The sequence below is a fragment of the Nocardiopsis halophila DSM 44494 genome (assembly GCF_000341245.1).
In the GTDB taxonomy this organism is placed as follows: domain Bacteria; phylum Actinomycetota; class Actinomycetes; order Streptosporangiales; family Streptosporangiaceae; genus Nocardiopsis_A; species Nocardiopsis_A halophila.
The window spans coordinates 1-52721 of record NZ_ANAD01000074.1 but is presented as its reverse complement, the minus strand read 5'-3'; the positions used below and the strand labels follow the sequence as shown (position 1 = coordinate 52721).

The following is a 52721-nucleotide window of genomic DNA, read 5'->3' as shown; positions in this document are numbered from 1 at the left end:
CGCTCACAAGGACGCGGCCGACAGTTCCACCACGCCGGCGGACACGGGGGCCGACCGCATGACAGTGTCCATCCCACCGACCCGACGGAAACCTCGGCAATGGGGGCGGAGCCGTGCTCCGCCCCCTGCGCGGCTATTCGACGTGCGTGCGCGGTCCGCCCGTGTGCCGCCTGGCCGAGGGCTCTTCGGCGAGGCGGATCACCGCCGTTCCCTCTTCTGCCGGGTCCGTTTCCGCCGGGCCTTCCACCGGGCCGCCCCCGGGACCGGGGGCAGCCGCCGTCGCAGGGCCCGGACCACGCGCACCGGGGCGTGCTCGATCGCGGTGCCGCCGCGGCTGTCCGGGCNGGCCCGCCCCCCCGCCCCTCCACCAGCGGCGGCGCAGGAGCGGCCCGGGGCACCCGGGCAGGGTGCGGACCGCCTCCTCTCCGCCGGTCTCCACCTCCACCCGCCAGCGGCCGAAGGGCAGGCGGTCGCGGCCCGCGAGGGGGACCGCCGCGGTGAACCGCAGCCCCGCCGCCGTGCGGGCGGCGGTCACGGGGAGCTCCACCGGGTCGCCCCCGCCCTTCGGGAGCAGGCGGACCGCCACCTCCTCCGGTGCGGCCTCCGGAGCGCGCACGGTCCCCGTCACCTCGAACCGGGAGCGGCCCGGCAGCCAGCACAGCGACACCTCTCCCACCGGCGGGTCCGCGGCCGCGTCCGCGGGGTCGACCCGGACCGCCAGGTGGCCGCCGTCGGTGTAGTACGGGCGCGCCCGGACCGTGCCGCCCGTGCCGCCCGCGGCGACGGCCGCGGTCGACGGGTAGGGGCAGGCCCGCTTCCAGTCGGCCGTGCCGAGCAGGCAGCGGCCCACCAGGTGCTCACCCCACCCGGTGCGCAGCCGGACGTCCCAGATCGCCCCTTCCGCCGTCCTGCCTTCCACGGGAGCCGGACCCGCCTTGGCGAGGGCGTCGACGGGCACCCGGGCGCGGAAACGGCCCGCGGCGTCCACCGGGCACGGCAGGCGGACCCCGGCACCGCGGGAGCCGCGCACGCCCAGCACCAGCTCGGCCTCCAGGTCGGGCGCGGTCGCCCCCAGCACGGTCCCCGACACCGTGATCCGGTCGGCAGCCACCGCCACCTCACCCGCCTCGGCGAACCGGTCCGCGTGCCGCGCGGCGATCCGGAGCCGCCCGTCCGGGCCGCGCTCGGGCAGCGCCACCGCCAGCCGCTTCACCGCGCGCGGGTCGTGGGGTGCCGAACGCAGGTCGACCAGGGTCGCGGGGACGGGGGTGAGCGGTTCGGCGTCCTCGCCGGGCGTGCCCGGGGCGTCCGACCGGAGCACGTCCCACCGTGTGGTGCCCTCGGGGAAGTCCCGGGGGTCCAGGTGGACCGTCCGCGCGCCCTCCGGGCACAGCCGCCGCTCCGCGCGCTTGGCGGCCCCGGCCCCGACCGGGCGCAGCACCACGAGGCCCGGGGGAGTGGCGAAGCCCAGCTCCACCACCCCGTCCCCGCCCACGGCGGCGGTGCAGTCGTCCGGGGCGGCCCGCCGGACCGGGACCGGCCGCCGGTGCCGCCCGCCCCCGGACCGGGTGGCCGCGCCGTCCGCGCCCTCCGTGCCGTCCCCGCTCTTCGTGCCGGTCAGGTCCTGGAACAGCGCCTCGTGCACGCGCGCAACCGCCTCGGGGGAGTAGCGCTCGGAATTGCGCAGCGCCGCCGCGCCCATCCGCGCCCGCAGCCCGTCGTCGCCCATCAGGCGGTCCAGCCCCCGGGCGAGCGCGTCGGGGTCCTCATTGGCCACGAGCAGCCCGTCCTCGCCCTGCCGCACGATCTCCGCCGGGCCGTGCGGGCAGTCCGACGACAGCACCGGAACCCCCGCCCGCATCGCCTCCACCAGGATCATCCCGAACGGCTCGTCCCGGGAGGGCACCGCGCACAGCGAGGCCATCGGCCACACCTCGTCCATCCGCGGGTGCGCCCCCATCATGAACGCGCGGTCCTCCAGCCCGAGCGCGTGGACCTGCCGGCGCCGCGCCTCCAGCCCACGCCCCCGGCCGAAGACCCGCACCGTCCAGTCGGGGTGGTCGGGCGCCACCCGGGCGAAGGCCTCCAGCAGCAGGTCGAAGCCCTTCATGCCGGTGACCCGCCCCGCGGCGACGACGCTCGGCGGCCCGGCGCCCTCCGAGCGCAGCGCCGGGGCGGGCACGCAGTTGGGCACCGCCTGCACCCGCACCCCCGGCAGGCGCATGCGGGACCGGTAGGTCCGGGCGTCGGTCTCGGTCACCGGGCAGACCGCGTCCAGGCGCCGGTAGTCGCGGGCCATGACGCGCAGCAGCGCGCGGTCGTACATCCCGTACGTCAGGTGCTCCTGCCCCACCACGGCCGCGCCTTCGGGTCTCAGGCGGGCCAACAGGACGTTGATGCCCGCGCGCGTGCCCACCACGACGTCGGGCGCGCTCCGTCCGAGGTGGTCGGCGACCAGTGCGTCGGTGCGCGCGCTGTGCTTGCCGTAGAGCTTCTCCTCCTCGGGGTAGAGCACCGACGGCCGGTCGGCCCCGGGCCCCGGCGGCTCGCGAAGGTCGACCAGCCACGACACCTGGACTCCGGGGCCCACGGGCAGCACCGGGTCGTCCCGGTGCCGGAACAGTGACACGATCGCGACGCGGTGCCCCAGGGCGGCCATGGCCTCGGCCTGGTTGACCACCGTGCGGATGGTCCCTCCGATCCCGTAGAGCGTGTGCAGCAGGTAGGCGATCTTCACGTGTCTCCCCCTTTCGGATCGAGGCGGCGAAGCCCCTCTCCTCTACGACTGACCGCTAGAGCTCCCAAGGCGGCGCGAGGGGGAAGTAGTTCTCCAGAAACGCGCCCATGAGCCTGATCTGCTCGGCGCGGGGGACACGGTCGGGGGGCGCGTCGGTGAGGCAGAACGCCTCTTGCTTGCGCTGGAGCAGGGATTCCAGCTTCCGGTGCTGGCCCGGGTCGCCCAGGTCCACATAGGTGTAGGCGACCGATCCCGGCCAGGCGCGCCCCGTCAGGTGCGCGTAGTAGTGGTGCAGGGGCACGGGCGAGAGGTCGGCGGGGCCCCGGAAGCGCGCGGCGGCGGTGGCCGCGAACTCCTCGGGGAAGCGCTCCTCCAGCTCTTGGAGCACCGACCGCCGCAGCGCGTAGGGCGCGTGGCGCATCGCGAAGACCGGGGCCCGGCCGAACGCCCGCTCCAGCAGGGCCCGGTTGTTCTTCTGCGCGGCGAAGAACGCGGGCTCCTCCGCGGACGGGGCGCCGAACGGCACCGCCGTGGCGGAGGGGAAGAACCGCGGTGCCCCGTTCCCGGCGAAGAACGCCTCCGGACCCACCGGCCGCCCGAGGAACATGTCGTCGTTGAGGTACAGGAAGTGCTCGGCGAGGCCGGGGATGCGGTGCAGCCGGGACTCGATGGCGTGCGAGTTGAACGTGGGCAGGTCGGCCGGGGCGAACACCTCCCGGTGGTCGACCACCCGCACGTCCGGGTGCGCGGCGTCCAGCCAGGGCGGCACCTGGTCGTCGGTGACCACGTGGACCCGGCGCACCCACGGCGCGAACATCGCGATCGAGCGCAGCGTGTAGCGCAGCTCCTCCGCGCCGGAGAAGCGGTTCTCCAGGGCCCCGTCGGCCCCGCCGCCCCCGCCGTGCCCGGCCAGCGCCGCCGAGAACCGGCGCCGCCAGGCCGGGTCGGTGCCGTCCACCCAGGTGACCACGGCGTCGACGGGCACGTCCACGTCGTCCACCAGCGGCCGGGCGAAGGGCTCCAGCGTCGGGTACTCCCGCCCGGCGAAGCGGGTGCGCACGCGCGCGCCCAGCGCGGCCGCCTCCACCCGGTCCCCGGCGGCGCACCCGTGCGGGGCCACCAGCTCCCGGCCGCCGGACGCCGGGTCCGGGTCCCAGAACTCCAGGTCGGCGCCGTAGGCCTCGCCGTAGCGCAGCGTCCGCCCGGAGGTGAGGACCGGGCGGAACACCCGCACCCCGGACGCGGCGGCCAGGGACGGGCACATCGGCAGCGGCACCGGTTGCGGCAGCGGGCCGCGCGGCCGGATCGGCCGGGCGTACGCGGGGGGCTCGGCCCCCGGGGCGCCGAGCGCGCCCGCCAGCGCGGACAGGGCGTCGGCGCGCAGGTCGCCGGGGACCATCACCCGCGGGTTGCGGCCCCGGTGGCGCACGAGCGCGTTCGGCACGCCGGCGCGCTCCAGCGCGTCGACGACCAGGTCGAGGTTGGCGCGCACCGCCTGGCGGGGGAACAGGTCGTCGCGCACCTCGGCCAGTCCGCCGCCCGAACGCACCAGGTGCGGGCGGTCGCGCCGCCACTCGGCCTCGCAGGCGCCGGCGCCCTCGGCCTGGGGAAGCGTCCCCTCCCAGGGCACCGCCCGCAGCGCGGGCCCCCGCACCGCCCGCGCCGCCTCGTACCGGGCGGCGCGCTCCGCGCGGGCCGCGGCCCGCTCCTCGGGGGGGACCTCCAGGAGCTCGCCGTAGAGCCGCTCCCAGCGCGCCGCGATCCGCTCGGGGGCGAACCGCTCCGCCCCCTGCACGGCCGACCGCCCCATCCCGGCGCGCAGCGCGTCGTCCTCCATCAGCTTGCCCAGGCAGGTCGCCAGGCCGCCGACGTCCTCGGGGGCGGCCAGCAGCCCGTCCACACCGTGCCGCACGACCTCGGCCGGGCCGGTGGGGCAGTCGTAGGCGACGGCCGGGACGCCCGCGGCCAGCGCCTCGGTCAGCACCAGCCCGAACGCCTCGGTCCGCGAGGGGAGCAGGCAGATCGCGGCCCGGGCCCACTCGGCGGCCATGTCGGCGGTGGGCCCGGCGAACTCCACCCGTCCGTGCAGGTCGTGCCCGGCGGCCAGGGCGCGCAGCCGGGGCAGCTCCGGGCCCTCGCCGCAGATCCGCAGCCGCCAGCCGGGGTGGTCGTCGGCGACCTGCGCGAAAGCCCGGACCGCGTCGTCGACCCCCTTCTCGGGGACCAGGCGGCGCGCCACCAGCACGGTTCCGGAGTCCAGGGACGAGCGCGGCACCGGGCCGGCGGGGGCCGCGTTGGGGATCGCCTCCAGGCNCCCCCCCCCCCCCAGCCACGCCCGGGACGGCTCGGTGAGCGCCACCAGGGCGTCCACCCGGGGCGCGAACGGCAGCAGCGGCTCGCCGGTCGGGCCGCGCAGCTCGGGGATCCGGTGCTCCTGGGCGACGAGCACGGCGCCGGGCGGGGCCAGCGGGGCGGCCAGGGCCGTCAGCGCCGGGCTGGTGGTCACCAGCACGTCGGTGTCCAGGTGCGGCAGCGCGCGGGCCGCCTCGATGTCGCACAGCCGGTCGTAGGCCGGCTCCCAGCGCGGGTCGACCAGCTCGCTGTCCCGGCCGGCCAGCTCCCGGCAGGCCGCCTCGTCCAGGCCCGTGGGCCGGGCCGGCCGCCGGACCGGGCCGCGGGCGTCCACCAGGTGGCGCACCCGCACCCGCGGGTCGACGCCGAAGAACGGGGCGTCGGCGGTGCGCAGCACGCTGAGCACCTCGGTGCGGTGCCGCCCGGCGAGGGCGGCCGCCTGGGAGAAGGCGGCCATCTCGGTGCCGCCCATGGCGTCGGCCCAGGTCACCAGGTATGTGATCTTCATGCGTCTCCTCCCGGGGGTGCGGGGGCGGGCAGCGGTCGGACCCCGGCCACCAGCGCGGTCCCGCCGCCGGGGAGCGGGCCGTCGTGGAAGACGCGCACGCGCAGGGGGGGCACCCCGCGCCCGGTGCGCACCGTCGCGTCGGGCACCGGAAGGGCGGCGCGGGGGCGCTCCAGGTCGGTGCGGGGCAGGCCGACCGTGAGGTCGGCGCCCGAGGCGGGGCGGAAGCGCACCACCCAGCGGACCTCGTCGGTGCCGCCGCAGGAGCGCGCCATCCGCTCCAGCGGCAGGTCCAGGGCGAACGCGGTCCCGCGCGGGTCGGGGCGGCGGTCGGGGTGCACCGGCAGCTCGGTCCGGTGCCGCCGCGCGCGCAACAGGCACGCGGGTTCGCCCTCCAGGCCTTGGAGGAGGCCTTCCACCCGCACGCCGTGCGGGCGCACGTGCACCTGCTCCACCCGTGCGGCGGGGGCGGGCGGGCCGACCCTGACCGTGGCCCGGCCCCCGGGGCCCGCCTCAAGAGCGAGCCCGGGGGCCTCGGTCGGGCGGACGTCGTCGGGCGCCTGGAGGCAGAACGCACGGCTCCCCAGGCGTCCGGACACGATGAACCGCACCGTCCACACGCCCGCCTCCAGGCGCACGGCGGCCAGGTCCGACGGGACGGGGACGCCCTGCGCGTCCGGGGCCACCAGTGCGGCCGTCGCGCGCACGCCCCAGCGCCCCTCGGAGGCCGGGTAGACGTCGGCGGGCAGACGCACGGCGGTCCCCCGCGAGCGCAGCTCCAGGGCGGCCCCGCGGGGCGGATCGAACCCGGGCGGCACGGCGGCCGCGTTGAGGGCGGATCCCGCGAGCAGGAGCAGCTCCGGGCGGAGCACACCTGATCCGGGGATCACACCGACTCCGGTTCGAGGACCGCGGACGCCTCCGGGCCGGTGGAGGCAGCCTCTCCCGGGGGCGGCGCCGCGGGCAGGGGCCGTTCCATGGAGGAGGGGAACGGGAAGCGCTCCTCCAGCACCCGGTGCAGCGCGCGCGTGGCGGCCCGCTCGTCCTCCTCGTCCACGGGCACGGTGTCGTTCAGGCACACGGTGTCGTACGAGCGCCCGGCCAGCAGCCGCTCCAGGCGGGCGGCGGCCCCGCCGGTGTCGGCCAGGTCGACGTAGGCCGAGCGGATCCTGCCCTGCACAGCGCGCCCGGTCAGCAGGGCGTAGGTGTGGTGCAAAGAGGAGGCCACCGACACGTCCGTGGTCGTGCGGAAGCGCGAGGCGGCGGTGCGGGCGACGGCGTCCGGGAAGCGTTTCTCCAGCTCCCGCATCACCTCCTTCACGTGGGCGAAGGGGGCGTGCTTGTACTTCTGGGCGGCGGCGCGGCCGAACTCCTCCCACAGCAGCCGCCGGTTGTTCTTGGCCGCCGAGTCCACCGCCCGCTCCTGCGGGGACGCCTCGCCCAGCCCGAACTGGAAGGGCGAGGGGAACACCTTGGCGATGCCGTTGGGGTGGAAGAACAGGGCGGGGGTGACCGGCCGCGCGAACAGGACGTCGTCGTTGAGGTAGAGGTAGTGCTCGCTGAGGCCCTCGATCCGGTGCAGCCGCGTCTCGATGGCGTGCGAGTTGAACACCGGCAGGTCCGCACCGGGCCCGAAGACCTCGCGGTGGTCCACCAGGCGCACCCGCGGGCAGGAGGTGTCCAGCCAGGCGGGGCGCTGGCCGTCGGTGACGATGTACACGGTGCGCACGAAGCCGGCGAACATCTCCAGCGAGCGCAGCGCGTAGCGCAGCTCCTCGCGGTCGGTGAACCGGGAGCGCGCGGTCCCGTCCGGCGGGGCGGCTCCGGCCGCGGCAAGGTGGCGGTCCCGGCGCGCCGCCCAGGCCGGGTCGGCGCCGTCCACCCAGGTGAAGACGGCGTCGACGGGGAAGTCCACGTCGTCGGGCAGGGGGCGGGCGAACGCCGGGAACGTGGGGTGCTCCCGCCGGCCGGCGCGGATCCGGGCGGGTGTGCGCTCGGCGGGCGGGAGCACGTCCGAGACGCGGTTGCGGCGCGGGGCGACCAGGGTGCCGGGGACGGGGTGCTCGGGCAGCGGGGCGCGCAGCCGGGACCGCACACGGTCGCCGTCCGGGGCGTGGGGCCCGGCGGGGGCCTCGCGCCAGAACTCGATCACGCACCCGTGCTCGGGGCCGGCCACCACCTGGGCGCCGGGCCCGGCGACGAACATCCCCACGCGTACCGCCCCGGCGCCGCGCAGCCGGCGCGCACAGCGGCGGGAGGCCAGGGGACGCAGGTAGTCGCGCGGGTCCTTGCGCAGGGCCGCGGCGTACAGGGCCTCGCCGGCGCCCGCGGCGGAGAGCAGGTCCAGCACGCGGTCGCGGTCGCCCTCGTGTACCCCGACGGTGTACTCGCCGGGGGCCCGCCCGTTGACCATGAAGTAGTCGATGCCGGCGCCCTCGAGGAGGTCGGCGCACCGTTCCAGGGCCCGGAGGGCGAGCGCGCCGGTGCTGAACGGGCCGGTCCACCGGTGCGCCAGCACGGGGCGGCCGCGGTGCAGCGCCGGGACCAGGCGGTCGTCGGCCTCCAGCAGCGCCTTCCAGCGCAGNGGGGGGGCCCGGGGGGGGAGCCGGTGCAGTGCGGCGGTCGTGCCCCGCCTCAGCCTCCGTGCGAGCGGCGTGGTGATGGATTCCAGCAAGGCAGGCGCCCCCTTGGCCGTATCGGTCCGGTACGGCTGCGCGGAGGGAAGGCGCAGCACATGGGTGCTCGTCTTCTTCGCGTGAGGGGCGCAAAGATCCGGTATGCGGTTGTCCTGTGCGCAGGACGGCCTGCGGCCGCCCTTGGTCCTCCACCGGTGTGCGGGCCCCGGGGGCACCCGCCGAGCCCGGTGGAAACACGTCGTAGCGGGGTCGACACGGGCAGTCTTGCGTAAAGCGGAGGTGATCTGTCGGTGACACGCCGCTCCAGGGCGGTTCAACCCCAGGTCAGGGCTGTGCGGTCACCGGGCGGGGACGTCACCCCCGATGGGCGGGTCCGCCTACCTGTACTGACCACCGAGGTCGGATACGGCCCGGCTGCGATTCGACAGTAAGAGAGGGCCTCCGACATAGGTGTGGGCTGTCGGGACCACCACCTGAAGAAGGCCAGGAGGCCCTCCGTGGCCCACACAGCCCGCGCCAACGCCGAATCGGCCCCCGAGGGGCGCCTGGCTCCGGCCCGCTTTGTCGTCGAGGACGGACGGCCCCTGCGCCGGGCCGCCGAGCGCTTCCAGGCCGGCCACACCACCGCCCGCCGGTGGGCCGAACGCTTCCGCACCGCGCTCGACGGCCCTCCCGCGTCACCAGCCTCACGGGGCAGCGCACCTCGCGCACCTCGGCCGGGAACGGCGCGGGCAGTGACGCAGGCACCGCGCCCGAGAGGTGCACCGGCGCCCGCCGCCTGCCGGAGCGCCCCGGCGAACACGCCGTTCCTGTCTCCCCGCCGCCCTGCCACAGGAGCCGCTAGGCGCGCCGCACGGCGGCGAGTGCGCTGAGGACGGCGGACCGGAGCGGACTCGACGACCAACGCCTGTGCCGTCGGCCGACGGCACAGGCGCGATCAGGGGGAGTGCGGCCCAGGTGCGGCCGGGCCGGGTGGGCGTCCGGCGGACGCCGCCCTACAGCTCCTTCACCCACGCCCCCCGGTGCATCACCGAGGCGACGGACAGGTCCTCGTCGAGCACCAGCAGGTCGGCGCGGTAGCCCGGCCTCAGCTCGCCGACGCCCTCGATCCCCAGGGCCCTGGCCGGGACCGCGGTGGCCGAGCGGGCCGCGGTCTCCAGGTCCACACCGTCCACGGTCTCCACCGTGCGGCGGATCGCGTCGGGGAGCACGATGGTGCTGCTGGCGATCGTCCCGTCCGCCAGGCGGGCCTCGCCCCCGCTCACCCACACGTGCAGCTTGCCCAGGGTGTACTCGCCGTCGCCCAGCCCGGTCGCCGCCATCGCGTCGGTGACCAGGGTGATCCGGTCGCCCCCGGCCGAGGCGAAGGCCACCTCCGCCGCCGCCGGGTGGACGTGCACGCCGTCGTTGATCAGCTCGACGGTGACCCGGTCGTCGGTCAGCGCCGCCCCGATCGGCCCCGGCTCGCGGTGGTTGAACGGCCGCATCGCGTTGTACAGGTGGGTGGCCACCGTCGCCCCCGCGTCGAAGGCGGCCCGCGCCTGGTCGTAGGTGGCCTCGGTGTGGCCCACCGCCACGGTCACGCCCTGCGAGGCGGCCGCGGCGACCAGCTCCCGCGCGCCCGGCAGCTCCGGGGCGACCGTGATCATCTTCAGGTGGCCGCGGGAGGCCTTGAGCAGCGCGTCGAACTCGGCGGTGTCGGGGTCGCGGAGCAGCGCGGGGTCGTGCGCACCGTGCTTGTTCACCGAGATCCAGGGCCCCTCCAGGAACATGCCGGCGATCAGCCCTTCCTCGGTCAGGTCGGCCAGCGCCCGCACCTGCTCCAGGGTGTCCTCCGGCGTCGCCGCGACCAGCCCGCCGACCAGGGTGGTCACCCCGTTCCCGCGGTTGAACTCCACGATCGAGCGGAGCCGCTCGGGGTCGGTCTCGGTGAACGCGGCCCCGGCGCCGCCGTGGATGTGGGTGTCCACCGTTCCGGGGATCACGGTGCGCCCGCCCGCGTCGACGGACCCGCCCGGCCCGCTCGGCGGTGTCCCGGGGCCCAGGTCGGCGATGGCCCCGTCCTCGGTGCTCAGCCACCCGTCGACGAAGCCGTCGGGGGTGAGCAGCCGTGCGTTGGTCAGGGTCGTCCGGCTCGCGCCCATGCTCGGTGGTCCTCTCCTCGGTGCTGTGCCCGATGCCACACCCGGAGGGTGCGACATTTCCGCCCATGATGCATTGACCATAGCGCCGGGTCCGCTCATGATGGTGGGCATGTCCGCCGGTGAGCTGCTCGTCCAGCGCCTGCACGTCGATCTCCGACAGCAGGCCAGCGCCCTGTGTCTTAGTTAGCGCCCTACGGGGGCACGGTCCCCCGCCCACCGGTGGCGTCCCCGCCTCTCTCCTTCCCCGGCTTCCGGCGCCCTTGCGCGCCCGCCCCGCCGAACCGTTTCGGCGGCGCCCGAGCCGCCGGCCGCGCACGGCGCCGGCCCCGCGGGAGGCGCGGTCCCTCCCGGTGACGTCGTTCCACCGCCCGACCGGCGCGTTCCCGCCCGGCGACGACGCCCGCGCAACGCGCCCGACGCCCCACATGCGCTTTCGCGGCCCTTCCGGGGGCCGCGCCACTTGGAGCAGGAGACCGCAATGACCCGTTTCACCGTGCTCGTCGCCGATCCCCGACCCCGGTCCGCCCTGGCCGCGGCCGCCGACCGCGCCGCCCGCGCCCTGGCCGCCCAGGCCGGGGTGGAGACCGCCCCCCACACCGTCGACCTGGCCGAACTGGGCCCGGCGCTGCTGGCCGCCGACGCGGGCCGGGACGTGGCCGAGGCCGTCGAGCGGGTGCGCGACGCCGACGTGGTGCTGGTCGCCACGCCCCAGACCCACGGCTCCTACACCGGCCTGCTCAAGGTGTTCCTGGACCGGCTGCCGGAGCTGGGGCTGGGCCGGGGCGTGGCGGTGCCCATGGCGGCCGTGCCGGACCTGCGCAACGGCCGCAACATCGAGGAGGACCTGCGGGTGCTCCTGTCCGACCTGGGCGCCTGGGTGGTCGAGCCGGCCCTGCTGCTGGCCGACCCCGAGCTCGCCGAGCCCGCCGAGGTCATCGGCGCCTGGGCCGAGGTCGCCGCCCCGGCCCTCGGCGAGGCGGTCGCCGTCTCGGCCTGACCCCTCCGGCCGGGGCCGGATCCGGCCCCGGCCGCACCCGGCCGCGGTCTCAGAGCGCCCCGGCCGCCTCGCGTTTGCGGGTGGTGTCGGCCTCGGCCTGGGCGCCGTTGCCGCGGACCAGGACCACCACGACGAGCGTGAGGGCGAAGCCGCCCGCCCGCAGGGCGAGCATCAGCGGGTCGTCCGGCAGGGCCTCGTCGAAGATGACCGTGCCCAGGACCACCATGAACACGTTCCCGGCCACGTTGGCGACCGGCGCGGTGATCGACGCCCGCGCGCGCTGCATCGACGTCTGGAACAGCACGATCCCCACCGCCCACCCGAGCGCGTACAGGTAGGGGAAGGGCGAGGCGAGCGCCGGGAGGACCGCCGCGGGCAGGCCCTCGTCCGCCAGGAGTCCGCCCAGGCCCTTGCCCTGCAGCCCGGCCGTGCCCTGGGCCAGCCCCGCGGCCGCGCCCATCGCCGCCGCCGACACGTACCGCCCCCTGCCGGAGGCCAGGGCCACCGCCCCCACGCATGCCACGACCGTGCCGACGCTGACCGCCAGCAGCAGCGGCATGTCCGGCACGGTTCCGGTCTCGCCGCCGTCGCCCAGGGACAGGCTCAGCAGCAGCAGGGCGACCGGCATCAGCCCGAGCGCCGCCTTCTCCCCGCGCGTGATGGGGTCGCCCAGCACCAGGGCGGTCAGCAGGAGCATGACGGCGATCCCGCCGGCGAAGGCGGGCTGGACGACCGATACCGGGGCCAGGCCGAGGGCGACCACCAGGCCGAGGCTGCCCAGGGCCGCCATCGCGCAGCCCCCCACCCAGCGCGGGTTGGTCAGCAGGACCTTCGCCAGGTGCAGGGGGCGCCGCACCCCGATGGAGGGCGCGCCGTGGAGCGCGCGCTGCTCGACGGCCAGTCCGAGCGAGTAGACCGCGGCCGAGAGCAGGGCCGCGAGCAGTCCGACCACGGGTCCCGCCTTTCTGGAACGCGTTCACGCACCGGAGTCGTCCGGTCCGTGTCGTCTCGTGTCGTCCGATGGTAGTTGACGGCGTGTATATAACCAGTTCTAGTCTGGCTCCATTGGCGACCGACCCCCAGGGAGCTGGCCATGGCGATCGGACTCACCGGAGACCACGAGGAGCTGGCGGCGTCGGTCCGCGGCTGGATCGGACGGCTGGACGCCGGGTGGGAGGAGGACACCGGCGACCCGGGCCCGCCCCCGTTCTGGTCCGGGCTCGCCGACCAGGGCCTCCTCGGCCTGCACCTGCCCGAGGAGCACGGCGGACAGGGCGCCGGCCTGCTGGAGCTGGCCGTGGTCCTGGAGGAGTTCGGCCGCGGCCTGGTTCCCGGCCCGTTCCCGCCCACCGTGCTCGCTTCGGCCCTGGTCGACCGCTGGGGCGCCCCCGGCCTGCGCGCCCGGCTGCTGCCCGGCCTGGCCGGCGGTGCGCACACCGCCGCGTTCGCCCCCGGTCCGCCGCTGGAGGCCGAGGAGGGGGCCGACGGAGGGCTGCGCCTGTCCGGCACCCTGCGCCCGGTTCCCGGCGGCGCCGGGGCCGCGTTCGTGGTCGCCCCCTACCGCCGGGGCGGGAGCGAGGGCTGGGCGGTGCTGGACGCGGACGCCCTGCGCGCCGAGCCGCTGCCCCCGCTCGACCGGGGAAGGGCCGTCGCGGCGCTGCACGCCGACGGCGCCCCCGTCGGAGCGGACGCGCTCCTGGACGGCCTGGACCGCCGCGACGCCGAAGGCGTGGCCGCGGTGCTGCTGGGCGCCGAGGCCGCCGGGACGGCGGCCTGGTGCCTGGAGGCCGCCGCCGAGTACGCCAAGGTCCGCGTCCAGTTCGGCCGCCCCATCGGCGGCTTCCAGGGCGTCAAGCACCGGTGCGCGCGCATGGCGGTGGCGCTGGAGCAGGCCCGCGCCGCGGTGTGGGACGCCGCGCGCGCCTACGACGAGCGTCCCGGCACCCCGGACGGCCCCTCCGCCCCCGGCCCCGCCCGGTTCGCCGCCGCCGTCGCCGGGCTCACCGCACCCGACACCGCCCTGGAGTGCGCCCGCGGCTGCATCCAGGTGCACGGCGGCATCGGCTTCACCTGGGAGCACGACGCCCANCCGCCACCTGCGCCGGGCCAGCGCCCTGCGGATCCTGGCCGGGACGCCCGCCGACCGGGCGGCCGCGGTCGCCGAACTGGCCCTGGCCGGGCGCCGCCGCACCGTCGAGATCGGCCCCGACCTGGGCGGGGAGGAACTGCGTGCGGCGATCCGCGCCGACGCCGACCGGCTGGCCGCCATCGGCGACGAGCGGGAGCGCTTCACCGCCCTGGCCGACGAGGGCTGGGTGATGCCGCACCTGCCCCGCCCGTGGGGGCGCGACTCCTCCCCGCTGGAGCAGGTGCTCATCGAGCAGGAGATGCGGCGCGCAGGGGTCAAGGGCCCACGGCTCGCCATCGGCGCCTGGGTGCTGCCGTCGCTGGCCGTGCACGGCACCCCGGAGCAGCAGGAGCGGTTCCTGCGGCCCACCCTGCGCGGCGAGACCGTGTGGTGCCAGCTGTTCAGCGAGCCCGGCGCCGGGTCGGACCTGGCCGCGCTGTCCATGCGCGCCGAACGGGCCGAGGGCGGGTACCGGCTCACCGGGCAGAAGATCTGGACGTCGATGGCCCAGTCCGCCCAGTGGGGCATCTGCCTGGCCCGCACCGACCCGGCTGCGCCCGGCAAGCACGAGGGCATCACCTACTTCCTGGTGGACATGGCCGCGCCCGGGGTCCAGGTGCGGCCGCTGCGCGAGCTCACCGGCCAGGCCCTGTTCAACGAGGTCTTCTTCGACGACGTGTTCGTCCCCGACGACCGGGTGGTGGGCGCGCCCGGCGACGGCTGGCGGGTGGCCCGCACGACGCTGGGCAACGAGCGGGTGGCGCTGTCCTCGGGCGACGGGATCGGCGCGGGCCTGGAGGAGCTGCTCGGCTTCCACCGGGCCGGGCCCGAGCCGGACGGCTGGGGCGCGGCGCCGCCCGCCGACCCGGCCGACCGGGAGGTCGCGGTCCGGCTGGGGCGGCTCATCGCCCAGGGGCAGGTGCTGGAGCTGCTCGGGCTGCGGGTCACCCTCAAGCGGCTCTCCGGTACCGAGCCCGGTGCCGAGGCGAGCGTGCGCAAGCTGCTGGGGGTGGAGTTCGCCCAGCGCGCGGCCGACCACCTGTGGGAGGCCCAGGGCGGGGCGGCCGTGTGCGAGGAGCCGGGCGGGCCGACCGGGATCTGGGCGTGGTACATGCTCTTCGGCCGGTCCATGACCATCTACGGCGGCACCACCGAGGTGCAGCTCAACATCATCGCCGAGCGGCTGCTCGGCCTGCCGAGGGACACCGAGGACTAGGGACGCGTGGCGGACGAGGACGGCGGCCCCGGCGAGGGCGCCGAAGACGAAGACAGGGCCGGGGGCGGGGACGGCGGCGGCACCGGCGGTACGGCCCGGCCCCGCCGCCTCGGCCTGCCCCGCTTCGAGCCGACCCCGCTCGGGCTGGTCGGGGTGGCCCTGGGGGCCATGTTCGCGACCCTGCTGGTGATCCAGGCGGCGCTGGGCTCGTTCCGCACCGGCGCACCGGACGAGGAGCCGTCGCCGCCTCCGGCGAGCGGGACCCCGCCGGAGGGCACCGCGCGCATCCTGGTCGCGGGCGACTCCGTCGTGCAGGGCAGCAGCGGCGACTTCACCTGGCGGTACCGGCTCTGGCGGCACCTGGAGGACGAGGGGGTCGACGCCGACTTCGTGGGCCCCTACGACGACGTGCTCGACGTGAACAGCGGCAGGCCCGGCAGCGACGCCTACGCCGACCCCGGCTTCGACACCGACCACGCCGGGGTGTGGGGGGCCACGACCGAGGACACCGCGGCCTCGCTCGGTGAGCACGTGGCCGAGTACGAGCCGCACTACCTGCTGTTCATGGCCGGGATCAACGACTTCGCCGAGGACTCCTCGCCCGCCTGGGCGCTGGAGGCGGTGCGCGACGCGGTGACCGCGGCGCGGGTGGCCGACGGCGGGGTGCAGATCGTGCTCGGCGAGGTCACCCCCGTGGCCGGGACCGGGCGGGACGAGGAGCTGAACGGCAAGGTCCGCGCGTTCAACGAGGGCCTGGCCGAGCTGGCGGCGCAGCTGAGCGGGCCCGGGCCGGTGGTGGTGGCCCCCGCCGCCGAGGGGTACGCCGCCGAGGACGACAACTGGGACACCACCCACCCCAACGCCCGCGGCGAGCTGAAGATCGCGGCGGCGTTCGCCGATGCGCTGGCCGGGGACCTGGGCCTGGGCGGGGCCTACGAGCGGCCGCTGCCGGACGTGGCGGTCGGCCCCCGGCAGGCGCCGGAGGTCGGCGTGGAGGACGAGGGCGGCGGCGACGTGCGGCTGAGCTGGGATCCGGTGCCGGGGGCCACCCGCTACCAGGTCCTCCAGCGCCGGGTGCGGCCGGACCCGGACGAGGAGGTGGCGCTCCCCGCGCAGGTGGAGGGCGAGGCCGGGGGGACCCGGTCGGTGACGGTGGACCGGCTGCTCAGCGGGGCGGTGTACGAGTTCACCGTGCGGCCCTACAAGGGCGGGGACGCGGGCCGGGGCTCCGAGCCGGAGCGGATCGAGGTCGACCCGGAGCCGCCGGGGGCGCCGGAGCGGCTCCGGGTCGAGGAGGACGGGGGCGGCGACCCCGAACTGGCCTGGGAGGGGGCCGACGGGGCCGGGCACTACGAAGTGGTCCGGCGCGAGATGGCGTGCAGGGACCCGTCCCCCGAGCCGGATCCGTCCCCGACCGGCGACCCGGACGCCGGGCAGTCCCCCGAGCCGTCCCCGCCGGCCGAGTGCGCCCCGGTCGACGGCGAGGGCCCCGAGGAGGGCCGGGGCTGGACCACGGCGGCGATCGTCGACGAGGGCACCGCCTGGCCCCTCCCGCCGACACGCGGCACCGGTTACGAGTACGCGGTCCGCTCCCACCGGGACTACGTCGAGGGCGCCTATTCGGGAACGGTGGAGTACACCGGCTGACGCCGCCGACGGAGAACACCGGTCCCCGCCCGGAGCCCGCGGGCCGCCGGTAGCGGTCACCGCGGCCCCGGATGGACACCCGTCGCGACGTCCGCAGCCGACGCCCATCGGCCGCCTGAAGCCGAGTCGCCCGATGTGCACCACCGTGGCGTCGAAGCGTCGGACGCACGGTGCCGGGCGCCACACACGGCCTCGGAACGCCCCGGCTCCGCCTTCCGGCCGCCGAGGGTTCAACCGATGCCCGGCGACGCCCCGGGTGACCCGGACGGACGGAGCGGCATCCGCCGGGGGTGCGGCCCCGGGCCGGTGCGGGTCGTGCGTCCTGGCCGGTGGGCGTCGGCGGCCGGTGGCCGTTCGCCCGGGGTCCCGCTCTGCGTCGTTCGGGCGGACGCGGAGTGCGCTCGGAGGGGGCTCCGCGCCTGTGACGGCGGGTCGGCCGTGGGCGCCGACCGTTGCCCGGGCAGGTGTTCCGGCATCCCCCGTCAACGATCGAGGCTGGTGCGAGTCTCGCGCCCCGAGTGGTGCCCTGAGCGAGTGCTGGGGCGTCGGGCGGTGTATGACGGCCCGTCCAGGCGTGCGGGGTTTCGGACGGTCGGCGGGAGGCGGCGGGGCGGTCCGTCACGGGCGGCGACGGGGTGGCCGCGGACACGGTACGGCGCTCCCGGGCGGCGGCGGACACGCCGGTCGGCGGCGTCCGGTCCGTGCGGACCGTGCGCGGATGCCGCGGCGGGGCGGGGCAGGGCGGTTCGTCCCTCCCGTCCGGGACCGGCCGTACCGGTCCCGCGTCCTTGCCCCGCCCGCCCCCGGTGCGGGATAACGGGCCCATCGGATCGACCGAGGACGGGGGAGGCGCCGGTGGCGGTGATCGAGCGCGTCGACCCGCACGACGAGGCCGCGCTGTCGGCCTGGTACCGGGCCCTGCGGGCGGGGGCGTCGGCGGGGCGGCACAGCCCGCTGGTGGCGGCCTACGAGGAGATGCGCGCCTCGCTGCGGGAGCCGGGCTCGGCGGCCGAGCGCTCGGCGTGGGCGGCGGTGGACGGCGGCGCGGTGGTCGGCAGCCTGCTGTTCGCCCTGCACGGCCGGGAGAACCCGGACCTGGCCGACGTGGACGTCAACGTGCCCGAGGAGCACCGGGGCCGGGGCTACGGCGGCGCCCTGCTGGCCCACGCCGAGCGCCTGGCCCGCCGGGGCGGGCACCGGGTGCTGCTGGCGGAGGCGTTCGTGCCCTCGGCGTGCGCCCCGGAGGAGCACCCCGGCGCCGGGTTCGCGCTGCGGCGGGGGTTCCGCAGTGTGCACCGGGAGGACCACCTGGTGCTGGCGCTGCCGGTGCCGCCGGAGCGGCTGCGCGGACGCGTGGAGCGCGGTGCGCCCCGGCGCGGCGGCTACCGCCTGTCCACCTGGAGCGGCGGCTGCCCGCCCGGGGAGGCCGCTGCGGTGGCCGCGATGCGCACCGCCATGGAGCGGGCGGTCCCCTGCGGCGACCTGGAGGCGGAGCCGCGGGTGTGGGACGAGGGCCGGGTCCGCGCGGTCGAGGCCCGCACCCGGCGCCAGGGCTACGCCTCGATCGCGTCCCTGGCCCGCGGCCCGGACGGGGAGCCCGCCGGGTACAGCCAGCTCTTCATCCCCGAGCACACCCCCGGCGAGGTGTACCAGGACGACACGGTGGTCCTGGAGCCCCACCGCGGCCGCGGCCTGGGGGAGGCCCTGAAGGCGCTGAACCTGCTGCGCCTGCAGTCCGAGCACCCCGACCGCAGGCGGGTGCACACCTGGACGGCCGCGGTGAACACCGCCATGTGGGAGATCAACCGCAGGTTCGGCTTCACCCCGGTCGAGGTCGCCCACCGCCTGCAGAAGGCGGCCCACCACTGAACTCGTCGGAAGCCGCGTGGGAGAGGAGAGCCCCGGCCGTCGGTCCCGGGCCGCTGATCGGCGCGATGCGCCGATCGCCCCGGCCTCCGCGCAGAGCAGGCGCGAATCGCGGCGTCCGTTCGCCGCACCCATCGGACTTCCGACAAGCCCGGTGAGGTCGCCGCCGGTTCCGTGGGGCCCGTCGCCCTGCGATCGATAGTGGTGATCTCACCACTATCGATTCGCGCTGCTGAGTCGACGGCCTTGCGGAGGTCCCCGCACCGGTTCCCGTGCGGGTACGGCGGCGTGCGTCCGCGGCCGTTCCACCGCTGCCGCCCGGGAGGGCGGGGCACCGGGCCGGCCCCGCCACCGGAGCCGCCTCGCATCCACGCCGATCTCCATGCAGGCCGACCCGCCGTCCCGGTGCGCTTCCGCGGTGGGGGAGGGCCCAGGTGCAGGCTGCGCTCGCGGCCGTCTCACTCGGCGTTCGGGAAGACGAGGAGGGCCAGGAGGATCGCGGGGAACGCCAGGTCCGCGGCCCACACCGGGGCGGCCTGGAGCACGGCCGTCGTGCAGGCCGCGCCGGCGGCTAGGGACAGGATGATGCCCGCCTTGAGCGCGAGCGCCGCGTCCGGGCGGTTCAGCAGGGTCAGGTGGCCCAGCATCCCCGCCAGCACGCTGGTCACATAGTTCACCGAGACGCCCGCCCCCGAGCGCTCCACGACGGCGCTCTGCATGCCCATCGCCACGGCGGCGACCGCCGTCATCGCGTCGATGGGGGCGCCCAGCATCCACGCGATGGACAGCGCCGCGATCAGCACCGACTCGATCACCAGGATCCACCGGCGGCTGCGCCGGAACACGTGGTCGGCGAGGGCGAACCCCGCCGCGAGCCCGGCGAGGAAGGCGGCGAAGGCCAGCAGCGAGCGCAGCGTCGTCGGCCCGGTGCCCTCGGCGAAGGACACGCCGAGCAGGACGACGTTGCCGGTCATGTTCGAGGTGAACACGTCGCCGAAGCCCAGGAAGCTCAGCGTGTCGACGACCCCGGTGACGAAGGCGAGCGCGAGCAGGGACGCGCCCATGCGGTGCGCCGAGACCGTGGTGACGGCCGCGGTCATCCGTCCGCCGCGCCCGCCCGGACGCCGCGGCCGCCCCGCGCCCGCCCCGAATCCGTGCATCGGCCTCAGGCGCCCTGCCCGTCCAGCAGGCGGCGGAACCGGGCGTCGTGGGCGTCGGCCACGGGGTCGCCGGGGTCGCCGACGAACACCGCCACGGCCCGGCGGCCGGTGCCCCCGATCTCGGCGAGGATGCCGCGCCAGGCGGTCATGTTGGGGTGGCCCACGTCCGTGCAGGCCTCGGCGGGGGACATGAGCCGGACGGCCTCGGCCAGCTCGTCGGCCGACAAGCGGTAGGTCCGTGTCCCGGACGCGTGGCCGCACACGGTGGCCAGGACGACCGCCGACAGGTACCCCGACCGCCGGTTGACCACGGGGAAGGACGTGCTGTCCGCGTCGGCCGTGTCGGACGTGCCGGGCAGCCCGACCCCGAACGCGGCCGGGGCCTCCCAGCCCGGGATCGCCGCCTCGAAGCGCTTGCGGGCGGAGGCGAGGTCGTCCTTGGTCGGCCAGCGTTCGGTCATGGGACGTATGGTGCCATACCGCCGGTGACCTGGCCGCACGCAGGGTCACATGCGGTGGACTTCGGTGAGGTCGATGTCGATGTCGTACGGGACGGTGAGCTTCAAGCGCTCGCGGTGGATCCCGGTCAGCGCGTACTGCTGCGTCGCGGGGTCCAGTTCGTAGACGTAGACCACCGGTTCGCCGTTGACCTTCTCGACCCGCCAGAAGTGCGGGATGCCCGCCTCCGCGTACAGGAGCGGTTTGCGCTTGCGATCGCGTTCCCTGGATTCCGCCGAGACGACCTCGACCGCCAGGCGCACCGCGTCATGCGGGTAGGACGACTTCTCCTCACCGACCACCCCGGCGTCGACCACGACGACGTCGGGCTCCGGCCGGTTCTTCTCGCCGATCGTGATGCCCATTTCCCGCCGGACCCGGAGATCGCTCGGACAACGGACGCGCAGTCCCGCTTGCAGGACGGACATGAGCAGTTCATGGAGTTCGAGCTGAGGGCCCACGAAGACCAGGCTCCCGTCGATGAGCTCGGTGTGCGGGGGGAGATCCGGGATCCGGTCGAGGTCTTCGGCGGTCCAGCCGTCGGGCGGAGGAACCGGCCACACACGGGAGGAAGGCGCGGTCTCGATCGGTTCCTCTTCCACAGGAAGGGCACTCATGTCGTCGCCTCCGGGGGGCGGATCGCGGTCGTCGCCAACGCTAGCCATCGCCATCCTCCCTGGACGGGTCTTTCTCGGATTCTCCCACCATCATCTGCTCTTCCCCGAAGGGCGCGCTCCGTTGCGGCGAACCGCATTGCTAGATTCGCCTGACCATGACTGGCGACGAGGCGACCCGCCGTTGGAAGGGGCTCCTCAGAGGGGCCGCCCCTTGGGGCGTCGGCCTGCTGCTGGGGGTGCTCGCCGTCGGGCCCGGCCTGGGGCGGGGGTTCGTCCTGCGCTACGACATGGTCTTCGTCCCCGACCCGCCGCTGGGCCCGGTGCAGCTCGGTGCGGGGGAGGGGTTCCCCCGCGCGGTGCCGAGCGACGCGGCGGCCGCCCTCCTGGCCAAGGCGCTCCCCGCCGACCTCGTGCAGGCGGGCCTGCTCCTCGCCGTCTTCGTCCTCTCCTGTGCCGGGGCGGCGCGGCTCGTCCCGGGGCCGCTCGTCGCCCGGCTCGCCGCCGGGGTCTTCTACGCCTGGACCCCCTACATCGCCGAACGCCTCCTCCTCGGGCAGTGGGCGCTGCTCCTCGGCTACGCCGGCCTGCCCTGGGTGCTGTCGGCGGCGGTGCGCCTGGCCGCGCCGAGAGACCTGCCCCGGCTGGTCACCGCGCTCGTCCCGGCGGCGGTCGGCGGGTTCTCCTCGGCCGTGCTCTCCGCGCTGGTGGCGGTCCCGGCGGCCGCCGCGCGCCCCGGTCCGGCCGCGGCCCGCCTGCGCTNGCTCGCGGCCGCCGCCGTCGCGGCGGCCTCCCTGCCGTGGCTGGTCCCTGCCCTCTCGGCGGCCGGCGGGGGCGCCCGCACCGACCCCGGGGCGGTGGACCTGTTCGCCGCCCGGGCCGACACCCCCTTCGGTGCGGCCGGGTCGCTCCTGCTGCTCGGCGGGGTCTGGAACGCCCAGGCCGTGCCCGACGGGCTCGGCCACCCCTTCTTCGCCGCCTGCCGCCTGGCGCTGGCCCTGGCGGCCCTGGCCGGCTGGGTCCTGCTGCTGCGCCGCGGCTCCCTGGGCCCCGCCGGGCCCGGGCTGACCGCCGCCGCGGTCGCCGGGACCGCCGTCGCGCTGCTCGGCACCGCCGCCCCCGGGCGCGACCTGCTGCGCCTGCTCATCGAGGCCTGGCCCGGCTTCGGGGCGCTGCGCGACGGCCAGCTGTACACCGCCCCGCTCGCCCTGCTCCAGGCGGCGGGCCTGGGCGGCACCGCGGCGTGGCTGGTGCGCAGCGCTGCCGGCGCGGCCCGCCCCGACCGCGCCGGGGCGGCGGCCGCCGCCCTGCTGCTGCTCGCGCCCCCGGTGCTGCTGCCCAGCCTGGCCTGGGGGGCGGCCGGCCGGCTCGCACCGGTGGAGTACCCGGCCGAGTGGACGCGGGTGCAGCGCCTGGTCGACGCCGACCCCCGGCCCGGATCGGTGCTCGTCCTGCCGTGGAGCGCCTACCGCGGCCTCGGCGTCCTCGGCCCCCGCGGTGCCGGTGGGGCCGATGGTGCGGACGGCGCCGACGGGCCCGGCGGCGTGGTCCTCGATCCTGCCGTGAAGCTGTTCGAGCGGCCCGCCGTGTGGAACGATGACCTCCGGGTGGCCGACGGCGGCGCGGTCCGCGCCGCCGAGGGGGAGGACCCCGCCGCCCGCGCGGTCGCCGGTCTGGCGGCCCGGCCCGGCGGCGCCGACGCGCCGGGCGCCGGCGCGCTGGGCGTGCGGTACGTGCTCGTCGAGCGCGCGGCGCCGGATGCGGCCGACAGCGGCCCCCGCCACCTGAGTGAGAACAGGTTCTTGTCACTCGTCGAGGCCTCGGAGACGGTCCACGAGGGCCCCTCGCTCGCCCTTTACCGTGTGCCGGATGAGCATGTAGACGCGGTAAAAGAGGATCTGTCGGTCTTGGAAGTTACCGGCTGGTTGGTTACAGTTGGGTCCATCGTCTGGTCCCTGGTTGCATCGAGTTCTAATCTCGTTTCCATGCGTTGGCCCCGGCCCGAGGGGACGGAGCCGCGGAAGGAGAACCCCTCGTGATCAAGATCCTCGCCGCCTGCGTCATCGGTGCGGCACTGGCGGGCGGGCTGGCCCTGGTCGGCACCACCGTCGCCACCAACGCCTCGTCGTCCGCCGAGCCGGTCAACGAGTCCCTGTACAACTACGGCGACCGCTAGGCGCCGGCCGGCGGTGCGGCCCTCGTGCGGGCCGCGCCGCCCACCCGCACCCTCGCCGCCGTTCTGTGCACCGCGCTCCCACCTCCCCTTCCGACCCTTCGATCCCTTACCCCTGGTGACACTCCCGTCACGGTCGGTGGACACGTGTTCGACGGGGAGCGGGCGGAGGAGCGGGCGGAACAGGAGAGCACGTGGTCCACCCCGATCAGCACCCCCCTCTCGTCCCCGACTTCGCCTACGGTCCCCCGGTGACCCTGGCCCCCGAGGCCGTGCCCGACCCGCGCCCGGCCCCCGCGGCCGGCGCCGAGGACCGGGAGCGCGCCGAAGAGGCCGAGGAGGCCGAGCTCGGCCCCCGCCTGGACGGCCGCCGGATCGTGGTGGTCAACTGGCGCTGCCCCTGGCAGTCCGCGGCCGGAGGGGCCGAGGAGTACGCCTGGCGGATCAGCCGCCACCTGGTCGGCCGCGGCGCCGTTCTCACCTTCCTCACCAGCCGCGAGCCGGGCCAGCCCCGGGTGGAGACCCGCGACGGCGTCGTCATCCGCCGGATGGGCGGCAAGTTCACCGTCTACCCGCTGGTGCTGCTGTGGCTGCTGCTCTGGCGACGGGAGTTCCACGCCGCCCTGGACTGCATGAACGGCATCCCGTTCTTCTCCCGCCTGGTGCTGCCCCGGCGCACCCGCGTCGTCAGCATCGTCCACCACGTGCACGACCTGCAGTTCAACGCCTACTTCAGCCGCCCGGTGGCCTGGCTGGGGCGGTTCATCGAGTCGACGCTGGCCTCGCTGGTCTACCGGTGCTGCACCACCGTCACCGTCTCGGAGTCCTCCCGCCGCGCGATGCGCGAGAAGCTGGGGTGGCGCGCCCCCATCACGGTCATCCACAACGGCCGCCCCCCGCTGCAGCCGGTGGCCGGCTCCCCGGCCCGCACCCCCGGCCACCCCGCCGCCGACATGGGCGCCCCCGCCCTGGTCAGCGTCGGCCGCCTGGTGGTGCAGAAGCGTGTGGCGCGCATCGTCGACGCCGCCGTGGCGCTGCGCGAGGAGCACCCCGGGCTGCGGGTGCACATCGTCGGCCGCGGCCCCGAGGCCGACCCGATCGCCGCGCGGATCGAGGAGGAGGGGCTGCACGACGCCGTCCGGCTGCACGGGTTCCTGCCCGAGGACGACAAGAACGCGGTGCTGGCCGGGGCGCTGCTGCACGTCACCGCCTCGGAGTTCGAGGGGTGGGGGCTGACCGTGATCGAGGCGGCGGCGCTCGGCGTCCCCACGGTGGCCTACGATGTCGACGGCCTGCGCGACTCGGTGCGCGACGGTGAGACCGGGTGGCTGGTGCGCGAGGGCGAGGACCTGGGCCGGGTCGTGGGCAAGGCGCTGGCCGAGCTGAGCGACCCGGAGCGGGCCGCGCAGGTGCGCCGGGCCTGCCGGGAGTGGGCCGCCCGTTTCACCTGGCAGGCGAGCGGAGCCGCGATGGCGCGGCTCGTCGCGGAGGAGATCGACGGCGCGGGGCGCGTCCGTGCCCCCGGGGAACAGGCGGGGCAAGAGGCAGGCACGTGACCTTCACCGACGGCAAGGCGGGCACCGACGGGGCCCTGGTCCGCAGGCTCAAGCTGCTGGCGGTCTGCCTGCTGCTGACCGGGGCCGCGCTGAGCCTGGACCCGCCGATGATCGTCGGCGACACCAAGATCGACCTGACGATCAACCCCACCGGCTTCCTGGAACGCGCCCTGTACCTGTGGGACCCCTCCTACTTCGGGCAGCTGCAGAACCAGGCCTACGGCTACTTCTTCCCCAACGGCCCCTTCCACGCCGTGCTCATCGCGCTGGACATGCCCGAGTGGCTGGTCCAGCGCACCTGGATGGCGGTGCTGCTGTGCGCGGCGTTCCTGGGCACCGTCAAGGTCGCCGAGGCGCTGGGCATCGGCACCCTGCACACCCGCATGGCGGCCGGCGCGGCCTACGCCCTGGCGCCCCGGGTGCTCACCCTCATCTCCTACAACTCCGCCGAGCTGCAGCCGATGCTGCTGCTGCCGTGGATCCTGCTGCCGCTGATCCACGGAACCCGGCAGGGCGCGGAGCCGATGCGCGCGGCCATGCTCTCGGCGCTGGCGTTCCTGCTCTGCGGCGGCACCAACGCCGCCTCCGAGCTGGCCGTCCTCGTGGTCCCGCTGATCTACCTGCTCACCCGCGCCCCGGGGCCGCGCAAGCGGCGGCTGCTGGCCTGGTGGCTCTTCGCGCTGTTCTGCGCCTCGTTCTGGTGGATGGTCCCGCTGCTGATCATGGGCCGCTACGTGTGGTCCTTCATGCCCTACACCGAGGACGCGGCCACCACCACCGGCATCACCTCGCTCACCAACGCCCTGCGCGGCGCCTCCAACTGGATGGGCTACGTCCCCGACACCGACCAGCCCGCCCTGCCGGCCGGGGCGGAGCTGTCCACCGAGCCGTGGCTGGTGGCGGCCACCGCGGTGGTGGCCGGGCTGGGCCTGGCCGGGCTGATCGGCCGGCGCACCCCCGAGCGGCCGTTCCTGCTCACCTCGGTGCTGGCCGGGACCGCGATCGTCGTGGCCGGCTACACCGGCCAGCTGGCCGGGCCGCTCGGCCCCGTCGTGCAGGACCTGCTGGACGGCGTGCTGGCGCCGTTCCGCAACATCCACAAGTTCGACGCGCTGATCCGGCTGCCGCTGGTCCTGGNCGCGGCCCCCGCCGCGCGCCGCGGCGGGGTGCTGCGCGCGCTCGCCCTGCCTCCCGGCACCGCCTACCGGGCGGCCGCCGGGGCGTGCGCGGTCGCCTTCGCCGCGACGCTCACCCCGGTGGCCACGGTCGGCATCGCCACCCGCGGCGGCTTCGAGCGCATCCCCGCCTACTGGCACGACGCCACCCGGTGGATCGACGAGCACTCCACCGGCGGCATGACCATGGCGGTGCCCGGCTCGGCCCGCGGCGAGTACCAGTGGGGCCGCCCCATGGACGAGCCCATGCAGCCGCTGCTGGAGAGCGCGTGGACCAACCAGCAGATCATCCCCTGGGGGTCGGCCGGGGTCTCCCGCCTCACCCAGGAGATCGACCAGCGCATCTCCTCGGGCCGGGGCTCGCCGGGCCTGGCCGATGCGCTGGCCCGGATGGGCGTCACCCACCTGCTCGTCCGCAACGACCTGGAGCGCAGCGGCAACAACGGGGCCTGGCCCGCGCGCGTGCACCAGGCCCTGGGCGACTCCCCGGGCATCGTCCGCCGCGCCTCCTTCGGGCCGGCCGTCGGGTCCGAGGAGCTGCAGCCCGCCTCGCGCTGGTACGACCAGCCCTACCAGGCGCTGGAGGTCTACGAGGTGCGCGGCGCCGCCCCTGCCGTGGGCACGGTGCCCGCCGACGGCGCGCTGCGGGTGACCGGCGGCCCCGAGGCGCTGCTGGACCTGGCCGAGCAGGGGGCGCTCCCCGGCGACCGGCCGGTGGTCATCGGCGACGACCCCGGCGCCGAGGACATCGCCCCCGAGGACACCGTCGCCGCCGACACGGCCCGCCGCCGCGAGATCGTCTACTCCGACGTGCGGCGCAACGTCAGCGCCACCCTCACCGCCGACGAGGAGCTGGAGCGGGGCGCCCCCGCCCCGGACATCGCCGACCCGGCCTGGGACGGCTACACCGCGGTCGCCGAGGACTCCGGCATCGCCGCGGTCACCGCCTCCTCCACCGAGTCCGGGGCGGGCGCGAGCCCGGGCACCCGCGACCCGGGGCGCAGCCCCTTCGCCGCCCTGGACGAGGCCCCCGGCACCTCCTGGCGCTCCAGCTCCTTCAGCGGGGCCGAGAAGCAGTGGCTGGAGATCCGCTTCGAGGAGCCGCGCGAGGTCGGCACCTTCACCGTCGCCTTCGAGCCCATCCCCGGCGAGCCGCCGCCCTCGCGCGTCAGCCTGATCACCGACGCGGGCCGCACTACCGCCGCCGTGGCCGACGACGACGGGCCGCAGGAGTTCACCGCCCCGGAAGGGGAGACCGAGCGGCTGCGCATCCGCGTCGACGAGCTGGCCTACGAACCCGAGTACCGCTTCGGCACCCGGGTGGGCATCACCTCCGTCGAGATCCCCGGCCTGGAGCCGTCCCGGTCGCTGTCGGTGCCCGTGCCCGAGGAGGGGGCCTCGTCCTTCTTCTTCACCGGCTCCATGGGCACGGTGCCCGGCTGCATGGAGGGCTCCCGGGTGTGGGTGTGCGACCCCGCCCTGGAGGTGCAGGGCGAGGACGCGCTGGGCATGAGCCGCACCTTCGAGGCCGGGCCCGAGGCGGCCGACGAGCCCGGCGCCGTCACCGGGCGGGTCGTGGCCGTCGACCCGCGCGACCTGGAGAACGCGGCCAACCGGGCCGGGGGGTACCCGCGGGTGACCTCCTCCTCCACCTCGGTCGGGCACCCGGCGGCCATCGGGCGCAACGCCTTCGACGGCGACGACGCCACCGTCTGGTACCCCGACCCGCAGGAGGAGAGCCCCTCGCTGGAGGTCGACCTGGGCGCCGAGCGGGAGATCGGCGGACTGAAGGTCGAGTTCCCCCGCCCCGACGCGGTGGGCCGGCCGGTCCGGATGACGGTGGACACCGGGACCACGGTCCGCGAGGCCTGGCTGGACGGCGACGGCTGGGTGGGCTTCGACCCGGTCGAGGCCGACGAGCTGACCCTGTCCTTCGACCCGCCCGAGGGCCAGCCGCTGGAGATCGCCCGCATCGCCCTGCCCGGCGTCGAACCGCTGGAGCCGGTCGGGGAGGGCTCCGCCCGCACCGCCTGCGGGCTGGGCCCGGTGCTGCGGGTCAACGGCGAGCGCGTGGACACCCGCATCTCCTCCGGGACGCTGGAGGACAAGCTGGCCGGGCGCCCGCTGGGCTTCGAGAGCTGCGACGCGGTCGCCCTCGAGGAGGGGGAGAACACGGTCCGGGTGGAGCCGGGGCGCCAGTACCACGTGCGCTCGGTCCTGGTCGGACCGGACGGCGCCGACCGGTCGGAGGTCGAGGCCGACGGGGTCGCCGCGGTCAACGGCTGGGGCCGCAGCGAGCGCAGCGTCGACGTCAGCGTCGGCGAGGACAGCTACCTGGTGGTCAACGAGAACTTCAACGAGGGCTGGGAGGCGGTCCTGGGCGGCGGCGAGCCCCTGGAGCCGGTCCGCCTGGACGGCTGGAAGCAGGCCTGGAAGCTGCCCGAGGGCGCCTCGGGGACGGTCACCATGACCTATACGCCCGACCGGGCCTACCACGCGGCGCTGGGCATCGGGGCGGTGCTCGCGCTGCTGGTGGGCGTGCTCGCCGTCAAGGGGCGCCTCCCCCTGCCGGCGCGGTTCCGCCACAGGGGCCGACCATCGGCCGCCGAGCGCGCCGATCAGGCTGATCGGGCCGAGCGGGCGGCGGCCCTTCCCGACGCGGTCCCCGCGCGCATCCGGCGCGCGCCCCTGGCGGTGCTCGGCCCGCTCTACGGGGCCTGGGTGGCCGGCGCCGCCGGGGCCGCGGTGATGGGCGGGGTCCTGCTGGCCGTGTGGTGGCTGGGCCGTGCGCCGTCCAAGGCCCTCAAGCACGCCAAGCCGGGCCGCCCCACCCTCGGCGGCGCGCTGCTGCGCTGGGCGGCGGGCCCCTGGACGATCCTGGCCTTCCTGACGGCGGCCGGGGTGTGCACGGCGGCCGGGACCTATCTGTCCATGTACATGCCCTTCCACGACGTCAGCGGGCTGCTCAGCGAACCGCTGCGCGGGTGGGTCGCCCAGCTGCTGTGCCTGCCCGCGCTGGCCCGCCTGGTGCTGGCCCTGGGGGAGGCCCCGCGCACCTCGGGGATGGACGACGACGGCGGGCACGGCGGCGGGGCCTCCGGCGCGGACCCGGGCCGCCCCGCGTCCGGGACCGGCGGCGGCGAGGCGGACACGGGCGCCGACGGCCCCGGTGGCGGCTCCGGCGGCGGGTCCCGGGGCCCAGGCCCGGACTCCGGCCGCGAGGTCGAGGAGGTGCGGGCATGACCGCCCCCGGGTGGCGCCCGGAGGGGCCGCGGCGGCACACCGGCGCCGTGCTGGCCCGCAACGGCGCCGTGCTGGCGGTGGCGGCGGGGGTGTTCCTGCTGACCGCGGCGCTGATGCTGCGCTTCTACGCCTACGACCGCCTGGCGCTCATCGAGCCCCGCACCGACCTGCAGCTGCGCCTGGTCGACGAGCAGGCCGACTACCTGGACACCTCCACCTGGGAGACGGTGGAGGACCGGAAGGTGCAGCGCACCACCGAGATCTCCGGCGGCGCGGCGGCCGGCAACCCGGACTGGGCGACCTGGCGGATGTCGGTGGACACCTCCAGCGGCTCGGCGATGATCGGGCACATGGACCGCCGCGTGGTGGTCGACCGGGCCACCGGCCGGGCGGTGAACTGCTGCGGCGAGCACGTGGGCGGCGACCGGGCGGTGCGCCAGGCCGGGCTGGTGCTCTACTGGCCGGCCGGGGCCGACGCCGGCGACCGGCCGCTCTACGTCGCCGAGGCGCGCTCCGCCCCGCCCATGCGCTACCAGGGCGGGGAGGAGGTGGCCGGGGTGCCGGTGCGCCGGTACACCCAGACGGTGCCCGATACCCAGGTGCCCGACTCCTCCCGCCCGGTGCCCGCGGACGCGCTGGGGCTGGAGCGCTCGGGCACCGTCGAGGCGTCCCGTTGGCTGGAGCTGGAGCGCACCTACTGGATCGAGCCGGTCTCCGGGCGCCTGGTGGCCGCCGAGGAGTCCCGCCGCGAGACGCTGCGCACCGAGGACGGCCGGGGGGAGCGGCTGTTCCTGGACGCCGACCTCGAGACCGCGCCCGCCCAGGTGGCGGCCTTCGCCGAGGACGCCGCCGGGCGGCGCACCACGCTGCGGGCGGTGCGCACGTGGGCGCCGGCGGGCCTGGGGGCGCTGGGCGGCCTGGTGCTCGCCTCCGCCCCGCTGCTGGCGCTGCGCGCCGCCCGCCGCGCCGAGGAGGAGGAAGAAGAGGGAGAGCGGCCGGAACAGGAGGGGGAGCCGGCGGACACCGCGCCGGCGGGCGCCGCGGGGGCGCGGCGCTCAGCCCCGCTTGCGCAGGACGAGGAGGAGGTTCCAGGTGACGACCTCGCGCACACCCGGAACGGACACGACCGGCTTCATCCATGACGGCAGGTAGCGCGGCAGGACGTCCACGGCGTCCACGTCGTCCCTGCCGCGGAGCCAGTCCAGCATCTCGGCCGCCGAGACGGCGAACATGGTCGTCCCGAAGTCGTTCTTGGGGCGGCGGCCGTGCCTGCGGGCGAAGCGCTCGGCCGCGTACCGGCCGCCCAGGAAGTGCCAGGGGGAGGTCTCGTGCCCGCCCCACGGGGAGAACCACAGGGTGTAGGACAGGTACACGATTCCGCCGGGCCGGGTCACCCGCACCATCTCACCGGCCATGCGCCGGGGGTCGGGGACGTGCTCCAGGACGTTGGAGGAGAAGCACACGTCCACCGATCCGGTCCGCAGCGGCATCTCCAGCGCGCTCCCCAGCAGGGCCGTGTCCGGGAGCTCCCCGCCCCGCAGGCGCATCTCCCCGGCGTCGGCGTCCACGCACACGCACCGCGCGCCCTGGGACCTCAGCTCGTCGGCGAAGTAGCCGGGGCCGCCTCCCACGTCGACCACCACGGCGCCGTCCAGCGGCGTGTACCGGAGCAGCTGGGCGACGGTGTCCCGGGCGAGCGTGCCGTAGAACAGGTCGGGGTCGGTCTGCTCCTTGCGGAACGCCGAGAACAGCGCCACCGAGCGCCCCAGGGTGGCCCGGAACGGCGGCAGCGCGCTCACGCCGGCTCCTCCCCGCCGGGGGCGCCGGGCTCCCCGGGCACGGTCGCGAAGTGCCTCAGGTGGCGCCAGTGGTCGCCGCCCCAGTACTCGTCGGAGGCGACGATGCGCGGCGCCGGGCGGCCGGCGGCCCGCGCACCGGCCGCCAGCTCCGCGCCGATGCGCTCGGCGGTCCAGGTGTGCATGCGCATCGGCGCCGGGTAGCGCAGAACCACCCGCTGGGCCAGCCGGATCAGCGGCCAGGGCGCGTAGCGGAACACCATCCCCTTGAAGGTGGGGCGCTCCCGCTCGGGCACCCCCAGGACCAGGGCGGCCCCGGGGCGCGCCACCCGGGCGAACTCGCGCAGGTAGCCGGCGGCCGCCTCCGGGGGCAGGTGCTGCAGCACCAGGTCGGTGTAGACCAGGTCGACCGAGGCGTCGGGCAGGCCGTGCAGGTCCGGCCCGGTGTTGAGCAGGAACTCGATGCGGCCGCCGCTGCGGTCCAGCTCGCGGGCGCGCTCCAGCATCGGGGCGGAGATGTCCACGCCCGTCACCGAGGAGAACCGCCGGGCCAGGGCGTTGGAGAGGCGCCCGGCGCCGCAGCCGAAGTCCAGCGCGCGGCCGAGGGAGGGGGCGGCGCCCAGCTCCTCCAGGCGGGCGAGCGCGGCGGCGACCTCCTCCTCGCCGGTGGCGAGGAACTCCTCGGCGTCCCAGCGGCCGCCGCGCTTGTCCGGGTCGACGCAGACGGCCCACAGGGGTTCGTCGGCGCCGAGCCGGGTCCAGTCCCGGCGGACCTCGTCCAGGCTCACGCGGGCGTCCTTCCGTCGCGGGGCGGCGGGCTCCGCCGGCCGTGTGGATCCTGTTCTCTCCCGTCCCTGGTTACCGGCTGGTATCGCCTCTGTACCAGGGATGATCATCAAAGAAGAGGGTGGAACGTGTTGTATTGTTTCACTCCCTTACGCGTTGACGTCAACCGGTCGGCCCCCGGGCCGGGGAAGTGAGCGGCATGCGTGCGAGCGAGGAAGCGCCCGACGAGCCGAGGCCGGCGCCCCGCGGCGGTCCGGGCGCGGACGGCCGGGTCGCCGCGGAGAGCGCAGAGGACAGGAAGGGCCCAGAGGGCGCCGACGGCGGACCGCCGCTCGGGCGCCGGGTCAGCGAGGCGCTCTCCCGAGGGCTGCGGGACCGGATCGTCCTCATCGGCGGCGCCCTGGCCGTCGTCTCCCTGCTCCTCAAGGCCTACGTGCTCCGCGACGCCTACTTCATCGAGGACGACTTCCTGTTCGTCGGCGGGGCCGGCTCCGGCGGGCTGACCGTCGAGTACCTCACCGACCTGCACAAGGGCCACTTCATGCCCGGGGCCAAGCTGCTGGCCTACGTCCAGACGGCCCTCGCCCCCTACAACTGGGGCCTGACCGCCGGGGTCATGCTGGCCTTCCAGGCCGGAGCGGCGGCCGGGCTGTTCCGGCTGCTGTGGGTGCTCTTCGGCCGCCGGTGGGGCATCCTGCCGCCGCTGGCGGTCTTCCTCTTCGCGCCGCTGACCGTCCCCGTGCTCGCCTGGTGGTCGGCGGCGCTCAACGCCGTCCCCTTCCAGCTGGCGATCGTGCTGGCGCTGCTGTGGACGGTGCGCTACCTGCGCGGCGGTGAGGCGCGCTTCGGCTGGATGGCCGCCGGCGCCGTGGTGCTGGGCATGGCCTTCTCCGTCAAGGCGCTGTTCCTGCCGCCGCTGCTGTTCGCCGTGGCCGCGGCGTTCGTGGTGCAGGGCCGGCTGCCCGGGGTGCTGTGGCGGACGCTCGACCGGGACATGCCCTTCTGGGTCGGGATGGCGCTGCTGAGCGTCGGCCACGGGCTGATCTACCTGTCGCTGCAGGACACCGCCGGTGGCGAGGGTGCGGGGCGGCCCGAAGGGCAGACCTCGCTGTCGATGGCGCAGCGGCTGCTCGGCGAGACCTTCCCGGCCGGTGCGGTCGGCGGCCCGCTGGAGTGGGGGCCCATCACGCCCTCCGGCGGCCTGCTGGAGCCCGCCGCCTGGGTGGTGGCGGCCGCCTGGGCGGTCCTGCTGCTCCTGGTCGCCGCCAGCCTGCTGGCGCGGCGCCGGGCCTGGCGCGCATGGGCGCTGCTGGCCGGGTACCTCGTGGTGGTCGACGTGCTGCCCACGCTCCTGGCGCGCGGGCGCTACGAGGCGATGGTGGGGTACGACCCGCGCTACGTGGCCGACGCGGCGCTGGTCTTCGCCATCGTGCTGGCCCTGGCCTACCTGCCGACCAAGGAGGAGGCCGAGGCCGACGGGAGCGTCTACCGCAGGAGCCCGCCGCCGGAGCGGACGCGGCAGGCCGCCTTCGCCGCCGCGACGGCCACGGCGCTGTTCGTCGGGGTCGGCGGCTACTCGACCTACGCCTTCGCCGACACCCTCTCCGGGGACCGGGTGCGGTGGTACATGGACACCGTGCGGGCCTCGATGACCGGCGTCCCGGCCGACGCCGGGATCTACCCGCGGCCCGTCCCCGAGGACATCGTGCTGCCCTGGAACGGCGACCGGCGCCTGAGCTCGAACGTGCTCGCGCCGCTGGCCCCCGACGGGGTGGCCGACCGGATCCGTGATCCGCGCCCGTCCGACACCGCCATGGTGTTCAACGACGCCGGGTACCTGGTCGGGGCCCGGCCCTCGCCCGAGGAGAGCGCGGTCTTCGGGCCGCCCGAGGACGAGGAGTGCATCGTCACCTTCGGCGGCCAGACGATGTGGGAGGTGAGCACCTTCGGCGGGCCGACGATGGTGCTCGGCGTCCAGTACACCTCCGAGACCGACACCCAGCTGCACGCGGTCATCGGCGACACCTGGGAGACGACCACCCTCCCGGCGGCGCCCGACGGCGGGGCCTGGTACCTGCCGCTGCAGGGCGCCGGCGGGCAGCTCTCGCTCGGCACGGACGAGGAGGCCCTGTGCATGACGTGGGTGACCTACGGGCCGATGGAGCCGGTGACCGGCGGCGACCCGTGGGGCGCTCAGGAGGAGGACGGGGACGAGGGGTCCGAGGACGGCGAGGGCGACGGCTCCGAGGAGTCCGAGGAGTCCGACGGCGGCTCCGAGGAGGAGGACTCCGGCGACTGAGGCCGCCGGTGCCGCGGCGCTCCGGTCAGGCTCGGCTTGGGGCGCCGCGGCGCCCCGGCCGGGCGGACCCATCCCACCAGGCGCCGGCTCGGCTCCTCCACCCAGCGGTGGGTGAGGTGGGCCAGCAGGACCGTCCCCCCCGTCACCGGGACCATGTCCAGCCAGAACGACCCGGTGAAGATCTCCTGGCCGGTGAAGTCCCGCCACAGGTAGAGCACCACGAACTGCCACAGGAAGATGCCGTAGGAGACCTTGCCCAGGTAGAGGCTCACGCGGTGCGAGAGCAGCGTCTCCAGCCAGGCGCCCTGGCGCCACCGGTACGGGCGCGGGGCGGCCCCCGGTGCGGGCAGCACCGCCACCGGGGCGATGAAGAAGAAGGCGAAGCCCATGGCGGTCAGGGTCGCGAACACCGAGATCCAGAGCCCGTCCACGCCCACGAAGCGCGGACCGCCCGCGGGGGTGGCGTTCAGGGCGTAGAGGATCGCGGCGAGGATCCAGCACAGGGTGGTGTTGGCGTGCAGGGTGCGGCACAGGCGGCGCACCGGGCCGTCCGCCCCCTTCTCCCGCCAGGCCCACTCGGTGAGCACCGCCAGGGCCATGCCGACAGCGAAGAGGCCCAGGGTGCGGGGGAGCCAGGCGTGCATGTAGGGCCGCGGCTCCGGATAGAACTGCGGGACCAGCACCAGCAGTCCCAGGGCCGCCAGTGCCCCCAGGCCGATGAGCAGCCGCCGCGCGCGCTCGTCGGCGTCGCGCCCGCGCATCGCGTAGCGCCCCAGGACCAGGGCGATGAGCGGCAGCAGCGCGTAGAAGCTGACCTCCACGCACAGGCTCCACATCTGGCCGAGGCCGTAGGGGCCGGTGCCCACCCACCAGGGGTCGGTGTCGTAGGTGAAGGTCAGCGTGAGGACCTCGAACCAGGTGCCGACCGAGCCGAGCTGCTCGCGCGACCACAGCAGCAGCGCCGCCACGGCCACGATCCAATAGGCCGGCAGCACCCGCAGGGCGCGCTTCCACAGGTAGACGCGGACGTCGGGGCCGCGGGAGCCGTCCAGGCAGGCGCGTACCCACGGGCGGTACAGCAGCAGCCCGGACAGGCCGAAGAACAGCGGGACCGCCAGCTCGGCGGCGGACAGCAGGGCGCCGCGCACGCCCGGTGCGAGCGCCGCCCCGGTCTCCACGGCGACGTGGAAGACGAGCACCATCAGTGCGGCGATCGCGCGGATCCCGTCCAGCGGTGCGTTGTGCCCGCGGACCTGGGGGAGGGGCGCTGGGGGCCGGTGGTTCTCCTGCTCCGGCGCCGCCGCACTCACCCGCGCACCCGGGTCTGCGTCAGACTAGAACCTGTTATAAACATTCGGACACGCCCTGGTGACGCTGGCCACTACTGGAGAGTACTCTACCCGAAACTGAAGCAAGTTCCAGATCTGACCCATTCCGCCCGGGAGGGCTCATGCGCCGCACCGTCGCAGTCGTCTGCATCGCATTGGGGGTCTTCAGTCTGGTGCTGGCCCCCCTCCTGCGATTCTGGATGGCCGGCGCCGTGATGAAAACCCCGATGGACTACTACAGCGAGAAGGTGGTCCGCGGTGAGAACGTCACCTACTTCAGCGCCGAGGAGCTGGAGCAGGTGGAGGGTGCGACGGTCGAGGCCTACACGACCCTGCGGGCGGACGTGGCCGCCAGCGACTCCGACACGGTGGTCTGGGACCAGTTCACCTGGATCGAGGACATCGAGCGGGACTTCGCCATCCAGTCCTCCTCGCGGCGCGCCGGCCACGACCGGGTGACCGGCGAGGTCGTGGACTGCTGCGACGCCTCGGTCAACGAGGAGCCGACCGCCCAGAGCGGCCAGGCCTTCAAGTTCCCCTTCCTCACGGAGAAGAAGGACTACGAGTTCTTCGACGCCACCGCCATGGAGACCGAACCGATGGAGTTCGCGGGCGAGGAGGAGATCGAGGGCGTCGCCACCTACAAGTTCGTCCAGGAGATCGAGCCCACCAAGGTCGGCGAGCGGGAGATGCCCCGGTCGCTGCTGGACATGGAGGGCGACGGCGACGTGGTGACCGACGAGATGTACAGCGTCACCCGCACCTACTGGATCGAGCCGACCAGCGGCGCGCCCATCATGGTCACCGAGGACCAGCACCGCGGCGCCTTCGTCGACGGCGAGGAGCGGCTGGTGCTCTTCGACGGCGACATGCGCATGACCGACGAGACGGTGGACGCCAACATCGAGAACGCCGAGCAGGCCCTGACCATGCTGCCGCTGCTGCGCACGGTCCTGCCGCTGGTGCTGGTCGGCGCCGGGGCGGTCCTGATCGGGGCGGGCGTCCTGCTGTGGCTGCTGGGCGGCGGCCGGGGCGCGCCGGCCCGGCACGGGTAGGCGGCCGGTGGACGCGGCCGGGACGGACGCGTGGGCCCCGGCGGCCCCCGAGGCGGGCCGGGGCACCGGCACGGCGCGGGCGCTGCTGCGGGCCTGCCGCCCCAAGCAGTGGCTGAAGAACCTGCTGGTCTTCGCCGCCCCCGGGGCTGCGGGGGTGCTGGGCGAGCCCGCGGCCCTGGCCTGGTCCCTGGTGGCCTTCGCCGCCTTCTGCCTGGCCGCGAGCGGGACCTACCTGCTCAACGACGTCCTGGACGCCGAGGCCGACCGGGCGCACGAGCGCAAGCGGCACCGCCCGGTCGCCTCCGGCGCGGTCCCGGTGCCGCTGGCGCTGGCCGCCGGCGCCGCCGCGCTCACCGCCTCCCTGGCGGCCGCCGCGGCCGCCGCCGTGGTGACCGGCCGGTTCGCGCTGCTCGCGGTGCTCGTCGGCTACCTGGTCCTGACCACGGCCTACACGCTCGTCCTCAAGCGGGTCACCATCGCCGACATCGTCGCGGTCGCCGGGTGCCACGTGCTGCGCGCGCTCGCCGGCGGCGTGGCCGTGGGGGTGCCCTTCACCAGCTGGTTCCTGATCGTGGTCTCGCTCGCGGCGCTGCTGGTGGTGGTGGGCAAGCGCGAGGCCGAGCTGCGCAATCCCCATGCGGGCGACGGGCGGACCGCGCTGCGCGGCTACAGCCGCTCCTACCTGGTGCAGATCCGCACCATGGCCTCGGCCGCCATGATCGTCACCTACTGCCTGTGGGCGCTGGAGGGGCAGGGGGAGGGCGGCGTCCCGCCGTTCCACGCGGCGAGTATCGTTCCGTTCATCGTCTTCGTGCTCCGCTACCACCTGCTGGTCGACCGCGGGGTGGGCGAGGAGCCCGAGGAGATCGCGCTGCGCGACCGGCCCCTGCAGCTGTGCCTGCTCGGCCTGGCCGCCCTGGTCGGCCTGGGCGTGTACGCCGGATGAGCGCCGCGCGCCCAGGGGGCCCGGAACCGACGCGAGGGCAGGAGGCCGACCCGTGCGGACCCGACGCCGGCTGCTGACCGGGTGGGGGCGGACCGCGCCCACCGCGGCGACCGTGGTGCGCCCGCGCACCGCCGAGGAGGCGGCGGCGGTGCTGCACGGGGCCGGGCCCGGTGCGCGCGGGGCCATCGCCCGCGGGCTCGGGCGCTCCTACGGCGACGCCGCCCAGAGCGCGGGCGGCCTGGTGCTGGACTGCGCCGAACTGGCCCCGGGGTACCGGCTGGACCAGGCCTCGGGCACCGTCACCGCCTCCTCGGGCACGCCGCTCGCCGACCTGATGGCCCGGCTGCTCCCGCACGGCCGGTTCCTCCCGGTGACGCCGGGGACCCGGCAGGTGACGGTGGGCGGGGCGGTCGCCGCCGACATCCACGGCAAGAACCACCACCGCGACTCCTCCTTCGGCGCCCACGTGCGGGAGCTGAGGCTGCTCACCCCGGACGGCGCCGAGCGGGTGTGCGGGCCGGACCGGGACCCGGAGCTGTTCTGGGCCACGGTCGGCGGGATGGGGCTGACCGGCGTCGTCACCGAGGCGCGGTTCGCGGTCCCGCGGGTGGAGACGGCGATGATGCGGGTGGACACCGACCGCACCGGCGACCTGGACGAGGCGCTGGAGCTGATGGCCGCCACCGACGACCGGTACCACCACACGGTGTGCTGGGTGGACCTGCTGGCGCGCGGGGCCGCGACGGGCCGGGGCGTGCTCACCCGGGCGCACCACGCCCGCGCCGACGAGCTCCCGCCGCGCATGCGCCGCCGCCCCCTCGCCTTCGCCCCGCAGGCCCTGTTCACCGCGCCGAAAGCCGTGCCCTCCGGCCTGCTGAACACCTGGAGCGTCCGGGCGTTCAACACCGCCTACTACGCCAAGGCCCCTAAGCGCGGAAGGGACGAGATCCAGCCCCTGGGGTCGTTCTTCCACCCGTTGGACGCGGTGCGGGACTGGAACCGCGTCTACGGCCCCTCGGGGCTGGTGCAGTACCAGTTCGTGGTCCCGTTCGGGGCCGAGGACACCCTGCGCTCCATCGTCGCCCGCCTCTCGGCCGCCGGAGCGCCGTCCTTCCTGGCCGTCCTCAAACGCTTCGGAGAGGGGACCCCGGGGCCGCTGTCCTTCCCGCGTCCGGGGTGGACCCTGGCGCTCGACCTCCCGGCCTCCCTGCCCGGCCTCGCCGCCCTCCTCGACGGGTTCGACGAGGAGGTCCTCGAAGCCGGGGGAGCGCTCTACCTGGCCAAGGACTCGCGCGCCTCCGCCCGGACGGTCCACGCCATGTACCCCCGCATGGAGGAGTGGAAGAGGATCCGCGAGAAGGTCGACCCGGACCGCGTCCTGGTGTCGGACCTGTCGCGCCGCCTGGAGTTGTAGGGGGCGCCAGGCGTCGCCACCCCCACCCGCGGCAATGGCCGCCGGGGGCGGCCGCACCCTCCCGCTCGGGCGAGCGCCGGTCAGCGGGCCGGGAGCGTCGGGACCGAGTGAATCGGCCCCTCCGGCCGGGCTGAGCGCCCCTCGGCGGTGACCGTCGGAAGGAACGCCTCCGGGCGGAGCGGCACCACGCCGTGATCCCCGGGCGGTCCGGCCCTTCCGGTACGGGTCCCCGGCTTGCGCCCGATCGGGCGATTCGCGCCCTGCGCCCGCGACGGCGGTATACGCTGACGCTCACCCGCTCTTGCGTTGGAATGTCCGCATCTATGCAGGTGCGGCGGTAACCGGTAGGGTCGGCGGCCGGTCCGCCCCGGTGCCCGTGGACCGGTCCTCCTTCTCTGCTCAGCGACCGAGGGAAGATGCCGTTCACCTCCTCGTTCCGTCGCCAGGCCGTGGCGTACGTGTGGCCGCTGTTCGTCCTGGCATGGGTGCTCGGGCCGGTGGCCGCCGTCCACGGAGTGGGCGGCGCGCTGACCCACGGCCACCCCGGCGCGGTGTCGGTGTCCTCCTCGGTCGTGGCCCACGGCCACGACGGGCACCTGAACGGCGTCCACTCCTTGGCGGTGGTCCCCGGACAGGCCGACGGTGTTCACCACCCGGGCAGCGCAGGGGAGGAGCGGGGTGCGCCCACGGACGCCTCCTCTCCGCACGCCCACGCCGACTGCCTCGGCGTCGCCGCCTCGGTGGCGCCGGTGTCCCTGCTCCTCCTGCTGCTCCTGGCGGCCCTGCCGCCGAGCGGCCCCGGCCCCCTGAGGCCGCCGCGCCCGCTCCCTGCCGCGCTGCTGCGAAGGCGCGGAGCGGCGCTCCGCTTCCTGCGCACACGGCTGCGGCTGGCCCGGCTCTCGGTGCTGCGGGTCTAGATGCCCCACCGCCGCCCCTGCGGTCCGAGCGGACCGAACGCGGCGGCAGGAGCACCACGGCGCGGCCGGACGGCCGCGCCCGTCCCCAGTACCGGAGAGAACCGGGAGTCCTCCATGAGTCAGTCCCACCGCGCCCGGAAGCGCGGTAGCCATGCCGGGCGCTATGTCGCGGCCGCGGCGTCCCTGGGCGCGGCCCAGATCCACATCGTCATGGCGCCCGTCCACGCCGGTGAATGGCCGGCCTCCGGCGTCTTCTTCGCCCTGATCGGCGTTTTCCAGGCCCTGTGGGGCGTGGCCGTGCTGCGCTGGGGCGGTAGGGCGCCGCTGGTCGCCGGTGCCGCCGCCAACCTCGGCATCCTGGCCGTGTGGGGGTACAGCCGCCTCTACGGCATGCCCGTCGGACCGCACGCCGGCGTCCCCGAGGCGGCGGGGACCACGGACCTCGTCGCCGCCGCGCTCCAGGTCGTGCTGGTCCTGGCCGCGGTGTGGGCGCTGCTGTGGCGAACCTCGCGGCCGGAGGCCGGGGCGGCGGCGTTCGGCGCGGCCGCGGTCGCCGCTCTGGCCGTCACCTTCGCCACCGCCGCCGCGGTCGGCGCGGCGGGCGACCACGGCCACGCGGAGTCCGGAGCGGAGCAGGGCGCCCACTCTGAGGACGGCCACGGCCACGGCGCCCCCGACCCCGGCCCGTCCGCGGGCGCGGAGCACCCCTCCGCCCCCGCCGAGCAGCCGGCCCCGAGCGGCCACGACGGGCAGGCCCCCTCGGAGTCCGGGGCGGGGACGGGACAGGACGGCCACGGTCACGACGGCCACGGCGACCACGAGCACTGACCCGTCCGCGGGGGCCGGCCCCGGGTCGGCCCCCGCGGCGCCTACGGCTCCGGAACGGACGGGCGTTCGGCCGGAGCGGCCGTGTCCGCGGCCGGCGCCTCCGGCTCGCGGTGCCGTGCGCCCTTGACCAGCAGCCACACGATGAACGAGATCTCCGCGACCGCGGCGGGGACCATGGCGAACGGGGAGACCGCCTCCCCGATGCCGGGGGCCGCCAGGCGGGTGAGGACGTCCGTGAGGTGGCCTGCGCACCCGATGACCAGCAGGACGCCCAGCGCCTTGGGGAAGAGGCCGGACCGGGCGACCAGGTAGCCCAGCGGGATCAGCCACAGGCCGAAGAAGGTCTGGGAGAGCAGGAAGCCGTCCTGGTACATGCCGGCGAACAGCAGGGCCTGCTCGTCGGGGCCCACCGGCCCGGGGGCGCCGGAGTGGCCCCGGCCGGTGGCGACCGTCAGCGCGGCGCTCCGGTGGACCAGGTTCAGGCACTGCATCGCCACGCTGACCGCGACGAACACGACCATCGCGGCGGCCGCCGCCCTGTCGGTGCGCCGCAGGAGCCGGTGGAGGACCATGCTCGTCAGCAGGAAGCACACGGCGCCCAGCAGCTCGCTGACGAGGGCGACCCGGGAGAGGGCGGCCGAGGCGCGGAGGGCGTCGGCCGTGGCCGCCGCGTCCCCCGGTTCCAGGAGGTGCGTGTTCACCACCCCGGCGAAGACGGTGGACACGGCCACCAGCAGGTAGAGCACGCCGGCGCCGCGAGCGAGCGCCTTGGGCCCGCCGCGGGATCCGGTCCCGCCCGGGGCGCTCATGCCGCCCCGCCCGTGCCCGCGCCGCCCGCGTCCGCGCCGGCATGGGCCAGGGCCGACGGCGTCAGCCGGCCGACGATCGCCGGGGCCTCGTGGACCAGGGCGTCGTTCTCCACCGCCTCGACCATGAACCGGGCGTAGTCCACGCGGCGGGTCCGGTTGCTCGCCAGGACGGGTGCGCCGACGTGCCTGCTCCACACCGGCAGGCCCTGGCTCTCCCCCTCCTCCAGGTCGCTGCCGCGCACCACCGTCCACCGGGCGGCGCTGTCGAAGACCCGTCGGCACGCCTCGACCTGGTCGTCCACGTCCACGAAGCGGGCCAGCTTCGCCAGCCGCCCGAACACGGCCTGGTACAGCCTGAGTCCGCGGGGGTACACGTCCCTGCCGTCGCGGCGGACGTGCCACCCGCAGGAGAAGACCAGGCGCGCGTCCGGCCGCGCATGGTCGAGCACCGCCTGGGCGGTGCCGGAGGCGTAGTGGTGCACCCCCCAGGGCACCAGCACCGTGAGCACGGCGTCGCAGCCCTCCACCGCCCGTGCGATGACGTCCCGGTCGTCGGTCGGGCCGGGCACGACGGTGATCCGCCCGGCGAGGCCGCCGAGCTTGCCCGTGCTCTGCTCCCGGCACACGCCGACCACCTCGTACCCGCGCTCCAGGGCGTGCCGGACCATGTACCGCCCGAGCTTGCCGGACGCCCCGACCACGCACAGCCTCCGGCCCCCGCCGGGCCTGTCCGCCCGCCTCGTACCGTTCGCCTCCACGGCCGCCTCCTCCGCTCTCCTCCGATCGGCGACTTACGGCGTAAGCCGCGCCTTGCACCGTAAGGTTGCGCCTTGCGGTGTAAGGTTGTCAAGGACGGCGAACGGGCCGGCAGGCAGAGCGACGGACAGGGCGACAGGAGGAGCACGTGGCCACGGAGCCGGTCGACACCCCCCGCCGGACCCCGCTCAGCAGGGAGCGGGTGCTGCGCACGGCGGTCGCGATGGCGGACGAGGGCGGCGGCGGGGTGCCGAGCATGCGGGGCATCGCCAAGCGGCTCGGCGTCGAGGTGATGTCGCTCTACCACCACTTCCGCAGCAAGGAGCTGGTCCTGGACGGGATGGTGGACCTCGTCTTCGCCGAGATCGAGCCCCCGGAGGGCGGCGGCGACTGGCGCGCGGCGATGCGGGGCCGGGCGGCCTCGATGCGCGACGCGCTGGCCCGCCATCCGTGGGCGACCGGGCTGATGGACTCGCGGACCCGCCCCGGGCCCGCGACCCTGCGCCACCACGACGCGGTGATCGGGTGCCTGCGCGCGGCGGGCTTCTCGGTCGCCGGGGCGGCGCACGCGCTCTCGGTGCTGGACGGCTACATCTACGGGTTCACGATCCAGCAGCTCGGCCTGCCCTTCACGGAGTCCGCCGGCGTCGAGCAGGTGGGGGGAGCCATCCTCGAGGGGATGTCCGCCGAGGAGTACCCGCACCTGGCGGAGATGATCACCGAGCTCGCCCTGAAGCCGGGCTATGCCTACGCCGAGGAGTTCGACACCGGGCTCGACCTGATCCTCGACGGCCTGGAGCGGCGGCGCGGCACCTGGTCGTGAGAGCGGGGGGGGGGCGGGCCCTGCGGTGAGGGGTCGGTGCCTTCGATTCCTGTACCAGGATAGTATGGCCGGTATTATTATCCGCTACAGGGGAGGCCCCGCATGATCGAGATCCTGAACTCCGCGAAGCTGGCCCGGGCCGGGGAGGCGGGCGCCCTGGTCGCCGACATCCTGCAGACGCTGAGGGGGCGCACCGGGGTCGGGACGAACCTGCTGGAGATCGACCGGTGGGCGGAAGAGATGATCACCGAGGCGGGCGCGCAGTCCTGCTATGTCGACTACGAGCCGTCCTTCGGGCGCGGCCCGTTCGGCCACTACATCTGCACGGGGGTCAACGACGCCGTCCTCCACGGGCGGCCCCGGGACCGCACCCTGGCCGACGGCGACCTGCTGACCCTCGACCTCGCGGTGTCCAAGGGGGGTGTCGCCGCCGACTCGGCCATCAGCTTCCTCGTGGGGGAGGCGAGGCCCCCGGAGAGCGTGGAGATGATCGCCGCGACCGAGCGCGCGCTGGCCGCGGGGATCGCCGCCGCCGTGCCCGGCGCCCGTACCGGCGACATCTCCCACGCCATCGGCACGGTCCTCAGGGAGGCCGGCTACCCGGTCAACACCGAGTTCGGGGGGCACGGCATCGGCTCGACGATGCACCAGGACCCGCACATCGCGAACACCGGGCGGCCCGGCCGCGGCTACAAGCTGCGCCCCGGCCTGATGCTGGCGCTGGAGCCGTGGGTCATGGCGGACACCGCCGACCTCGTCACCGACGCCGACGGGTGGACCCTCCGGAGCGCGACCGGGTGCCGCACGGCGCACAGCGAGCACACGATCGCCATCACCGGGGACGGGGCGCGGATCCTCACCCTGCCGGGGGCGGCGCGGTCGTGACGCCGGGCCCGCCGTCCTCGGCGAGCAGGCCGCCGAGGAGCGCGCGCAGGTCCGCCACGGCCTCCGGGGCGAGGGAGTAGCAGATCTGGTTCCCGCGCCGCGCGGACGTCACCAGGCCCGCCTCGCGCAGCACCTTGAGGTGCTGGCTGACGGTGGGCTGGCTGACGTCGAAGACCTCGGTGAAGTCGCACGCGCAGGTGTCGGGCGTGCGCGCGAGGCGGCGGACGATGCCGAGGCGCACCGGGTGCCCGAGCGCGCGGAAGCGCTGGACGGCGAGGCCGCCGTCCTCCGCGGGCGCGGCGTCGGAGGCGGCGTCGGCGGGTGCGGGTGCGGGTGCGGCGGCGGTCACGGATCCAGGCTATCGCGTATGGCGCGCCTCCTATATAGTCGGATCACTAAATAGTGAATTGCCTATATTCCCGTCGCCCGCGGCGGCGGGGGGACGGAGGCGGAGCCATGCCTGCACCGGTCAACGGCGTGAACGAGCTCGTGCTGGAGGTCGGGGACCTGGAGGCCGCCGAGCGCTTCTACGTCGACGTGCTGGACTTCCCCGTCATCGAGCGGTGGTCGGGGCCGCAGTGGAACGGCCGCGAGGCGGTGTGGGTGCTGGCCGGGCCGACGCGGATCGGGCTCTGGCGTCCGCAGATCGGCATCTCGCGCGGGCGCGGCGGCGTGCACGTCCACTACGCCGTGCACGTCGGCGAGGAGGACTACGCGGGGGTCGTGGAGCGCATCCGTGCCCGGGGCCGCACGGTCGACGAGGTGGAGTTCGGCGGCCGGGCGCGGTCGGCCTACGTGACCGACCCGGACGGCAACGTCGTGGAGTTCTGGGACTGGGACGCCCGCGACGGCGCCGCGGGCCCGCCGCGAGCGGTCACCGAGGGGATCTACGGCCTCTGACCGTCCGGGCGGCCGGAGCCGTTCGTCCTGGGGCGCCTCAGCGGAGTGTCACAGCGGAGTGTCTCAGGGGGAGGGGAGTCTGGCCCGAGAGGGGAACGGGAACGTACAGACCCCGTCCCGGGACAGGAGAGGTGCTCGATGAAGCTGGTACTGCAGGAGTTCCTGACGCTCGACGGCGTCGCCCAGGGGCCCGGTGCCCCGGACGAGGACACCACCGGAGGGTTCACCGAGGGCGGCTGGTTCGTGCCCCACTTGGACGGGGAGTTCGAGCGCCTGGCCGGAACCTGGCTCGGCGAGGCGGACGCGCTCCTGTTCGGGCGCCGGACCTATGAGAACTTCGCACGCGACTGGCCGCAGATGACCGACCACCCGCTCGCGGCCACCATGAACGGCCTTCCGAAGTACGTCGCCTCCCGCACCCTCGACCAGGGCGGATGGGACCCGACCACCGTGCTCTCCGGCGATGCGGCCGAACAGGTGGCGGAGCTGAAGCGGCGTCCGGGCCGGGAACTGCAGATCCACGGCAGCGCCCGGCTGGCCGGGTCCCTGCTGGCCGCCGGCCTGATCGACACCCTGCGCCTGGTGATCGCCCCCGTCGTGGTGGGGCAGGGCCGTCGCCTCTTCCCGGACGGGGGCGCCCCGGTCGGCCTGCGCCTCGTCGAACACGCGACGACCCCGGGCGGCCTGTCCGTGCACACCTTCACCGTGACCGGCCCGCCCCGGCACGCCGCCTACGGCGGCGCTTAGGCCCCCTCGGCGCCGCACCCGAGGGCGCCGAGGGTGCGCATCATCCCCAGGGCGTCGGAGACGACCCAGTACTCCGCGAGCCGCCCGCCGGCGATCCGCGCGTTCGAAAGGACCTTAGTACCCGGGCGTCCCGGAGAGTGCGCACCCGGTTTCCGCCCTCGGCCGTCGCCCCCGGCTGGTCGCCCGGGGCGCCGCCGATGTCCTCCACGCTGCTTACTTGCTGTAGTGGTAGTGGCAGGCGGCGATGCGGATCTCATCTTCAATGATCTTGTAGATGAGTCGGTGTTCGTCGGTGATCCGCCGCGACCAGTATCCCTCGAACCCGTGGCGCAATGGTTCGGGTTTCCCCATCCCGTCATTGCCGGTGCGCTCGATGTCTTTGATGAGAGCATTGATCCGCTTGTGGATCTTGCGGTCCTGGCCCTGCCACCACACATAGTCCTCCCAGGCGCTCTCCGCCCAAACGAGCTTCATCAGGCCAGACCCCGCTCGATCCCTCCGTCGGATTCCAGCTGTTCGATCGCGGTGACCAGTCTGCGTGCGTTCTCCGGACTCCGCAGGAGGTAAGCGGTCTCCTTCAGGGTCTCGTATTCGGAGAGTGCGACCAGGACGACGGGTTCGTGGCCGACCCTCGTGACGACGACCTCCTCGCGGTCTTCGACGACGGAGTCCAGCGTCGCGGCGTAGTTCGCGCGGGACTCGGAGTAGGTCATGGTCTTCATGCGGTTCGCCCCCTTCAGAGCCCGTGCGCGCTGTAGCGCACTGTCAGAGCATGCGTTCATGGTTGTACAAGATGTTGTACGCCCCCGCTCGGTGCAGGCAAAGCCTGGAATTCGCCTAATCCAGCCCCTGGCGCCGGAGGAGTTCCCGTACCGCGTCCTCTTCCTCCTGGAGGAAGCGGCCGAACCGGTCCCCCTCCAGGTAGGCGTCGGTCCAGTGGTTCTCCTCCAGGGCCTTCTGCCAGCGCGGGCCCGTGCGCATGGCGGCGACCATGGCGGTCAGCTCCCGCCGCCGCTGCTCGGTGATGCCCGGCGGGGCCACCAGCCCCCGCCAGTTGGTGAACTCCAGGTCCAGGCCCAGCTCGCGCAGTGTCGGAGCGTCGATGCCCGGGACGCGCTCGGCGCCGGTGACCGCCAGGGGGCGCAGCTCGCCCGCGGCGATCGCGTGGCGGTACTCGCCCGCCCCGGCCGCCGCCACGTCCACCTCGTGGCGCAGCAGGGCCGCCAGCGCGTCGCCCCCGCCGTCGTGCCGCACGTACCCCAGCTCGCCGGGGTCCAGCCCCAGCTCCTCGCCGATCAGCAGCAGCGCCAGGTGGTCCGGGCCGCCCCGGGTGGAGCCGCCGCCCAGGCGCAGCACGGTGTCCGGGTCGCGCCAGTCCCGGGCCAGCTGCTCGAAGCCGGTGTAAGGCGAGTCGGCGGGGACCAGCACCACCTCCGGCTCCTCCAGCAGGCGGGCGATCGGCGTGGTGCCGGCGACCGTGTACTCCGAGCCCTGGACCTGGGCCCCGGCCACCAGGCCCAGCCCCATCTGCAGCAGCAGCCCGCCGTTGCCCTTCTCGTGCACCGTGCGCGACAGCGCCGAGGTGCCCGCCCCGCCCGGCAGGTTGAACACCTCGGCCCGGTCCGGTGCCCCCGCCCCGGGTCCGAGGGCCTCGGCCACCGCGCGCGCCGTGGTGTCGTAGCCGCCGCCCGGCGGGTTGGGCACCACCAGGCGCAGCTCCGGCGGCCGCGGCTCGGGCCCCCACACCGCCAGGGCGGTCAGCGCGGCGGCCGCGCACAGCACGAGGGCGGCCCCGGCCGCGAGGACGGGTCGCGGTGATCGGGGGCCGCCCGGCATGCGCTCGCTCCTTGTTCGGGTCAGGGGGTCCGGCTGCCCGCGTCCTCCTCCCGGCGACCGGCCTCGGACCCGGACCCGGACCCGGTGTCGCGGCTCCCGCGCAGGCGCTTGACCAGCGGCCAGACCAGCACCACCGCGGTCAGCCCCAGCAGCGCCGCCGAGTACGGCGAGGTCACGAACGTGGTCCAGTCACCGTAGGAGATCTGCAGCGCCTGGCGCATCGAGCGCTCCATCATGCTGCCCAGGATCAGCCCCAGGATCATCGGCGCGGCGGGGAACCCGTTCTGCCGCATCAGGTAGCCCACGACGCCGAAGCCCAGCAGCAGCCACAGGTCGAACACCGAGAAGCTCAGCCCGTAGACGCCGACCACGCAGAACACCACGACCAGCGGGATCAGTACCGCCCGCGGGGTCTTGAGGACCTTGGCGAACAGCGGGATCAGCGGCAGGTTGAGGATCAGCAGCACGATGTTGCCCACGTACATGCTGGCCACCAGGCCCCAGAACATCTCCGGGCGGTCCGAGAGCATCATCGGCCCCGGCGTCACGCCGAGCACCAGGAGCGCCCCCAGCAGGATCGCCGTGGTGCCCGACCCCGGCACGCCCAGGGTGAGCATCGGCACGAACGAGCCCACCGCGGCCGCGTTGTTCCCGGCCTCGGGCGCCGCCACCCCCTTGGGGTTGCCGGTGCCGAAGGTGTCGCCGTCCTTGGCGATGCGCTTCTCCATCGAGTACGACAGGAACGAGGCCACCGTCGCCCCCGCGCCGGGCAGCACCCCGGTGAAGAAGCCCAGGACGGACCCGCGCCCGGTCGGCGCGGCGATCCGGCCCAGCTCGCGGCGGTTCAGCCGGAGCGAGGTCATCGTGCCGTCGGCCCCGCCGGCGCCCCGGCGGGCCAGCATCGCGAACACCTCGGCCAGCGCGAACAGGCCCAGGGCCACGATGAGGAACTTGATCCCCTCGTACAGCTCGGGCATGCCGAAGGTGAAGCGCAGGGTCGCGGTCTGGGAGTCGATCCCCACCAGGGAGACCATCACCCCTACCACGGCGGCGATCAGGCCCTTGGTGATGTTGCGCCCGCCCAGGGTGACCACCGCGGTCAGGCCCAGCACCATCAGCGCGAAGTAGTCGGCGGGGCCGAAGCTGACCGCGAACGACGACAGCGCCGGGGCGATGAGCATCAGCAGCACCACGCCGATGGTGCCGCCGGTGAACGAGGCGATGGCGGCGATCGCCAGGGCCTTGCCGGCGGCGCCCTTGCGCGCCATCGGGTAGCCGTCGAACGAGGTCGCCACCGTCCCGGCCACGCCGGGCGCGTTGAGCAGGATCGACGACGTCGAGCCGCCGAAGATCGCCCCGTAGTAGACCCCGGCCAGCATGATGATGGCGGTGGTGGGGTCCATGCCGAAGGCGATGGGGATCATCAGCGCGATCGCGCTCATCGGGCCCAGGCCCGGCAGGATGCCGATGACGGTCCCGGCGAGCACGCCGATGAAGACGAAGAGCAGGTTCTCGGGGGAGAAGGCGACGCCGAACCCGGCCCCGATCTGCTGGAGGGCTTCCACTTTCGACTCCTCAGATCAGAACGGCAGCGGACCGGTCGGCAGGGCGACCCGGAGGAAGTCCGACATGGCGAAGTACAGCAGCGCCGACACGCCAACGGCGACCAGCGCGTTCGCCCAGTGCCGCTGGTAGCCCAGGTACCAGGTGGTCGCGGCGATGTAGGCCGTGGTGGACAGCAGGAACCCCAGCGGCTCCAGCAGCACGATGTACAGGGCCATGGAGGCCGCGAACAGGGCCAGCTCCTTGCGCGGGTCGGCCAGCCGGCCCAGGCGGGGCCGGGCGGCGGGGCGCGCGGGGGCNCCCCCCCCGCCGGTCCCGGCGGGCGCGGGCCCGCCGGCCGTGGCGGCCTCGGCCGCTCCGTCGGCGTCCTCGTCGGCCTCACCGGCCTCACCGTCGGCCGCGTCGTCCTTCTGGAAGAACAGCACCGCGGCCAGCACCAGCAGAACCGCGCCGAGCCACTTGGGCAGCGTCGCCGGCTGCACCGGCACGCTCACCGCCGTGAACTCCTCCAGGGTGAAGGCCAGGTACAGGTACACCAGCGCGATCGCGCCCACCGCCGCGCCCAGCACGCGGTTGGAGAAGGTGAACGGCTTCATCGGCCCTCCCCGTCCTCGATCAGTCCGATCCGGGTGAGGATGTCGGCCGAGTCGCGGCTGGACTCGTCGAGGAAGACGCCGAACTCCTCGCTCCCCATGTAGGAGTCGGTCCAGCCGAGCCCCTTGGTCTGCTTCTTCCAGGACTCCTCTTCGGTCATGTCGGAGAACAGGCCCTCGTAGTAGGCGACCTGTTCCTCGGTCATGTCCGGTGGGCCCATGACGCCCCGCCAGATGTCGAAGGTGAAGTCCACCCCCTCCTCTTGGAGGGTGGGGGTGTCCGGCAGCGTGGTCGCCCGCTCGGCGCCGGAGACCGCCAGCGGGCGCAGGTCCCCGGACTCCACCAGCCCCGCCGCCTCGGAGGCGCCGGTGACCACGGCGTCGACGTGGCCGCCGACCGCCTGGGTCATCGCCTCGCCGCCGCCGTCGAAGGGCACGTAGTTGATGGACGTCGGGTCGATCCCCGCGGCGTTCACCGCCCCGGCGAGCCCGACGTGGTCCATGCTCCCGGGGGAGGAGCCGCCGGCGATGCTCACCTGCCGCGGGTCCTCCTCGAGCAGGTCCACCATCTCCCCCCACGACCCGATGGGGGAGTCGTCCGGGACCAGGTAGACCATGTACTCGGTGGCCAGGCGCGCGATGGGCGTGAAGTCCTCGTGGTCGTAGACCGACCCGCCCATCAGCGGGACGAGGCTGATCGGGGGGCTGGTGACGAACAGGCGGGTGGGGGTGTCGGGGGTCTGGGCGACGTAGGCCCAGCCGATCGAGCCGCCGCCGCCCGGCTTGTTCACCACCTGGACGGGCTCGTCGACCAGACCGCCCTGCTCCAGTACGCGGCCGGAGGTGCGGGCCAGGGTGTCCCAGCCGCCGCCGGTGGCCGCGGGGGCGATGATCTCGATCGGGCGGTCGGGCTTCCAGGGGCCGCCGCCGTCCTCCTGTCCGCCGCCGGAGCCACACGCGGCGGCCAGCAGCGCGACCGAGGCCAGCGCGGCGGCCATGGCGACAGGGCGTGCGCGGAACATGCTGTCTCCATGTACGGGGTGCGGGAAATGGTGCGCGGGCCACAGGCCCGCGTGAGGTGACACACATGTAAACAGCGCGAAATCCGGCGGAAAAGGATTGTGTCGGTTGCGGGGACAGTGGTCGTAGTGGATGTTCCGGTCGTTGTGTTCACGGCCGGGTGTCCGCCCCGGAGCCGGACGGCGCCCCGCCTCTGTGACATGCGACGATGGCGCGCACACCGTCGGCGGCGATCGAGGAGGGGACCGTGCGCGCCAGGCTCACGCTCGCGGGGCAGTTCCTGCTCCTCCAGCTGCTGATCGTGGTGGCCCTGCTCATCGCCGTCTCGGGGGTGTCCCTGGCCCAGGCCGACGCCCGGTTCCGCGCCGAGGAGGGGCGCCGCATGCTCACCGTCGCCGAGGCGGCGGCGTCCACCGACGCGGTGCGGGTGGGCCTGTCCGACCCGGACCGGGCCGGGATCCTGCAGCCGACCGCGGAGAACCTGCGCTCCCTGGCCGGCGCCGACCACCTGCTCTTCGCCGACGCGCGGGGCCGGCCCCTGACCGCGATGGGGGCGGGCGGCTCCGGGACCGGGGGCGCCGGCGCCCCGGAACGGCCCCTGGACCTGGGGGAGAGCCGGGTGCTCTCCGGCAGGTCCTGGATCGGTGTGGCCGAGATGGACGGCGGCCGCGCTGTGGTGGCGCACGCCCCGGTGATCGCCGACGACGGCACCGTCCTCGGGTTCGCGCTGGCCGGGCGGGACGTGCCCGGGCCGGCGGCCAGCCTCGCCGGGTCCGCCCCCGACCTGCTGGTCTACCTGGGCGTGGCCTCGTTCCTGGGGGTGGTCGGGTCGCTGCTGCTGGCCCGCAGGGTCAAGCGCCAGACCCTGGGCATGGAGCCGGGCGAGATCGCCGGGCTGGCCCGGCACCGCGAGGCCATGCTGCACGGCATCCGGGAGGGTGTGCTGGGGGTGGACGCCCAGGGCAGGGTGGCGCTGGTGAACGCCCCGGCCGCCGAGCTGCTGCGCCTGCCCGAGGGCGCGGTCGGCCGCGCCCTGGAGGAGCTGGGCGTGGACACCGACACCGCCGCCGCCCTCACCGAGCGCGAGCACGCTCCGGACCGGGTGGTGCTGATCAACGGGCGGCTGGTGACGGTGAACTGCATGCCGCTGGGGCCGCAGGGCGCCGAGGGGTCGGTGACCACCCTGCGCGACCACACCGACCTGGTGGCCATGCGCGGCGAGCTGGACGCCACCCGCACGGCCACCGAGGCGCTGCGCGCCCAGGCGCACGAGTTCAGCAACCAGCTGCACGTGATCGGCGGGCTGATCGGGCTGGAGGCCTACGGCGAGGCGGCCGAGTACATCGCCCGGGTGGGCGGCGCCCGCACCCGGCTGACCGAGGACGTGGCGGCGCGGGTGGCCGACCCGTCGGTGGCGGCGCTGCTCATCGCCAAGGCCAGCCTCGCCGCCGAGCAGGGCGGCCGGCTGGAGGTGGCGTCCGGCACCGGGCTGTCCCAGCAGGACGGCGAGCTCTCGGCCGACCTGGTCACCGTGGTCGGCAACCTGGTGGACAACGCGCTGGAGGCGGTGCGCGGGCAGGAGGAGGGCCGGGTGGAGGTGGAGCTGGACGAGACCGCGCAGGGGGTGCGCGTGCGGGTGCGCGACTCGGGCCCCGGCGTGTCCCCGGAGCTGGCCGAGGAGGTGTTCCGGCGCGGGTTCAGCACCAAGGGCGGGGGCGGCCGCCGGGGGGTGGGGCTGGCGCTGATCCGGATGGTGTGCGAGCGTCGCGGCGGCTCGGTCCGGGTGGAGGGGGCCGAGTTCACCGCTGTGCTGCCGGCGGCCGGGACGGACGCGCCCGAGTCCGAGGAGGAAGGAGGCCGCGGGTGATCCGCACGCTCGTCGTGGACGACGACTTCATGGTGGCCCAGGTCCACCGCAGGCTGGTGGAGCGGGTGCCGGGCTTCACCGTGGTGGGGGAGGCCCGCACGGGCGGCGAGGCGCTGGAGCGGGTCCGGGACCTGCGCCCGGACCTGGTGCTGCTGGACGTGTACCTGCCCGACATCGGCGGGACCGAGGTGCTGCGGCGCCTGCGGGCCGAGGACGGGCCGCAGGTCGACGTCCTGATGATCACTGCGGCCCGCGACGCCGAGACGGTCCGCCGGGCCCGGCACGGCGGGGCGGTGCACTACATCGTCAAGCCGTTCGCGCCCGAGACGTTGCGCGAGCGCCTGGTCGCCTACCAGGAGACCCGGGGGGCGCTGGGCGGCGGCGAGGCGGCCCAGGAGGACCTGGACCGCGTCTTCGGAGCGCCCGGGACCGGCACGGCGCCCGCGGCCCCGGCGAAGGCCCCGCCGATGCCGAAGGGGCTGACCCCGGAATCGGCGGCGCTGGTCCGCTCCGAGCTGGAGAAGGCCGACGGCGACCTGTCGGCGTCCGAGTGCGCGGCCCTGACCGGCCTGTCCCGGGTGAGCGCCCGCAGGTACCTGGAGCACTTCGCCCAGGAGGGCAAGGCGGTCGTCCGCCTGAAGTACGGCACGGCGGGCCGCCCGGAGCGCCGCTACCACTGGGTGCCGGGAGCGGGGTAGTCGGCACATGCCGCCCCGCACACAGGGCCGGGGCCAGCCAGGGGAGCACGTTCCCCGAACGTGTCGTCCGCCGGGCCCCGGGGGCACAGGAAGAAGGCGGCGACGGCCCGGCAGGTGCCCCGCTCGCGGGCCCCGGCCGGGCGGCGGGCCGCCGGGGCGCAAGGGGAGGGCGGCGACGAGAAGGCGGCCCGTTCCTCGGCGCTGCCGC

40 protein-coding genes and 2 pseudogenes are annotated in these 52721 nt (G+C 75.4%); 21 read left to right on the top strand and 21 right to left on the bottom strand.

Features of this window, described 5'->3' with window-relative positions; all coding sequences use genetic code 11:
* Positions 1 to 133: 133 nt before the first annotated feature.
* The 4 genes from D450_RS29850 to D450_RS0109660 form a co-directional block, all read right to left on the bottom strand.
* Positions 134 to 2659, bottom strand: a complete 2526-nt coding sequence (locus D450_RS29850) for a glycosyltransferase (protein ID WP_449289460.1) — start codon at positions 2657 to 2659, stop codon at positions 134 to 136.
* Between the two features lie 133 nt (positions 2660 to 2792).
* Complete coding sequence (locus tag D450_RS0109670; RefSeq protein ID WP_449289459.1) at positions 2793 to 5546, bottom strand: stealth conserved region 3 domain-containing protein; 2754 nt, start codon at positions 5544 to 5546, stop codon at positions 2793 to 2795.
* A gap of 47 nt (positions 5547 to 5593) precedes the next feature.
* A complete protein-coding gene (locus D450_RS0109665) occupies positions 5594 to 6484 on the bottom strand; it encodes a hypothetical protein (RefSeq protein ID WP_241483107.1) in 891 nt (296 codons plus the stop codon).
* On the bottom strand, positions 6481 to 7800 hold the full coding sequence (locus D450_RS0109660) for a stealth conserved region 3 domain-containing protein (protein ID WP_449289458.1): 1320 nt from the start codon (positions 7798 to 7800) through the stop codon (positions 6481 to 6483). Before D450_RS0109660 ends, D450_RS0109665 begins: the two co-directional genes overlap by 4 nt.
* Positions 7801 to 8727: 927 nt before the next feature.
* Between D450_RS0109660 and D450_RS35725 the strand changes: the two are divergent.
* Positions 8728 to 8887, top strand: a pseudogene (locus D450_RS35725) (IS481 family transposase); the annotation flags it as partial.
* Between the two features lie 338 nt (positions 8888 to 9225).
* On the opposite strand, the gene nagA reads toward D450_RS35725, so the two are convergent.
* Positions 9226 to 10374, bottom strand: a complete 1149-nt coding sequence (gene nagA, locus D450_RS0109655) for an N-acetylglucosamine-6-phosphate deacetylase (protein WP_017538464.1) — start codon at positions 10372 to 10374, stop codon at positions 9226 to 9228.
* 478 nt (positions 10375 to 10852) lie between these two features.
* Between nagA and D450_RS0109645 the strand changes: the two genes are divergently transcribed.
* Positions 10853 to 11371: an NADPH-dependent FMN reductase gene (locus D450_RS0109645; RefSeq protein WP_017538462.1), complete on the top strand. Its 519-nt coding sequence runs from the start codon at positions 10853 to 10855 to the stop codon at positions 11369 to 11371.
* Between the two features lie 49 nt (positions 11372 to 11420).
* Here the strand turns inward: D450_RS0109645 and D450_RS0109640 are convergent, their stop codons facing one another.
* On the bottom strand, positions 11421 to 12323 hold the full coding sequence (locus D450_RS0109640) for a hypothetical protein (protein WP_017538461.1): 903 nt from the start codon (positions 12321 to 12323) through the stop codon (positions 11421 to 11423).
* Between the two features lie 141 nt (positions 12324 to 12464).
* On the opposite strand from D450_RS0109640, the pseudogene D450_RS29840 reads away from it, so the two are divergent.
* The 3 genes and pseudogenes from D450_RS29840 to D450_RS35175 all read left to right on the top strand — a co-directional run bounded on the left by D450_RS29840 (position 12465) and on the right by D450_RS35175 (position 18231).
* A pseudogene (locus D450_RS29840) lies at positions 12465 to 14715 on the top strand (acyl-CoA dehydrogenase).
* A gap of 6 nt (positions 14716 to 14721) precedes the next feature.
* Positions 14722 to 16362 carry a GDSL-type esterase/lipase family protein gene (locus D450_RS0109630; protein WP_017538457.1) on the top strand — a complete coding sequence of 547 codons (1641 nt, stop codon included), beginning with the start codon at positions 14722 to 14724 and terminating at the stop codon, positions 16360 to 16362.
* An 855-nt stretch (positions 16363 to 17217) separates the two neighbouring features.
* Positions 17218 to 18231: a GNAT family N-acetyltransferase gene (locus tag D450_RS35175; RefSeq protein WP_017538456.1), complete on the top strand. Its 1014-nt coding sequence runs from the start codon at positions 17218 to 17220 to the stop codon at positions 18229 to 18231.
* A gap of 455 nt (positions 18232 to 18686) precedes the next feature.
* On the opposite strand, the gene D450_RS0109620 is transcribed toward D450_RS35175, so the two are convergent.
* The 3 genes from D450_RS0109620 to D450_RS0109610 form a co-directional block, all read right to left on the bottom strand.
* Positions 18687 to 19328, bottom strand: a complete 642-nt coding sequence (locus D450_RS0109620) for a DUF1275 family protein (RefSeq protein ID WP_017538455.1) — start codon at positions 19326 to 19328, stop codon at positions 18687 to 18689.
* A gap of 65 nt (positions 19329 to 19393) precedes the next feature.
* Positions 19394 to 19849, bottom strand: a complete 456-nt coding sequence (locus D450_RS0109615) for a hypothetical protein (RefSeq protein ID WP_017538454.1) — start codon at positions 19847 to 19849, stop codon at positions 19394 to 19396.
* Between the two features lie 45 nt (positions 19850 to 19894).
* On the bottom strand, positions 19895 to 20503 hold the full coding sequence (locus D450_RS0109610) for a Uma2 family endonuclease (protein ID WP_051063566.1): 609 nt from the start codon (positions 20501 to 20503) through the stop codon (positions 19895 to 19897).
* A gap of 2032 nt (positions 20504 to 22535) precedes the next feature.
* Here D450_RS0109610 and D450_RS33965 point away from each other — a divergent pair.
* The 4 genes from D450_RS33965 to D450_RS0109585 all read left to right on the top strand — a co-directional run bounded on the left by D450_RS33965 (position 22536) and on the right by D450_RS0109585 (position 29789).
* Positions 22536 to 22676: a hypothetical protein gene (locus D450_RS33965; RefSeq protein WP_017538451.1), complete on the top strand. Its 141-nt coding sequence runs from the start codon at positions 22536 to 22538 to the stop codon at positions 22674 to 22676.
* A 191-nt stretch (positions 22677 to 22867) separates the two neighbouring features.
* Positions 22868 to 24229, top strand: a complete 1362-nt coding sequence (locus D450_RS0109595; protein ID WP_017538450.1) for a glycosyltransferase family 4 protein — start codon at positions 22868 to 22870, stop codon at positions 24227 to 24229.
* Positions 24226 to 28647: an alpha-(1->3)-arabinofuranosyltransferase gene (locus D450_RS0109590; RefSeq protein WP_017538449.1), complete on the top strand. Its 4422-nt coding sequence runs from the start codon at positions 24226 to 24228 to the stop codon at positions 28645 to 28647. Before D450_RS0109595 ends, D450_RS0109590 begins: the two co-directional genes overlap by 4 nt.
* Positions 28644 to 29789 carry a DUF3068 domain-containing protein gene (locus D450_RS0109585; protein ID WP_017538448.1) on the top strand — a complete coding sequence of 382 codons (1146 nt, stop codon included), beginning with the start codon at positions 28644 to 28646 and terminating at the stop codon, positions 29787 to 29789. Before D450_RS0109590 ends, D450_RS0109585 begins: the two co-directional genes overlap by 4 nt.
* On the opposite strand, the gene D450_RS0109580 is transcribed toward D450_RS0109585, so the two are convergent.
* Together D450_RS0109580 and D450_RS0109575 are read right to left on the bottom strand one after the other, a co-directional pair.
* Entirely contained in the window at positions 29703 to 30446 is a 744-nt protein-coding gene (locus tag D450_RS0109580) for a class I SAM-dependent methyltransferase (RefSeq protein WP_017538447.1), read from the bottom strand. The two genes, D450_RS0109585 and D450_RS0109580, sit on opposite strands and share 87 nt — an antisense overlap.
* The gene (locus D450_RS0109575; protein WP_017538446.1) at positions 30443 to 31231 is read right to left on the bottom strand and encodes a class I SAM-dependent methyltransferase; all 789 of its coding nucleotides are present in this window, start codon (positions 31229 to 31231) and stop codon (positions 30443 to 30445) included. Before D450_RS0109575 ends, D450_RS0109580 begins: the two co-directional genes overlap by 4 nt.
* Before the next feature lie 197 nt (positions 31232 to 31428).
* On the opposite strand from D450_RS0109575, the gene D450_RS29835 reads away from it, so the two are divergent.
* Positions 31429 to 33528, top strand: a complete 2100-nt coding sequence (locus D450_RS29835; protein ID WP_017538445.1) for a hypothetical protein — start codon at positions 31429 to 31431, stop codon at positions 33526 to 33528.
* On the opposite strand, the gene D450_RS0109565 is transcribed toward D450_RS29835, so the two are convergent.
* Complete coding sequence (locus tag D450_RS0109565; protein WP_017538444.1) at positions 33423 to 34838, bottom strand: acyltransferase family protein; 1416 nt, start codon at positions 34836 to 34838, stop codon at positions 33423 to 33425. The two genes, D450_RS29835 and D450_RS0109565, sit on opposite strands and share 106 nt — an antisense overlap.
* A 140-nt stretch (positions 34839 to 34978) precedes the next feature.
* Between D450_RS0109565 and D450_RS0109560 the strand changes: the two genes are divergently transcribed.
* The 5 genes from D450_RS0109560 (at position 34979) to D450_RS31760 (ending at position 40016) form a co-directional block, all read left to right on the top strand.
* Positions 34979 to 35911 carry a DUF3068 domain-containing protein gene (locus D450_RS0109560; RefSeq protein WP_026128462.1) on the top strand — a complete coding sequence of 311 codons (933 nt, stop codon included), beginning with the start codon at positions 34979 to 34981 and terminating at the stop codon, positions 35909 to 35911.
* Positions 35912 to 35918: 7 nt separating this feature from the next.
* Positions 35919 to 36857 (top strand): decaprenyl-phosphate phosphoribosyltransferase, encoded by a 939-nt coding sequence (locus D450_RS0109555; RefSeq protein ID WP_017538443.1) that lies wholly within the window; start codon positions 35919 to 35921, stop codon positions 36855 to 36857.
* 52 nt (positions 36858 to 36909) lie between these two features.
* The gene (locus D450_RS0109550; RefSeq protein WP_017538442.1) at positions 36910 to 38271 is read left to right on the top strand and encodes an FAD-binding oxidoreductase; all 1362 of its coding nucleotides are present in this window, start codon (positions 36910 to 36912) and stop codon (positions 38269 to 38271) included.
* A 416-nt stretch (positions 38272 to 38687) separates the two neighbouring features.
* The gene (locus D450_RS0109545; protein WP_017538441.1) at positions 38688 to 39188 is read left to right on the top strand and encodes a hypothetical protein; all 501 of its coding nucleotides are present in this window, start codon (positions 38688 to 38690) and stop codon (positions 39186 to 39188) included.
* A gap of 114 nt (positions 39189 to 39302) precedes the next feature.
* Positions 39303 to 40016 carry a hypothetical protein gene (locus D450_RS31760; RefSeq protein ID WP_017538440.1) on the top strand — a complete coding sequence of 238 codons (714 nt, stop codon included), beginning with the start codon at positions 39303 to 39305 and terminating at the stop codon, positions 40014 to 40016.
* Positions 40017 to 40057: 41 nt separating this feature from the next.
* Here the strand turns inward: D450_RS31760 and D450_RS0109535 are convergent, their stop codons facing one another.
* Both D450_RS0109535 and D450_RS29825 read right to left on the bottom strand, forming a co-directional pair.
* Positions 40058 to 40825: a DUF4386 domain-containing protein gene (locus D450_RS0109535; RefSeq protein WP_017538439.1), complete on the bottom strand. Its 768-nt coding sequence runs from the start codon at positions 40823 to 40825 to the stop codon at positions 40058 to 40060.
* Complete coding sequence (locus tag D450_RS29825; RefSeq protein WP_039820298.1) at positions 40822 to 41583, bottom strand: NAD(P)-dependent oxidoreductase; 762 nt, start codon at positions 41581 to 41583, stop codon at positions 40822 to 40824. The genes D450_RS0109535 and D450_RS29825 overlap by 4 nt, the downstream gene beginning before the upstream one ends.
* Before the next feature lie 146 nt (positions 41584 to 41729).
* On the opposite strand from D450_RS29825, the gene D450_RS0109525 reads away from it, so the two are divergent.
* Positions 41730 to 42404 carry a TetR/AcrR family transcriptional regulator gene (locus tag D450_RS0109525; protein WP_017538437.1) on the top strand — a complete coding sequence of 225 codons (675 nt, stop codon included), beginning with the start codon at positions 41730 to 41732 and terminating at the stop codon, positions 42402 to 42404.
* Positions 42405 to 42506: 102 nt separating this feature from the next.
* Positions 42507 to 43289 (top strand): type I methionyl aminopeptidase, encoded by a 783-nt coding sequence (gene map, locus D450_RS0109520; protein ID WP_017538436.1) that lies wholly within the window; start codon positions 42507 to 42509, stop codon positions 43287 to 43289.
* Here the strand turns inward: map and D450_RS0109515 are convergent.
* Positions 43261 to 43638 carry an ArsR/SmtB family transcription factor gene (locus D450_RS0109515; RefSeq protein ID WP_017538435.1) on the bottom strand — a complete coding sequence of 126 codons (378 nt, stop codon included), beginning with the start codon at positions 43636 to 43638 and terminating at the stop codon, positions 43261 to 43263. The two genes, map and D450_RS0109515, sit on opposite strands and share 29 nt — an antisense overlap.
* 107 nt (positions 43639 to 43745) lie before the next feature.
* Here D450_RS0109515 and D450_RS0109510 point away from each other — a divergent pair, with 107 nt between their 5' ends.
* Positions 43746 to 44189 (top strand): VOC family protein, encoded by a 444-nt coding sequence (locus D450_RS0109510; RefSeq protein WP_017538434.1) that lies wholly within the window; start codon positions 43746 to 43748, stop codon positions 44187 to 44189.
* A 138-nt stretch (positions 44190 to 44327) separates the two neighbouring features.
* Entirely contained in the window at positions 44328 to 44936 is a 609-nt protein-coding gene (locus tag D450_RS0109505) for a dihydrofolate reductase family protein (protein ID WP_017538433.1), read from the top strand.
* A 213-nt stretch (positions 44937 to 45149) separates the two neighbouring features.
* Here the strand turns inward: D450_RS0109505 and D450_RS0109500 are convergent, their stop codons facing one another.
* From D450_RS0109500 to D450_RS0109475, 6 genes are all read right to left on the bottom strand, one after another.
* Positions 45150 to 45410, bottom strand: a complete 261-nt coding sequence (locus D450_RS0109500; RefSeq protein ID WP_017538432.1) for a Txe/YoeB family addiction module toxin — start codon at positions 45408 to 45410, stop codon at positions 45150 to 45152.
* Positions 45410 to 45658: a type II toxin-antitoxin system Phd/YefM family antitoxin gene (locus D450_RS0109495; RefSeq protein ID WP_017538431.1), complete on the bottom strand. Its 249-nt coding sequence runs from the start codon at positions 45656 to 45658 to the stop codon at positions 45410 to 45412. Before D450_RS0109495 ends, D450_RS0109500 begins: the two co-directional genes overlap by 1 nt.
* A gap of 115 nt (positions 45659 to 45773) precedes the next feature.
* The gene (locus D450_RS0109490) at positions 45774 to 46772 is read right to left on the bottom strand and encodes a tripartite tricarboxylate transporter substrate binding protein (RefSeq protein WP_017538430.1); all 999 of its coding nucleotides are present in this window, start codon (positions 46770 to 46772) and stop codon (positions 45774 to 45776) included.
* Positions 46773 to 46792: 20 nt separating this feature from the next.
* Positions 46793 to 48337, bottom strand: coding sequence for a tripartite tricarboxylate transporter permease (locus tag D450_RS0109485; protein WP_017538429.1), 1545 nt, complete (start codon positions 48335 to 48337; stop codon positions 46793 to 46795).
* Positions 48338 to 48352: 15 nt separating this feature from the next.
* On the bottom strand, positions 48353 to 48931 hold the full coding sequence (locus D450_RS0109480; RefSeq protein ID WP_017538428.1) for a tripartite tricarboxylate transporter TctB family protein: 579 nt from the start codon (positions 48929 to 48931) through the stop codon (positions 48353 to 48355).
* Positions 48928 to 49950: a Bug family tripartite tricarboxylate transporter substrate binding protein gene (locus tag D450_RS0109475; protein WP_241483105.1), complete on the bottom strand. Its 1023-nt coding sequence runs from the start codon at positions 49948 to 49950 to the stop codon at positions 48928 to 48930. Before D450_RS0109475 ends, D450_RS0109480 begins: the two co-directional genes overlap by 4 nt.
* 206 nt (positions 49951 to 50156) lie before the next feature.
* Between D450_RS0109475 and D450_RS0109470 the strand changes: the two genes are divergently transcribed.
* Both D450_RS0109470 and D450_RS0109465 read left to right on the top strand, forming a co-directional pair.
* A complete protein-coding gene (locus D450_RS0109470) occupies positions 50157 to 51815 on the top strand; it encodes a sensor histidine kinase (protein WP_017538426.1) in 1659 nt (552 codons plus the stop codon).
* Positions 51812 to 52513, top strand: coding sequence for a response regulator (locus tag D450_RS0109465; RefSeq protein WP_017538425.1), 702 nt, complete (start codon positions 51812 to 51814; stop codon positions 52511 to 52513). Before D450_RS0109470 ends, D450_RS0109465 begins: the two co-directional genes overlap by 4 nt.
* Positions 52514 to 52721: the final 208 nt, after the last annotated feature.

Bases quoted from the DNA above. Each gene is read 5' to 3' on its own strand.
- D450_RS0109585 (WP_017538448.1), top strand. From the start codon at position 28,644: ATGACCGCCCCCGGGTGGCGCCCGGAGGGGCCGCGGCGGCACACCGGC.
- D450_RS0109500 (WP_017538432.1), bottom strand. From the start codon at position 45,410: ATGAAGCTCGTTTGGGCGGAGAGCGCCTGGGAGGACTATGTGTGGTGG.
- D450_RS0109475 (WP_241483105.1), bottom strand. From the start codon at position 49,950: ATGTTCCGCGCACGCCCTGTCGCCATGGCCGCCGCGCTGGCCTCGGTC.
- D450_RS0109495 (WP_017538431.1), bottom strand. From the start codon at position 45,658: ATGAAGACCATGACCTACTCCGAGTCCCGCGCGAACTACGCCGCGACG.
- D450_RS0109620 (WP_017538455.1), bottom strand. From the start codon at position 19,328: ATGACCGCGGCCGTCACCACGGTCTCGGCGCACCGCATGGGCGCGTCC.
- D450_RS31760 (WP_017538440.1), top strand. From the start codon at position 39,303: ATGAGTCAGTCCCACCGCGCCCGGAAGCGCGGTAGCCATGCCGGGCGC.
- D450_RS0109505 (WP_017538433.1), top strand. From the start codon at position 44,328: ATGAAGCTGGTACTGCAGGAGTTCCTGACGCTCGACGGCGTCGCCCAG.
- D450_RS0109615 (WP_017538454.1), bottom strand. From the start codon at position 19,849: ATGACCGAACGCTGGCCGACCAAGGACGACCTCGCCTCCGCCCGCAAG.
- D450_RS0109545 (WP_017538441.1), top strand. From the start codon at position 38,688: ATGCCGTTCACCTCCTCGTTCCGTCGCCAGGCCGTGGCGTACGTGTGG.
- D450_RS0109510 (WP_017538434.1), top strand. From the start codon at position 43,746: ATGCCTGCACCGGTCAACGGCGTGAACGAGCTCGTGCTGGAGGTCGGG.
- map (WP_017538436.1), top strand. From the start codon at position 42,507: ATGATCGAGATCCTGAACTCCGCGAAGCTGGCCCGGGCCGGGGAGGCG.
- D450_RS0109610 (WP_051063566.1), bottom strand. From the start codon at position 20,503: ATGAGTGCCCTTCCTGTGGAAGAGGAACCGATCGAGACCGCGCCTTCC.
- D450_RS0109535 (WP_017538439.1), bottom strand. From the start codon at position 40,825: ATGAGCGCCCCGGGCGGGACCGGATCCCGCGGCGGGCCCAAGGCGCTC.
- D450_RS0109645 (WP_017538462.1), top strand. From the start codon at position 10,853: ATGACCCGTTTCACCGTGCTCGTCGCCGATCCCCGACCCCGGTCCGCC.
- D450_RS0109560 (WP_026128462.1), top strand. From the start codon at position 34,979: ATGCGCCGCACCGTCGCAGTCGTCTGCATCGCATTGGGGGTCTTCAGT.
- D450_RS29835 (WP_017538445.1), top strand. From the start codon at position 31,429: ATGCGTGCGAGCGAGGAAGCGCCCGACGAGCCGAGGCCGGCGCCCCGC.
- D450_RS0109660 (WP_449289458.1), bottom strand. From the start codon at position 7,800: ATGTTCGTCGCCGGGCCCGGCGCCCAGGTGGTGGCCGGCCCCGAGCAC.
- nagA (WP_017538464.1), bottom strand. From the start codon at position 10,374: ATGGGCGCGAGCCGGACGACCCTGACCAACGCACGGCTGCTCACCCCC.
- D450_RS0109470 (WP_017538426.1), top strand. From the start codon at position 50,157: ATGGCGCGCACACCGTCGGCGGCGATCGAGGAGGGGACCGTGCGCGCC.
- D450_RS0109490 (WP_017538430.1), bottom strand. From the start codon at position 46,772: ATGCCGGGCGGCCCCCGATCACCGCGACCCGTCCTCGCGGCCGGGGCC.